This is a genomic window from Bradyrhizobium sp. AZCC 2176 (assembly GCF_036924645.1).
In the GTDB taxonomy this organism is placed as follows: domain Bacteria; phylum Pseudomonadota; class Alphaproteobacteria; order Rhizobiales; family Xanthobacteraceae; genus Bradyrhizobium.
In genome coordinates, this window is record NZ_JAZHRX010000001.1 from 3,831,881 (window position 1) to 3,887,126 (window position 55,246).

General features: G+C 63.8%; 57 protein-coding genes, 1 tRNA gene and 1 pseudogene (2 of these 59 cut by a window edge). 25 read left to right on the forward strand and 34 right to left on the reverse strand.

Annotation, left to right across the window (positions count from 1 at the left end; translation table 11 throughout):
- The 6 genes from V1288_RS17900 to V1288_RS17925 all read left to right on the forward strand — a co-directional run.
- On the forward strand, positions 1-1,733 hold the 3' portion of the coding sequence (locus V1288_RS17900) for a TonB-dependent hemoglobin/transferrin/lactoferrin family receptor (RefSeq protein WP_442893964.1). The gene continues 565 nt to the left of window position 1, outside the view; only the last 1,733 of its 2,298 coding nucleotides appear in the window; its start codon lies off the left edge, out of view; its stop codon occupies positions 1,731-1,733.
- 130 nt (positions 1,734-1,863) lie between these two features.
- Positions 1,864-2,199, forward strand: a complete 336-nt coding sequence (locus tag V1288_RS17905; protein WP_334358284.1) for an antibiotic biosynthesis monooxygenase family protein — start codon at positions 1,864-1,866, stop codon at positions 2,197-2,199.
- A gap of 13 nt (positions 2,200-2,212) precedes the next feature.
- The gene (gene hutX / locus V1288_RS17910) at positions 2,213-2,728 is read left to right on the forward strand and encodes a heme utilization cystosolic carrier protein HutX (RefSeq protein WP_334358285.1); all 516 of its coding nucleotides are present in this window, start codon (positions 2,213-2,215) and stop codon (positions 2,726-2,728) included.
- A 34-nt stretch (positions 2,729-2,762) separates the two neighbouring features.
- On the forward strand, positions 2,763-3,548 hold the full coding sequence (gene exbB / locus V1288_RS17915) for a tonB-system energizer ExbB (protein WP_334358286.1): 786 nt from the start codon (positions 2,763-2,765) through the stop codon (positions 3,546-3,548).
- A gap of 16 nt (positions 3,549-3,564) precedes the next feature.
- Entirely contained in the window at positions 3,565-4,005 is a 441-nt protein-coding gene (gene exbD / locus V1288_RS17920; RefSeq protein ID WP_334358287.1) for a TonB system transport protein ExbD, read from the forward strand.
- A gap of 71 nt (positions 4,006-4,076) precedes the next feature.
- Positions 4,077-4,943, forward strand: a complete 867-nt coding sequence (locus V1288_RS17925) for a TonB family protein (protein ID WP_334358288.1) — start codon at positions 4,077-4,079, stop codon at positions 4,941-4,943.
- Positions 4,944-4,945: 2 nt separating this feature from the next.
- Here V1288_RS17925 and V1288_RS17930 read toward each other — a convergent pair whose 3' ends face one another.
- From V1288_RS17930 to V1288_RS17945, 4 genes are all read right to left on the reverse strand, one after another.
- The gene (locus V1288_RS17930) at positions 4,946-5,788 is read right to left on the reverse strand and encodes a carbohydrate ABC transporter permease (protein ID WP_442894033.1); all 843 of its coding nucleotides are present in this window, start codon (positions 5,786-5,788) and stop codon (positions 4,946-4,948) included.
- 46 nt (positions 5,789-5,834) lie between these two features.
- Positions 5,835-6,791: a carbohydrate ABC transporter permease gene (locus V1288_RS17935; protein WP_334358290.1), complete on the reverse strand. Its 957-nt coding sequence runs from the start codon at positions 6,789-6,791 to the stop codon at positions 5,835-5,837.
- Between the two features lie 157 nt (positions 6,792-6,948).
- Complete coding sequence (locus tag V1288_RS17940) at positions 6,949-8,295, reverse strand: ABC transporter substrate-binding protein (RefSeq protein ID WP_334358291.1); 1,347 nt, start codon at positions 8,293-8,295, stop codon at positions 6,949-6,951.
- Positions 8,296-8,370: 75 nt separating this feature from the next.
- Entirely contained in the window at positions 8,371-9,414 is a 1,044-nt protein-coding gene (locus V1288_RS17945; protein ID WP_334358292.1) for a C-terminal binding protein, read from the reverse strand.
- A 250-nt stretch (positions 9,415-9,664) separates the two neighbouring features.
- On the opposite strand from V1288_RS17945, the pseudogene V1288_RS17950 reads away from it, so the two are divergent.
- Positions 9,665-11,345, forward strand: a pseudogene (locus V1288_RS17950) (methyl-accepting chemotaxis protein).
- Between the two features lie 117 nt (positions 11,346-11,462).
- Here V1288_RS17950 and V1288_RS17955 read toward each other — a convergent pair.
- Together V1288_RS17955 and V1288_RS17960 are read right to left on the reverse strand one after the other, a co-directional pair.
- Positions 11,463-12,440, reverse strand: a complete 978-nt coding sequence (locus V1288_RS17955) for a Bug family tripartite tricarboxylate transporter substrate binding protein (protein WP_442893965.1) — start codon at positions 12,438-12,440, stop codon at positions 11,463-11,465.
- Positions 12,441-12,535: 95 nt separating this feature from the next.
- A complete protein-coding gene (locus V1288_RS17960; protein ID WP_334361346.1) occupies positions 12,536-13,474 on the reverse strand; it encodes a DMT family transporter in 939 nt (312 codons plus the stop codon).
- A 101-nt stretch (positions 13,475-13,575) separates the two neighbouring features.
- On the opposite strand from V1288_RS17960, the gene V1288_RS17965 reads away from it, so the two are divergent.
- Positions 13,576-13,977 (forward strand): DUF1330 domain-containing protein, encoded by a 402-nt coding sequence (locus V1288_RS17965; protein ID WP_334358293.1) that lies wholly within the window; start codon positions 13,576-13,578, stop codon positions 13,975-13,977.
- 126 nt (positions 13,978-14,103) lie between these two features.
- Here the strand turns inward: V1288_RS17965 and V1288_RS17970 are convergent, their stop codons facing one another.
- Positions 14,104-14,712, reverse strand: a complete 609-nt coding sequence (locus V1288_RS17970) for a TetR/AcrR family transcriptional regulator (protein WP_334358294.1) — start codon at positions 14,710-14,712, stop codon at positions 14,104-14,106.
- A 77-nt stretch (positions 14,713-14,789) separates the two neighbouring features.
- Here V1288_RS17970 and V1288_RS17975 point away from each other — a divergent pair, with 77 nt between their 5' ends.
- Entirely contained in the window at positions 14,790-15,194 is a 405-nt protein-coding gene (locus tag V1288_RS17975) for a hypothetical protein (protein ID WP_334358295.1), read from the forward strand.
- Positions 15,195-15,196: 2 nt separating this feature from the next.
- Here V1288_RS17975 and V1288_RS17980 read toward each other — a convergent pair whose 3' ends face one another.
- From V1288_RS17980 to V1288_RS18000, 5 genes are all read right to left on the reverse strand, one after another.
- Positions 15,197-16,207, reverse strand: a complete 1,011-nt coding sequence (locus V1288_RS17980; RefSeq protein WP_334358296.1) for a tripartite tricarboxylate transporter substrate binding protein — start codon at positions 16,205-16,207, stop codon at positions 15,197-15,199.
- 132 nt (positions 16,208-16,339) lie between these two features.
- Positions 16,340-17,335, reverse strand: coding sequence for a zinc-dependent alcohol dehydrogenase family protein (locus V1288_RS17985; RefSeq protein ID WP_334358297.1), 996 nt, complete (start codon positions 17,333-17,335; stop codon positions 16,340-16,342).
- A gap of 388 nt (positions 17,336-17,723) precedes the next feature.
- Positions 17,724-18,878, reverse strand: a complete 1,155-nt coding sequence (locus V1288_RS17990) for an alpha-hydroxy acid oxidase (protein WP_442894034.1) — start codon at positions 18,876-18,878, stop codon at positions 17,724-17,726.
- A 104-nt stretch (positions 18,879-18,982) separates the two neighbouring features.
- Complete coding sequence (locus tag V1288_RS17995; protein WP_334358299.1) at positions 18,983-19,798, reverse strand: MlaD family protein; 816 nt, start codon at positions 19,796-19,798, stop codon at positions 18,983-18,985.
- Between the two features lie 226 nt (positions 19,799-20,024).
- Positions 20,025-20,951 (reverse strand): DMT family transporter, encoded by a 927-nt coding sequence (locus tag V1288_RS18000; RefSeq protein ID WP_334358300.1) that lies wholly within the window; start codon positions 20,949-20,951, stop codon positions 20,025-20,027.
- Between the two features lie 389 nt (positions 20,952-21,340).
- On the opposite strand from V1288_RS18000, the gene V1288_RS18005 reads away from it, so the two are divergent.
- Positions 21,341-21,505: a hypothetical protein gene (locus tag V1288_RS18005; RefSeq protein ID WP_334358301.1), complete on the forward strand. Its 165-nt coding sequence runs from the start codon at positions 21,341-21,343 to the stop codon at positions 21,503-21,505.
- 23 nt (positions 21,506-21,528) lie between these two features.
- On the opposite strand, the gene ybaK is transcribed toward V1288_RS18005, so the two are convergent.
- Complete coding sequence (gene ybaK, locus V1288_RS18010; protein ID WP_334358302.1) at positions 21,529-22,002, reverse strand: Cys-tRNA(Pro) deacylase; 474 nt, start codon at positions 22,000-22,002, stop codon at positions 21,529-21,531.
- A gap of 279 nt (positions 22,003-22,281) precedes the next feature.
- On the opposite strand from ybaK, the gene V1288_RS18015 reads away from it, so the two are divergent.
- Both V1288_RS18015 and V1288_RS18020 read left to right on the forward strand, forming a co-directional pair.
- Positions 22,282-23,574 carry an adenylosuccinate synthase gene (locus V1288_RS18015; protein ID WP_334358303.1) on the forward strand — a complete coding sequence of 431 codons (1,293 nt, stop codon included), beginning with the start codon at positions 22,282-22,284 and terminating at the stop codon, positions 23,572-23,574.
- Positions 23,575-23,624: 50 nt separating this feature from the next.
- Entirely contained in the window at positions 23,625-25,235 is a 1,611-nt protein-coding gene (locus V1288_RS18020; RefSeq protein WP_334358304.1) for a hypothetical protein, read from the forward strand.
- 166 nt (positions 25,236-25,401) lie between these two features.
- Here the strand turns inward: V1288_RS18020 and V1288_RS18025 are convergent, their stop codons facing one another.
- Positions 25,402-25,668: a hypothetical protein gene (locus V1288_RS18025; protein ID WP_334358305.1), complete on the reverse strand. Its 267-nt coding sequence runs from the start codon at positions 25,666-25,668 to the stop codon at positions 25,402-25,404.
- A gap of 736 nt (positions 25,669-26,404) precedes the next feature.
- Between V1288_RS18025 and V1288_RS18030 the strand changes: the two genes are divergently transcribed.
- The 3 genes from V1288_RS18030 to V1288_RS18040 all read left to right on the forward strand — a co-directional run bounded on the left by V1288_RS18030 (position 26,405) and on the right by V1288_RS18040 (position 29,051).
- Positions 26,405-27,508 (forward strand): DUF2336 domain-containing protein, encoded by a 1,104-nt coding sequence (locus V1288_RS18030; protein ID WP_334358306.1) that lies wholly within the window; start codon positions 26,405-26,407, stop codon positions 27,506-27,508.
- A 268-nt stretch (positions 27,509-27,776) separates the two neighbouring features.
- Positions 27,777-28,199 carry a DUF5413 family protein gene (locus V1288_RS18035; protein ID WP_334358307.1) on the forward strand — a complete coding sequence of 141 codons (423 nt, stop codon included), beginning with the start codon at positions 27,777-27,779 and terminating at the stop codon, positions 28,197-28,199.
- Between the two features lie 294 nt (positions 28,200-28,493).
- The gene (locus V1288_RS18040; protein WP_334358308.1) at positions 28,494-29,051 is read left to right on the forward strand and encodes a DUF4112 domain-containing protein; all 558 of its coding nucleotides are present in this window, start codon (positions 28,494-28,496) and stop codon (positions 29,049-29,051) included.
- A gap of 91 nt (positions 29,052-29,142) precedes the next feature.
- Here V1288_RS18040 and V1288_RS18045 read toward each other — a convergent pair whose 3' ends face one another.
- The 5 genes from V1288_RS18045 to msrA all read right to left on the reverse strand — a co-directional run bounded on the left by V1288_RS18045 (position 29,143) and on the right by msrA (position 31,732).
- Positions 29,143-29,427, reverse strand: coding sequence for a hypothetical protein (locus tag V1288_RS18045; protein WP_212417802.1), 285 nt, complete (start codon positions 29,425-29,427; stop codon positions 29,143-29,145).
- A 232-nt stretch (positions 29,428-29,659) separates the two neighbouring features.
- Positions 29,660-29,824, reverse strand: coding sequence for a DUF3309 family protein (locus tag V1288_RS18050; RefSeq protein WP_212417801.1), 165 nt, complete (start codon positions 29,822-29,824; stop codon positions 29,660-29,662).
- Between the two features lie 257 nt (positions 29,825-30,081).
- On the reverse strand, positions 30,082-30,456 hold the full coding sequence (locus V1288_RS18055; RefSeq protein ID WP_334358309.1) for a hypothetical protein: 375 nt from the start codon (positions 30,454-30,456) through the stop codon (positions 30,082-30,084).
- A 122-nt stretch (positions 30,457-30,578) separates the two neighbouring features.
- On the reverse strand, positions 30,579-30,989 hold the full coding sequence (gene msrB / locus V1288_RS18060; RefSeq protein ID WP_247780755.1) for a peptide-methionine (R)-S-oxide reductase MsrB: 411 nt from the start codon (positions 30,987-30,989) through the stop codon (positions 30,579-30,581).
- Positions 30,990-31,012: 23 nt separating this feature from the next.
- A complete protein-coding gene (msrA, locus tag V1288_RS18065; RefSeq protein ID WP_334358310.1) occupies positions 31,013-31,732 on the reverse strand; it encodes a peptide-methionine (S)-S-oxide reductase MsrA in 720 nt (239 codons plus the stop codon).
- Between the two features lie 266 nt (positions 31,733-31,998).
- Between msrA and V1288_RS18070 the strand changes: the two genes are divergently transcribed.
- Positions 31,999-33,162, forward strand: a complete 1,164-nt coding sequence (locus V1288_RS18070) for a tetratricopeptide repeat protein (protein ID WP_334358311.1) — start codon at positions 31,999-32,001, stop codon at positions 33,160-33,162.
- Positions 33,131-33,715 (forward strand): caspase family protein, encoded by a 585-nt coding sequence (locus tag V1288_RS18075; protein WP_334358312.1) that lies wholly within the window; start codon positions 33,131-33,133, stop codon positions 33,713-33,715. The genes V1288_RS18070 and V1288_RS18075 overlap by 32 nt, the downstream gene beginning before the upstream one ends.
- 121 nt (positions 33,716-33,836) lie before the next feature.
- Here V1288_RS18075 and V1288_RS18080 read toward each other — a convergent pair whose 3' ends face one another.
- Positions 33,837-34,952, reverse strand: a complete 1,116-nt coding sequence (locus tag V1288_RS18080; protein WP_334358313.1) for an ATP-dependent DNA helicase — start codon at positions 34,950-34,952, stop codon at positions 33,837-33,839.
- A gap of 212 nt (positions 34,953-35,164) precedes the next feature.
- Here V1288_RS18080 and V1288_RS18085 point away from each other — a divergent pair, with 212 nt between their 5' ends.
- The gene (locus V1288_RS18085) at positions 35,165-36,373 is read left to right on the forward strand and encodes an LLM class flavin-dependent oxidoreductase (RefSeq protein ID WP_334358314.1); all 1,209 of its coding nucleotides are present in this window, start codon (positions 35,165-35,167) and stop codon (positions 36,371-36,373) included.
- 63 nt (positions 36,374-36,436) lie between these two features.
- Positions 36,437-36,592, forward strand: a complete 156-nt coding sequence (locus V1288_RS18090; protein WP_334358315.1) for a hypothetical protein — start codon at positions 36,437-36,439, stop codon at positions 36,590-36,592.
- Positions 36,593-36,774: 182 nt separating this feature from the next.
- On the opposite strand, the gene flbD is transcribed toward V1288_RS18090, so the two are convergent.
- The 8 genes from flbD to V1288_RS18130 all read right to left on the reverse strand — a co-directional run bounded on the left by flbD (position 36,775) and on the right by V1288_RS18130 (position 44,929).
- Positions 36,775-38,154, reverse strand: a complete 1,380-nt coding sequence (flbD, locus tag V1288_RS18095) for a sigma-54-dependent transcriptional regulator FlbD (protein ID WP_334358316.1) — start codon at positions 38,152-38,154, stop codon at positions 36,775-36,777.
- A gap of 54 nt (positions 38,155-38,208) precedes the next feature.
- Entirely contained in the window at positions 38,209-38,559 is a 351-nt protein-coding gene (fliN, locus tag V1288_RS18100) for a flagellar motor switch protein FliN (RefSeq protein WP_334358317.1), read from the reverse strand.
- Between the two features lie 19 nt (positions 38,560-38,578).
- Entirely contained in the window at positions 38,579-39,205 is a 627-nt protein-coding gene (locus tag V1288_RS18105; protein ID WP_334358318.1) for a FliH/SctL family protein, read from the reverse strand.
- Positions 39,205-40,287 carry a flagellar motor switch protein FliG gene (gene fliG, locus V1288_RS18110; protein WP_334358319.1) on the reverse strand — a complete coding sequence of 361 codons (1,083 nt, stop codon included), beginning with the start codon at positions 40,285-40,287 and terminating at the stop codon, positions 39,205-39,207. Before fliG ends, V1288_RS18105 begins: the two co-directional genes overlap by 1 nt.
- A gap of 6 nt (positions 40,288-40,293) precedes the next feature.
- Complete coding sequence (fliF, locus tag V1288_RS18115; protein ID WP_334358320.1) at positions 40,294-41,904, reverse strand: flagellar basal-body MS-ring/collar protein FliF; 1,611 nt, start codon at positions 41,902-41,904, stop codon at positions 40,294-40,296.
- 170 nt (positions 41,905-42,074) lie between these two features.
- Positions 42,075-42,350: a CtrA inhibitor SciP gene (sciP, locus tag V1288_RS18120; RefSeq protein ID WP_002714638.1), complete on the reverse strand. Its 276-nt coding sequence runs from the start codon at positions 42,348-42,350 to the stop codon at positions 42,075-42,077.
- Positions 42,351-42,560: 210 nt separating this feature from the next.
- A complete protein-coding gene (locus tag V1288_RS18125; RefSeq protein ID WP_334358321.1) occupies positions 42,561-43,256 on the reverse strand; it encodes a flagellar hook assembly protein FlgD in 696 nt (231 codons plus the stop codon).
- Positions 43,257-43,267: 11 nt separating this feature from the next.
- Complete coding sequence (locus V1288_RS18130; RefSeq protein WP_334358322.1) at positions 43,268-44,929, reverse strand: flagellar hook-length control protein FliK; 1,662 nt, start codon at positions 44,927-44,929, stop codon at positions 43,268-43,270.
- A gap of 345 nt (positions 44,930-45,274) precedes the next feature.
- On the opposite strand from V1288_RS18130, the gene mnmA reads away from it, so the two are divergent.
- The 4 genes from mnmA (at position 45,275) to V1288_RS18150 (ending at position 47,804) form a co-directional block, all read left to right on the forward strand.
- Complete coding sequence (gene mnmA / locus V1288_RS18135) at positions 45,275-46,474, forward strand: tRNA 2-thiouridine(34) synthase MnmA (RefSeq protein ID WP_334358323.1); 1,200 nt, start codon at positions 45,275-45,277, stop codon at positions 46,472-46,474.
- Between the two features lie 21 nt (positions 46,475-46,495).
- Entirely contained in the window at positions 46,496-47,134 is a 639-nt protein-coding gene (locus tag V1288_RS18140) for a class I SAM-dependent methyltransferase (RefSeq protein ID WP_334358324.1), read from the forward strand.
- A 91-nt stretch (positions 47,135-47,225) separates the two neighbouring features.
- Positions 47,226-47,612 (forward strand): hypothetical protein, encoded by a 387-nt coding sequence (locus tag V1288_RS18145; protein ID WP_334358325.1) that lies wholly within the window; start codon positions 47,226-47,228, stop codon positions 47,610-47,612.
- Between the two features lie 115 nt (positions 47,613-47,727).
- Positions 47,728-47,804 (forward strand) — tRNA-Met (locus tag V1288_RS18150).
- A 107-nt stretch (positions 47,805-47,911) separates the two neighbouring features.
- Here V1288_RS18150 and V1288_RS18155 read toward each other — a convergent pair.
- Positions 47,912-48,196, reverse strand: coding sequence for a hypothetical protein (locus V1288_RS18155; RefSeq protein ID WP_334358326.1), 285 nt, complete (start codon positions 48,194-48,196; stop codon positions 47,912-47,914).
- A 411-nt stretch (positions 48,197-48,607) separates the two neighbouring features.
- Between V1288_RS18155 and V1288_RS18160 the strand changes: the two genes are divergently transcribed.
- Positions 48,608-49,834: a S1C family serine protease gene (locus V1288_RS18160; RefSeq protein ID WP_334358327.1), complete on the forward strand. Its 1,227-nt coding sequence runs from the start codon at positions 48,608-48,610 to the stop codon at positions 49,832-49,834.
- A 94-nt stretch (positions 49,835-49,928) separates the two neighbouring features.
- Complete coding sequence (locus V1288_RS18165; RefSeq protein ID WP_334358328.1) at positions 49,929-50,189, forward strand: hypothetical protein; 261 nt, start codon at positions 49,929-49,931, stop codon at positions 50,187-50,189.
- Between the two features lie 234 nt (positions 50,190-50,423).
- Here the strand turns inward: V1288_RS18165 and V1288_RS18170 are convergent, their stop codons facing one another.
- The 5 genes from V1288_RS18170 to pdxR form a co-directional block, all read right to left on the reverse strand.
- Positions 50,424-50,747: a hypothetical protein gene (locus tag V1288_RS18170; protein ID WP_334358329.1), complete on the reverse strand. Its 324-nt coding sequence runs from the start codon at positions 50,745-50,747 to the stop codon at positions 50,424-50,426.
- A 44-nt stretch (positions 50,748-50,791) separates the two neighbouring features.
- Positions 50,792-51,046: a hypothetical protein gene (locus V1288_RS18175; protein ID WP_334358330.1), complete on the reverse strand. Its 255-nt coding sequence runs from the start codon at positions 51,044-51,046 to the stop codon at positions 50,792-50,794.
- A gap of 341 nt (positions 51,047-51,387) precedes the next feature.
- The gene (locus tag V1288_RS18180; protein ID WP_334358331.1) at positions 51,388-52,578 is read right to left on the reverse strand and encodes an acyl-CoA dehydrogenase family protein; all 1,191 of its coding nucleotides are present in this window, start codon (positions 52,576-52,578) and stop codon (positions 51,388-51,390) included.
- Between the two features lie 217 nt (positions 52,579-52,795).
- Positions 52,796-53,425 (reverse strand): LysE family translocator, encoded by a 630-nt coding sequence (locus tag V1288_RS18185; RefSeq protein WP_334358332.1) that lies wholly within the window; start codon positions 53,423-53,425, stop codon positions 52,796-52,798.
- A 567-nt stretch (positions 53,426-53,992) separates the two neighbouring features.
- Positions 53,993-55,246, reverse strand: partial view of a MocR-like pyridoxine biosynthesis transcription factor PdxR gene (gene pdxR / locus V1288_RS18195; protein ID WP_334358334.1) — the 3' portion only. The gene runs 210 nt beyond the window's last position; the window shows 1,254 of its 1,464 coding nt (coding positions 211-1,464); the start codon falls outside the window, past its right edge; the stop codon is at positions 53,993-53,995.

The window sequence follows — 55,246 nt, forward strand, 5'->3', positions numbered from 1 at the left end:
ACATCAACGACGTCGTGCGCCCGGGCGAGCGCTGGGGCGTCGACATGACCGGCTCCGGCGGCACCAACAGTGCGCGCGGCCTCGGCTCGATCTTCGGCGGCGTGCGCGCCGATCCCAATGTCGATGTGTTCGGCGGCGCGGTCTACCGCACGCAGGGCAATTACAAGGACGGCAACGGCACCGAGATCGGAAACACCGGCAACGAGATCGCGGCCGGCTTGTTGAAAACCACCGTGCGGCCAGCCGAAGGCCATGAGGTCAAGTTCGGCGCGATATTCCAGGACTACAAATACAGCATCGGACAGTTCAACCGCGGCGCGACCACGACCGCGACGCCCGCCGCGGCGATCGCCGGCTCCTCCGTCTATGCATCGGACGCCAAGAACTACACGGGCACCATCACCTGGAAGTACTCGAAGCCCGATGATAGGTGGTTCGACTGGAACGCAACGGTCTACGGCAATCGGACCGACAACGACCAGATCAAGACCTACAACAACCGCATCACAAGCGGCGGCGGCGTTTGCTCGCTCGCCAATCCCGGCAACAACATTTCGGGCTGCGTCGGCGACAGGCGCGGCTATGTGCTCGATACCCTGGGCATCGACGTCAACAACACCACGCGCTTCAATGTCGGCGACTGGCACAACGCATTCACGGTCGGGTTCGACGCGTTTCAGGACGATGTGAGAACGAGCGACAGCCGGGGCAATTCGAACGTCACCACGCCCAGCGGCCTGCGGACCGTCTCCGGCGGCTTCGCGCAGTTGAAGCAGAACTACTCGACCTGGCTCGAAGTCATCAGCGCGATCCGCTACGACCGTTACGATCTTCATTCGCCGACGGTGGCCACAGGCGGCGGTGGCGACCGTTTCTCGCCGAAGATCACCGTCGGCGTGACGCCGGTGGCGGGTTTCACGCCCTATGTCAGCTATGCCGAAGGCTATCGCGCGCCCGCGATCACGGAAACGCTGATCAACGGCTCGCATGCGAACGGTGGTGCGCCATTTGGTTTCAACTGCCCAGACGGCAACTTCGGCCTGTTCTGCTTCCTGCCCAATCCGAACCTGCGGCCGGAGGTTGGCAAGAACAAGGAAGCCGGCGTCAACCTGAAATATGACGGCATCTTTTCCGCCAACGACAGCTTCCGCGGCAAGTTCAACGTGTTCCGCAACGACGTCAGTGACTACATCGACCTCGTCCCCTTTGGATTTGTTGCGATGCCGCCGTTCGGCACGCTGCCCCAGTTCTACCAGTACCAGAATATCGCGCAGGCCCGGATCGAGGGCATCGAGGCCGAGACGCTGTATGATGCGGGCTCATGGTATGTCGGTGTCGCCGGCCATCTGATACGGGGCAAGAACGTCGCGACCAATATCGGGCTGGCGACCATCACGCCGCGCAAGATCACCACGACCGGCGGCGTGCGGCTGCTCGACCGCCGGCTGATCCTGGCGGCGCAGTGGTCCTCGTTCGGCGCCAACAACGACGTGCCCGCCGGCTATCTGCCCGCGACCGGGTATGAACTGGTCAATCTGTATCTGACCTGGAATGCGACCAAGGACATCGTCTTCTCGGCCTCGATCGACAATCTGTTGAACCAGTACTACCGGCCCTATGCGATTCCGGGCAGTTCCTCCGACAACAGCACGCAGAACGACGTGTTGTGGTCGAGCCCCGGACCGGGCAGGGTCTACAAGGCCGGATTGAAGATTCACTTTGGCGGAGCGTAGTTCGACGAGCTGACAAGCCAAATCCAGTTGCACCGGGCCGCGCTGATGCACCAGCGCGGCTTCGGTGCATCCATGTTTCCAACCAACTTAAGCCGTATGCCAGGCGCAACCCAGCAAGGAGATTTTGAAAATGTTTATCGCAATGAATCGGTTCCAGGTGAAGATTGGCTCTGAAGTGGCCTTCGAGACCGTGTGGCGCACGCGCGAATCCTATCTCAGCAGCATGGCCGGCTTCGTCGAGTTTCATCTGCTCAAGGGGCCCGTCGCCGAGGATCACACGCTGTATTCCTCGCACACCGTTTGGGTCGACAAGGCCGCGTTCGAAGCCTGGACCAAATCGGAAGAGTTCCGCCGGGCCCATGCCCGCGCCGACAACAAGACCGGCGAAAGTCTCTATCTCGGCCACCCCAAGTTCGAGGGTTTTGAGGTGATCCTGAGCGAGCGCAAATCCAGCGCCGCTGCCTGAACGGGAGGGTGCCATGTTGAGCACGGAGCTTGCCGATCTCAAGGCGTATATGGCCGAGAATCCAGGCGCGGTGATCGAGGACGTGGCGCGGGAGCGCAAGGTCACGCCGCGCGCCGTGCTCGAGGCGCTGCCCGACACGATGGTGCGTTTCGGCGCCGGCGGCGAGTTTGGCGCTGCGATGAACGATGTCGCGCAATGGGGCGAGGTGACGCTGATCGTCCATACCGATGACGCGATCTTCGAATTCACCGGCGCCGTCCCGTCGGGCGAAGTCGGGCGCGGCTATTTCAACCTGATGCAGCCGACGGGACTGCACGGTCACCTCAGGCACGAGCGCTGCGCGGCCATCGCTTTCGTCGAGCGTCCGTTCATGGGCAAGTCGTCAGCCTTCATCGCGTTCATCAATGTCGACGGCGGCATCATGTTCAAGGTGTTCGTCGGCCGCGACGAGACGCGGGCGCTGCGTGGCGACCAGTTGCAACGCTTTCATGCGCTTAGCGAGAGGATCGCGCCCGCCCGCGCGGAGTAGCCGATCCCCACATTGTGCGCTCAGGGAGACGATCATGCAGCGAACAGTGCTTGATGTTATGATCCGTTGGTGTGGCGCGGCCGGCGCGGCCGCCTTGCCCAGTGCGGCGCGCGCCGCCACCGATGTCGCGCTGCTGCCGCGCAACCTGTCGCCTTGGAACATGTTCGTGAATGCGGACGTCGTGGTGCAGGCGGTCATGGTGGGCTTGGCCTTCGCCTCGCTGGTGACCTGGACGATCTGGCTGGCAAAAACCATCGAGATCCGCCGCAAGACCGCGGCGGCGAGGCGGCGCCTCAGCCTGCTGGAAACCGATACGGTGCTGGCAAAGGCCGAACAGCAAACTCGCGGCGGCAACGATGCCGTGGCGCAGATCATCCAGTCCGCCGCGCGCGAGGCCTCTCTCTCCGGCGGTCATTTCGACGATGGCCTCAAGGAGCGGGTAGCGCTGCGGCTGGAGCGGGTCGAGGCGGCGATGTCGCGGCAGATCGCGCGCGGTACCGGCGTGCTCGCGACCATTGGCGCCACCGCGCCGTTCGTCGGCCTGTTCGGAACGGTGTGGGGCATCATGAATTCGTTCATCGGCATTTCCGAAGCCCATACCACCAATCTCGCCGTGGTCGCGCCGGGCATTGCCGAGGCGCTGCTCGCGACCGCGCTTGGTCTCGTCGCGGCAATCCCGGCGGTCGTGATCTACAACCATCTCACCCGCACCATCGCGGCCCACCGCGCGCTGCTCGGCGACGCCTCGGCGATGGTGCTGCTGCTGATAAGCCGGGAGGGCGACCGCGGCTCGTTCCGCCTCGCGCGCGCCGCCGAGTAAAGACGGAGTGTGAGCGATGGGCGCGAAGCTCGGTCAAGCAATCGGCGGACGGACGCGCGGCGGCGACGATCTTGTCGAGGCGCACGAGATCAACGTCACGCCATTCATCGACGTGATGCTGGTGCTCCTGATCATCTTCATGGTCGCCGCCCCGCTCGCTACCGTCGATCTCGGCGTCGATCTCCCGGCGAGCGCGGTCGAGCCGCAGCCGCGCCCGGACAAGCCGGTGTTCGTCACCGTGAAGCCGGATCTGTCGGTCGCGGTCGGCGAGGATGTCATTGCCCGCGACACGCTGACCGCCACGCTGGACAGCGCCACGCATGGCAAAAAGGACGAGCGCATCTATCTGCGCGCTGACAAGGCCGTCAGCTATGGCGACCTGATGGAGGTGATGAACCTGTTGCGCAACGCCGGCTATCTCAAGATCGCACTGGTCGGCCTCGACGGTCGTAGCTAGAGCATGATCCGGAAAAGTGGACACCGGTTTTCCGAAAAGATCATGCTCAAACAAAAGAAGGATAGAGCGGGATGACGATTCGCAGAACGTCATCCCGCTCTAGCGTCATGAACGCGTTTGCGCTGCATGATATCTCCGACCAGGCCGGCGTCCGGCGCTGGGGCGCCTCTGCCTTCGCGATCGTGGCCGCGCATGCGGTGCTGATCGCGTTGGCGATGAACTGGGCCACGCAGCGGCCGGTGCCCGGCGTCTCCCTGCCGGCGATCATGGTCGACATGGCGCCGGTTTCGTCCACGCCGCAGCCGACGCCGATGGATCTCGCGCCGGGCCCGGTGATGCAGCAGGCCGATGCCTCGCCGCCGGAGCCCGCGAAGCAGGAATTGGTCGAGGAGCAGATCGCGCCGACACCGCCGCAGGAGAAGCCGGAGGTCATAGCCCCGCCGGAACAGAAGACCGAACCGACTCCACCAAAGCCCGAGCCTGCAAAGGTCGAGTCTGAGAAAAAGCCGTCGCCAGTAAAACCAAAAGTGGTCCGCGCGGAGGCGAAGAAGCCGAGTGACGCACCGCCCGCGCCGCGAACGACGGCCTCGCCCAAGGCCGAGCGCCAGGCGCCGGCCGCGTCCGCCGTCAGCGCCGGCGCATCGGCGGCGGCCCTTGCCTCCTACCGCCAGATGGTCGCCGCCCATCTGCAGCGCTTCAAGCAGTACCCGCCCGCCGCCAAGGCCGCGGGCCAGCAGGGCACTGCGCGGGTCAGCTTCACGCTCAGCCGAAGCGGTGGTGTGCTTTCCGTCGGCCTTGGCGGCTCATCAGGCCATTCGGCGCTGGATGCCGAGACGCTGGCGATGGTGCGCCGCGCCCAGCCGTTTCCCGCATTCCCCGCGGACGTGAAGCAGTCCTCGATGCCGTTCAGCGCGCCCGTGGCGTTCTATATTCGCTGATCCTATTCCTTCACCGCGCCGGTCAGCGACGATACGTAGTAATCCACGAACAGCGAATAAAACAGCGCGACCGGCAGCGAGCCGAGCAGCGAACCGGCCATCAGCGCGCCCCACTGATAGACGTCGCCGGTGACGAGCTCGGTCAGGATCGCGACCGGCACCGTCTTGTTGGCGCCGCTCTGGATGAAGGCGAGCGCGTAGATGAACTCGTTCCACGACAGCGTGAACGAGAAGATGCCGGCCGAGATCAGGCCGGGCACCGCCAGCGGCAGCGTGATCCGCCGCAGGATCTGCAGGCGCGTGGCGCCGTCGACCAGCGCGCATTCCTCCAGCTCATAGGGGATCGACTTGAAATAGCCGATCAGCAGCCAGGTGCAGAACGGCACCAGGAAGGTCGGATACACCAGGATCAGCGCCATCGGTGAATCGAACAGGCCGAACTGCACGATCACGGTGGCCAGCGGAATGAACAGGATCGAGGGCGGCACCAGATAGGCGAGGTAGATGCCGAGCCCCACGTAAGGGCTGCCGCGGAAGCGCAGGCGCTCGATCGCGTAGGCGGCGAGCGTCGAGGCAAACAGCGACAGGAAGGTGGAGCCGATCGCCACGAACATCGTGGTCTTGAGCCAGGTCGGATAGGCGGTGTTGAACAAGAGATGCTTGATATGGGCGAGCGTCGGCGAGGAGATCCAGAACGGATTGTGCTCCTTGTAGTTCAGAAGCTCTGCGTTCGGTTTGAACGAGGTGATCGCCATCCAGTAGAACGGAAACAGCAGGATCAGCACGAAGCAGGACAGCGGCAGATAGATCATCATCACCCGCCGCGCGCGGGAATCCCACGCCATGGTGTCGGGCGTGGCGCTGGCGACGTTGGTCGATTGGGCGGCTACGTCAGTCATTGGCTTCTCCCTGCTGCCATTTGCGGCGCGCGAGCCCGAAGTAGCTGAATAACGTCGCGAACACGAGGAACGGGATCATTGACACCGCGATCGCCGCACCCTCGCCGAGCTCGCCGCCGGCGATGCCGCGCTGGAACGCGAGCGTCGCCAACAGATGCGTGGAGTTCACCGGCCCGCCGCGCGTGATGGCGTAGACGAGCTGAAAGTCGGTGAAGGTGAAGATGATCGAGAACGTCATCACGATCGCCAGGATCGGCATCATCATCGGGAAGGTGATGTAGCGGAAACGCTGCCAGGCGCTGGCGCCGTCCAGCATCGCCGCCTCATAGAGCGAGGGCGAGATGGTCTGCAGGCCCGCCAAGAGCGAGATCGCGACGAAGGGAATGCCGCGCCAGATGTTGGCCGCGATCAGCGAGAAGCGTGCGCCCCAGGGATTGCCGAGGAAATCGATATTGGTGGTGCGGATGTGCAGCACGTCGACCAGGAGATAGGAAATGATCGAGAACTGTGGATCGTAGATCCACCAGAACGCCAGCGCCGACAGCACCGTCGGCACGATCCACGGCAGCAGTACGATGGCGCGCAACAGGCTCTTGAGCGGGAAGTGGTTATTGAGCAGGAGCGCCAGCCAGAAGCCGAGCGCGAATTTCCCGAAGGTCGCGATCGCCGTGTAGAACACGCTGTAGAACACCGCGCCCCACCACAAGGGATCGGTCCACAGATACTGGAAATTCTCCAGGCCGATAAAGATGCCGCGCTGGCCGATCGTGGTGTCGGTGAAGGCGAGCCAGACGCCGAGGCCCAGCGGATAGGTGAGGAACACCGTCAACAGGCCGATCGCGGGCGCGAGGCACATTACGATCAGGAACGGCTTGTAGTCGAACAGGCGTGCGATCCAGCCCGGTTGCCGGAGCGCTACGCCGCGCGATGGTAGAGTCGTTACGGACATCAGATGCCTGTCCTGACTTGGTCGGTGTCATTCCGGGGCGATGCGAAGCATCGAACCCGGAATCTCGAGATTCCCCGATGCGCAATTGCGCATCTGTGGTCTGGTGCTGGCGCACCATCCCGGAATGACGGAATTCAACGCCCGCGATGACGTCGCCTTACCGGCCCTGTCGCCGGAAATACCGCTTCGCACGCTGTTCCGCCTCAGCGGCGGCGGCCTCCGGCGTCTGCGCGCCGGTCGCGACCGCGGCGCACATCTGGATCAGCACGTAATCGGCACTGACCGCACCGGTTGCGGTCGAGATCGGCCCCTTGTAGCCGTCGTAGTAGGTGCTCTTCATCGTGTCCTTGAAGATCGAGACCTTGGGATCGCCGGACCAGACCGCGGCATCGGCATAGGCAGTGAGCGGCTGGGACCAGTAGCCGGAGTTGGCGTTGAGCCACGGCTCGTATTGCTCCTTCTCAAGCATGAACTGCAGGAACGCCTTCGCGGCATTGGGATACTGGCTGTGCTTGAACAGCATGGCGTTGAGCGTCAGGCCGGCCATCGGCGAGACCTTGGCGAGGCCCTTCGGCAGGAGCTGATGCTCGCTGTCCTCGGCGATCGCCTTGGTGGCCGGATCGTTCTTCAGCGAGAAATACAGCGAGACGCCGTTGGCGGTCAGCGAGATTTCCTGCGAGGAGTAGGCGCGGTTGTTGCTGACGTCGTTCCACGACGGCGTGCCGGCAATGAAGGTCGGGTAAAGTTCCTTGACCCACTTCAGCGCGGCGATGGTCTCCTTGCTGTTGATGACGATGTTACCCTCTTCATCGAGCAGGGAAGCGTTGTGCGACCACAGCGCCCAGTTGGCAAAGCCGTTGCCGTCGCCCTTGGCATTGCCCAGCGCGAAGCCGGCCGGCTTGCCGGCCTTGTGCAGCTTCTGGCACAGGTCGACAAATCCGGCATGGTCTTCCGGAACCTTGTCGAAGCCGACCGATTTCAACACCGATTTGCGGTAGATCAGGGGGCCGGCGGTGGCGCCGAACGGCAATCCGATCCAGGCGTTGCTCTTGCTGCGCTTGCCGTAGGTCTGCGCCAGCGGCAGCCAGCCGCCATAACGCTTGCCGAGGTAATCGGCGACGTCGGTCAGTTCGACCAGCTTGTCGACATAGATGTGCGGCGCGTCGGAGAAGCCGATGATAATGTCGGGGCCGGCGCCGGAATTCGAGGTCACCGCGGTCTGCTGGTTGATGTCTTCCCAGCCGACGAAATCGACCTTGACCTCGATGCCGGTCTTGTCACTGAAAGCCTTCGCATTGGCGCGGAACACGTCCTCGTCGGCCTGCACGAAGCGCACCGGGCGCAGCATGCGCAAGGACGCGCCTTTCTCGATCGCAAACTTGGGTGCCGGGACGTCGGCGGCCTTGATGGTGGACGTGGTTTGCGCCGAAGCGCTGGTGGCAGCCAGCGCGGCGGCGGAAACGCCCAAAGCCAGCGCTTCACGACGGGTGATGTCGTTCTTCATGCTTCTCTCCCTGTTGCGGTTCCCGGCGTTGATCGCCGGTGAACCCTGTCGTTCGTAAAACGCTCTTCACCGCCCCTAGCTGTTCGGGCCGCGATCCATGCTGACAGGCTGCCAGCGCCGGAGCGAGGTGTTCTGCAACACCGACGGATTGACGCAGCTTACCGGCCACATCCCCTGCAGGACCAGTGACAATTCGTAGCCCACGCGGCGCTTGCGCGCCTCGTCAAAACGTGCCGATGCCGACGCCACATGGGCGGTCAGAGTGACGTTTTCCATCGAAAGCATCGGGTTGTTGTGGGACGGCGGCTCCTTTTCCAGTACGTCGAGGGCGGCATGGGCGATCCAGCCCTCCTGCAGCGCCTTGATCAGTGATTCCTCGTCCACCGTGGCGCCGCGGCCGGTGTTGATGAACACGGCGGATTTTTTCATCTGGCGGAAATGCTTCTCGGTGAGCATGTGATGCACCTCGGGCCGGGCCGGCGCATGCATCGAGACGAAATCGGACTGCGACAGCACCTCCGACAGCGTCGCCGGCATCACGCCGTGGTCGTACATCAGCGTTTCCTGGATGAAGGGATCGTAGGCCATCATGCGCAAGCCAAAGGGCGCCGCGCGCTTGGCGACCGCGCGCGCCACCCGGCCGAACGAGATGAAGCCCAGCGTCTGGCCCATCAGCCGCGGGATCTTCAACAGCGCAGGCCGGCCCTCCGACCAGCGGCCGGTGCGTACCATCTTGTCCTGCTCGACCAGCCGCCGAAAACCCGCCAGCAGCAGCATCATGGCGTGGTCGGCGACCTCCTCGATGAAGGTGTCGGGAATGTTGGTGACGGGAATGCCGCGGGCGGTGGCGGCCTTGACGTCGACGGAGTCGACGCCGACGCTGCCGAGCGTGATCACCTTGCAGTTTTCGAGGGCGTCGATGACCGTTTTCGTGATCGGCATGCCCTTGGCGTAGATCGCGTCGGCGGTCTTTGCGGCGGCGATGAAGTCCGCCTCGTTGGCCGGCGCCTCGATGATTTCGGCCCCGATCGGATCGAGCGCTTCCTTCTCATAGTCGTAGCCGCCGCCGGCCACGGTAAAGCTCGCGCCCTTCGGCGTCAGCACCCTGAAATTCGGCATTTCCTGCTCCCGATTTTATTCTTCGGTGTTGGTTCAAGGCGGCGGGCGCCGCCGTTTTCTTTTACACGACTTCATCTTTTACGCGACCTGACCGCTCCCCGCTACAATCGCCGGTTGCTGCTTCGATTGGAAGCGGCGTTTTCGCCGGGTTTCCGCTGGCCGTCGTAACAAACCGCTAAAGGGTCTCACGATATTGTGCGCCGAATCAATCGGCCAATCGCGTGCCACGCGCCTATTTCCGGAGACCCCCGTGACGCTGACCAACCTCAAGATCACCCCCAAGCTCGGTATTCTGGTGGGCGTGACCCTGCTCGGCCTTTGCGCCGCCGGCGTACTCGCGGGCTATCTGATGCAGCGTGAGATGCTGAATGCGCGGGTCGAGCAGACAAAAGCGATCGTCGACATGGCGCGCAACATGGCGCTCGGCCTGCAGAAGCAGGTTGCCGCAGGCCAGATGACCAAGGAAGCGGCGATCGCCGAGTTCAGCAAGCGCGGCAATACGCTGACCTTCGACAACGGCAACGGCTACGTGTTCGCCTACACGATGGACGGCGTCGCTGGCGCCGGTTCCCAGCCAGATCGGCCAGAACCGCATGGACATCGACACGGGCGGCAGAAAACTCGTGCGCGAGTTGCGCGACGGCATCGCGGCCAACGGCGAGATCATGCTGCGCTACGAATTCCGAAAACCCGGAGAGGAAGCGCTGATCCGCAAATTCTCCTACGCGGTTCCGATCCCCGGCTGGAACATGTTCGTCGGCACCGGCGCCTATCTCGACGATCTCGACACCAAGATGAAACCGATCGCGGCAGTGCTCGGGCTTGCCATTCTCGGCATCGCGCTGGTTGCAGGCAGCATTGCCTGGATGATCGGCCGCAGCATCAGTAAGCCGCTCAGCCAGCTCGGCGCCCGCATGCAGGACCTCGCCGAGGGCCGGCTCGACGGCGAAATTCCCGGCATCGGCCGCGGCGACGAGATCGGCGCGATGGCTGCCACCGTCCAGATCTTCCAGGACAATGCGGTACGCATCCGCGGGCTCGAACAGAAGGAGGCCGAGGTGCAGGCGCGCGCCGAGGCCGAGCGGCGGGCGGCGATGGAAAGCATCGCCAGCGACTTCGAACGCAGCGTGACCGGCATCGTCCGCTCGGTGTCGACGGCGGCCGCCGGCATGCAGACCACCGCGCAGTCCATGACCACGACCGCGAGCGACGCCAGCGCGCGAGCGGCGACCGTGGGCGCAGCCTCGCAGCGTTCGTCCGACAATGTCGGCACGGTGGCCTCCGCCGCCGAAGAGCTCTCCAGCTCGGTGACCGAGATTTCCCGTCAGGTGGCGCGCTCCAGCGAGATCGCCAGCAAGGCGGTCAGCGACGCCGAGCGCACCAACGCCACCGTCGGCGCGCTCTCGACCGGCGCCGAGAAGATCGGCGAAGTCGTCAAGCTGATCCACTCGATCGCGGCCCAAACCAATCTGCTGGCGCTCAACGCCACCATCGAGGCGGCCCGCGCCGGCGATTCCGGCCGCGGTTTTGCGGTCGTCGCGTCGGAAGTGAAGGCGCTTGCCAACCAGACCGCGAAGGCGACCGAGGAAATCTCCTCGCAGGTTGCGGCGATGCAGGCTTCCACCAGTGAAGCCGTGGCCTCGATCGGCGGCATCACCGAAACCATCTCGCAGATGAGCGAGATCACGGTCTCGATCTCCACCGCCGTCGAGCAGCAGGGCGGCGCTACCCGCGAGATCGCCCGCAACATTCAGTCGGTGGCGGCCGGGTCGAACGAGATCTCGGCCCATATCGGCGGCGTCACTACGGCTGCGGCCGCAACCGGCAAGGCGGCCTCCGAAGTGCTGGCGAGCGCCCGCGAACTCGACACCCAGTCCGGCATGCTGCGCGGCGCCGTCGACGAATTCTTGGGCAAGGTGCGGGCGGCGTAGACTCGTAGGGTGGGCAAAGGCGCACTTGCGCCGTGCCCACCAGCTATCGACGAGTGATGGCGTGAATGGTGGGCACGCTTCGCTTTGCCCATCCTACGCAGTAGCGCAGTTGCGCCGCTACTGCTTCTCGATCCCCGCCGCCGTGATCAGCTTCTCCCACACCACGAGCTGCTCCTTCACGAAGGCGTCGAACTCTTCCGGCGTGCCGGAGAACGCTTCCATGCCGCGCTCGGCGAGCTGGCTCTTGATGTCGGGCCGCTCGACCACCTTGCGGATCTCCGCGTTGAGCTTGGTAACGATATCCTTGGGCAGGTTGGCCGGGCCGAAATACCCCTGCCACGAGGTGATATCAAAGCCCTTCACCGTATCGTCCATGGTCGGAAGATCAGGCAGCAGCACCGAGCGCTTCTTGGTCGTGACCGCCAGCGCCTTCAGCGCCTTGGCGTTGACGTGAGGCAGGCCGGTCGGCACGTCGATGAACATCATGGAGACACGGCCGGCGATCAAATCGGTCAGCGCGGGCGGCGAGCTCTTGTAGGGAACGTGCAACAGGTCGATGCCGGCGAGGCGGGCAAAGGTCGCGCCCGCGACGATCGCAGCCGAACTGCCGCTGGCATAGGTGTATTTGCCCGGCTCCTTCCTGGCGAGCGCGATCAGGTCGGCCACGGAATTTGCCGGAATGTCCGGATGGATCACCAGCATGAAGGGCAGGTCGCCGGTCCGTGCGATCGGCGTAAAATCCTTGACCGGATCGTAGCTCATGTTCTTCAACAGATACGGATTGGCCGAATGCGACGTGTTGGTCGTCACGAACAGCGTGTAGCCGTCAGGCGCGGAGCGAGCGACGTAGCTCGCGGCGATCGAGCCGTTGGCGCCTGCCTTGTTCTCGATCACCATGCCGGTGCCGAGCGCCGTGCCGAGCTCCTTCGAGATGATGCGCGTAGTGGTATCGGTGCCGCTGCCGGCCGCGAATGGCAGCACCAGCGTGATGTTGCGGTTCGGGTAGGGCGCCTGCGCGGAAGCCGTGGCGGTCATCGCCAGCATCAGGGGTGCCACTGCGGCAATATGCCGATACCGCTTCAATAGTCCGATCATTATGGTCGTTTCCTCAACTGCTTTTTGTTGGATTGGCTGGCAAGCTAGCCTGCCCCGGAGCAAAGCGAAAGCCGGTAAGACGCCACGCCGGAGTGCTACGCCTTCTTTGCCGAAGCCCGCCGCGAGGCGATCACCACGCCGGCCAGCACCAGCGCATAGCCCACCAGATGGAATATCCGCAATTGTTCGCCGAGCAGCAGGATCGCCATCGCCGAGCCGAACACCGGCACCAAATGAAAGAACGGCGCGGCACGGTTCGGCCCGATCAACGCCAGTCCGCGGTTGAAGAACAGATAGGCCAGCGTCGAGGGAAAGATCACGGCATAGCCCAGCGTCGCCATCGAGATGAAGTCGAACTTCAACGTGGCGCCGGTCGAGAACTCCCAGATCGAGAACGGCACCAGCATCAGCGCGCCGCAGCAGGTGGTGAACGAAATCAGCGACAGCGCGTGCGTCACCGGCCGGCGCGGGATCAGCGCCGAATACAGCCCGAACGACACCAGCGAACTCGCAAACATCAGGTCGCCACGGTTGAAGCTGATGCCGGCGAGCGCGCCAAAATCACCGCGCAGGATGATGGTCAAGACGCCCGCGAGCGAGATGGTGATGCCGGCGAGCTGCGCACCGGTCAGGCGGACGCCGAACAACGCCAGCGACCACAGCGCGACAAACAGCGGTCCCGCCGACTGGATCAGAAGCGCATTCAGCGCCTCGGTATATTGCAGGGCCCAGTAGGAGATTGCGTTGTTGTAGGCGAACCCGACCAGCGACAGAAACAGCATCATCGGCAGATGCGCGCGCAGCACCGGCCAGTCCCGCTTCAGGTGCGGCCAGGCAAAGGGCAGCAGGATCAGAAAGGTGCCGATCCAGCGGACGCAGGACAGCGTCAGCGGCGGCACGTGGCCGGCGACGTGGCGCGCCAGCACGATGTTGCCGGCCCAGAACAGCGAGGTCAGGCTCAGCAGCAGATAGGGCTGGTTGGTTAGCCACCGGAGCGGATGGAGGGCAGGCGGCGCTGGTGCGGGCTGGGTCATGGTCGCGGACGCAGATTGGGCCGGATTTTCCGCCACGCGACAAGTCCCGCGTATGCAATGCTACAATGTCCTGAATGGCCTGATGCCGCGAGGTGCCGTCGATGGGTGTGGATTTATTGAATCTGAAAGGCCTGCAGGAACTCGATCCGCAAGGACCCGTGGTGATGGTGAACCTGATGCGGTTCCGCGAGCGCTCACTCGACGGCGACGGCTCCGGCTGGGACGCTTATCTGCGCTACAGCGCGCTCACCGTGCCGATGATCAAGGCGCGCGGCGGCACGCTGCTATGGACCGGCGACGCCAAGGCAGTCGCGCTCGGGGAGCAAGACGGCCATCAATGGGATTATCTGGCACTGGTGTATTACCCGACGGTCGCCGCGTTCATCGATATGATGACCTCGGAAGATTACGAGCAGCGCTGTGACCCGCACCGCACCAACGGCTGCGCAGCCCATGTGATCATCGCGACGAGGGAAGCCTATAGCAAGTTCAAGGTCCCGTAGTCCGGATGGAGCAAAGCGCAATCCGGAATAGCTTGACCGCTGTGAGGCTGCCCCTGGATTTCGCGGCGCTCCATCCGGGCTATGGGATTGCGCTTCATCCGGGGACCGTTACCCCCATCTACGGCACTACCGCGACAGCGGATCAACCGCCGCGCGGCAGGCTGTTTGCACCAGATGGCGGACCTCGCTGGTCTGCCGCCTCCGGTTCAGCATCGCGAACATCGGGTAGCTCGTCAGCGCAAAGATCATGTCGACGGCGTCCTCGCGCGCGCGGCGCGATGCGGTCTTCGCGGCGACGCGCCCGACCAGCATACCGACCAGCTTGCGGCGTCGCTCGTTGCGTTCGAGCAGCGCCTCAGCAAACTCGGGATCGGTTGCCATCGCCTCGTGGAGGCGGCCAATGGCAGCGTCCCTGGCCCAGAAGCCGCAGAAGATGTCGACCACGCGATCCAGCGCCAGCAGCGGGTTCGGCATTGCCATGGCATCGGCGATTTCATGAAGCCCGCCCTGGCGTGCGATGTCGTCGAACACAGCTTCGAGCAGGCCGCGCCGTGATCCGAACTGATTGTAGACGGTAAGTCGTGTCACGCCGGCCACTTTTGCCACCGTGTCCAGCGAAAATCGCGCGATGCTCGCATCCTCGCGCAGCAGTTTGGCCGCGGCTTCGATGACGCGATCGCGCTTCTCCGCCGCGGCGGCCGACCGCACGGAACTCACATAGGCACGCTTTTTCATTTACTCGCCATCCTTTTGACGAATTGATTATACATTATGTATATCTAATTACAACTTCCGATCCGAAAGCGAGCTCCATGCAGATTCCACTCATCATAACCCTGTCCCTTCACGTGTTGTCATCGGTGTTCTGGGCAGGATCGAGCTTTACGCTGGCGCGAACCGGCGGCGCCGGCGGCGAGCAGTTGTTTGGTCCGCAAATGGGCGCCGCGGTCGTCACGATCCTGACCGGCGCCTATCTCGGACACTCCGTTCATGCCGGCATGTTCGGTACGGCTGAGCAAATCCTGGCGGTCGGGGCGCTCGCTGCGCTGGTTGCCGCCGCCGTTCAGGGCGCGATCGGCGGCCGCGCGATCAGAAGTTTGCGCAATGGGAAAGCCGACGCGGCGGATGTGCGCTCGCGCATCGCCACGGCCCAGCGCGTCGCGGCGTTACTGCTTGCAGTGACGGCGGTGTGCATGGGCGCGGCGCGCTATGCGTGAGGTCAGATCCGCGGAATGCCGGCGTCGTTGATCACCTTCGACCATTTGTCGATTTCCGACGACACCAGCGCGCGCATCTCGTCCGGCGTGCTGCCGCGGACTTCGCCGCCGGTGGCCGTCTCCAGCGCGGTCTTCGTCGCGGGATCGGCCAGCATCGACTGGATCTCGGTGTTGAGCCGTTTGACGATATCTGGCGGCGTACCCTTGGGGACTACCAGCCCGGCCCAGGTGCGGACGTCGAAGCCTTTGACTCCGGCTTCCTGCGCGGACGGCACGTTGGGAAGCAGCTTTGTGCGCGCAGGCGAGGTCACCGCGAGGCCGCGAATGGCGCCGCTCTCGATCTGGCCTGCGAGCAGCACAGTTGTTCCGACGATCACAGGAACGTCTCCGGCGAGCAGGGAGGTGACGGTCAGTGAGTCACCGCGATAGGGGACGTGCACCATCTTGGTGCCGGCGGTGATATTCAGCAACTCGCCGGCGAGGTGATGCGTGCTGCCGAAACCGACCGAGCCGTAGCTCAGGTCATCTGGCTTCGCTTTCGCCATCGCAATCAGGTCCGCCAGCGTCCTCGCCTGATGGTCGGCGCGAACCGCGATCACCAGCGCGTAATAGACCATCGTCGACAGCATCTCGAAACTGTCGGTGGGGCTATAGGCGAGCTGCTTGTAGAGCGCTCCCGAAATCGCGTGCGCTCCCGTGACGAGGCCGATCGTGTAGCCGTCCGGCGCGGATCTGGCGACGGCGTCCGCCGCGAGATTGCCGCCGGCCCCCGGCTTGGCTTCTACCAGCACCGGCTGTCCCAGTCGCTTGGAAAGCCCGTCGGAGACGATGCGCGCCATGGTATCGGCGGCGCCGCCCGCCGCAAAACCATGCAGCAGCCGGATCGGCCGGTTGGGATAGGGCTGCGCGGCGGCGATCGAGGACGTAACACATATCAGGCCGGCGAGACTGACGATGGCTGCCATGCAGCGCAGGGCAGACCATCTATGCAGTAGATCCAGCGATCGAGCCATTTGTTTCATCCCTGATGTTTTGTTTTTGTCGTAACGCGGTGCGATTACCTGGTGCTGCTAGCTGGCACCGCGCACCGCCGGAGAGAGTTCGTTAGCCTCGCCGGCCGGGCCGACGCCGCGCGAGCACGCCGCTCAGTCCGGGGTCATCACGATCTTGCCGAATGCGGCGCCTGAATCGAGCAGTTCATGCGCGGCGCGCACTTCCGAGAGCTTGAAGCATTTGAAGATCGACGGGCGAATGGCGCCGTCGGCGAGATAGCCGATCATCCTGCGCATGATGTCGCGCCGACCGTCGCGGTCGTGATCATAGATGTGAAAGGAAAAGCAGCGGATCGCCGGGCAGATATCGAGATACTTCCGCATCTCGCCCATCAGGTTTTCGGTCGGCAGTCCGGCAAACGCGTTGTAGGAGATGAGGGTGCCCCATTTATCGAGCGCGCCGAGGTAGGAATAGAATTCCGGCCCGCAGACGTGATCGAGCACCAGGCTGACGCCGCGGCCGTCCGTCAGCGCGCGGGTGCGGGCGATCACGTTCTCGTCGCGGTAGAAGATGGTTTCATCAGCCCCCATCTTGCGCGCGAACGCGGCCTTCTCCGCCGTAGAGACGGTCCCGATCACTTTCATCCCGGCGATTTTCGCAAGCTGCACCAGCGAGGTCCCGACCCCGCCGGCTGCGCCGACGACGAGGGCGGAGTGGGCTGGCGTGCTGGACCCGCAATTGTTCAACAGCGCCCAGGCGACCTGGTAGTTCGGCAGGCAAACGGCGTCCTCGAACGCGACGTTCCCTGGCAGCATGTGCACGGCGTCCGCAGGCGCCGCGACATATTCGGCATAGCAACCGCCACGCTGGGCAAGGTCGCGCGCGCTCAAGAGCACCCTCTGGCCGACGGAGATCTCGCTCACCTCGGCGCCGACGGCTTCGATCTGTCCGGCGACGTCGTTGCCGGGATTGGCCGGCAGCGGCGGCATCCATTTGTAGACGCCGCTGCGGATCAGTCTGTCGGGCTGCCCGACGCCGAAGGCCTTGGCGCGGATCAGGACGTCCCGCTCGCCCAGGGCCGGCATTGGCAACTCGGTGTAGTCGAGCGCCTCCGGGCCTCCCGGACGATGCACCAATACAGCCCTCATGCGAATGCCGCTCCCCAATTTCAAGTATTTTCGAAAATATTGCTCATTGCGAAAATGATTGCAACAGGATTTTGCCAATCTGCACCCTGGTCGCCGGCCCTATCCAGCCCACGCTCAACTGCGCTGCAAAACGCCTCCGGTGCGATCAGCTCCGGCTGATTGCTCGCGGGTGGCCGACGGCAGTCCATCCGACAAGAGCACTTGAGGATGCCCCGGCGGCGAATTCCCGTCGTGCTCGGCAAAATTTTCGAAAATAGTGGATTTTTAAGGTGAAGCTTACCGCCACCAACCCGCGAGAAGTCTGCGGGCACGCCCTTCAGGCGCAAGCCAGTGACGGCCTACGACATCAGGAGTGCAGGGCGGGCGGAGGTGAGCGCCGCTTCGGCTGCTAGAATTTCCGCACCAGATCCGGCGTGATCTCGCTCAGATTGCGGATGCCGAGCAGCGCCAGGTCGCGGTCGATCTCGGCCTTGAGCAGCGTGATCGCGCGCTGCACGCCGGCTTCGCCGCCGGCAATCGCGGCATAAAGGAAGGGACGGCCTATCCAGACGAAATGCGCGCCGAGCGCGAGCGCCTTGATCACGTCGGTGCCGCGGCGGATGCCGCCATCGACCATGACTGTCATCCCGTTTGCTTCGGCCGCGATCTCCGGCAGCGTGCGCAGGCCCGACATCGTGTAGTCGAGCTGGCGGCCGCCATGGTTGGACAGCATCACGCCGTCGACGCCGCTCTCGCGCGCGATGCGCGCATCGGTCGGCGAGATCAGTCCCTTGACGACGAGCTTGCCCTTCCAGCGCTTGCGGATCAGTTCGACATGCTTCCAGGCGAGCTGGTCGCGGGCGCCGATGTTCCGCATCAGGTTTTTTGCCAGCACCGGCGGGCCGCGTTTGGCGTCCATGTTCTCGAAATGCGGCATGCCGTGGTGCATCACCGTGCGGGCCCAGGTGCCGAACAGCCAGTGCGGATGGGTGACCGTGTCCCAGAACACGCGCGGCGTGATCGCGAGCGGCACCTGAAAACCGTTCCGGATGTTGTTCTCGCGGTTCGGCGGTACCGGCACGTCGGCGGTGACGACGAAGGTGTCGTAGCCGGCCGCCGCCACGCGATCGACCAGCGGCTCGATCCGCTCGGGCAGGCCGGCGAGATAGGCCTGGTACCACGCCGCCTGGTTGGCGGCGCGCACATCCTCCAGCGTGATCAGCGACGAGGCGCTGAGAATCATCGGCACGTTCTCAGACCTGGCCGCCTGCGTCAGCGCGATGTCGCCGCGATAGGCGCACAGCGCCGAAGAGCCCATCGGCGGAATGCCGAACGGCGAGGCATAGGTCTTGCCGAACAGCGTCGTGGTCTGGTCGCGGCCGGAGACGTCGTTGAGCACGCGCGGCACAAAGCCGTATTCGTCGAAGGCCTTGCGGTTGTCGCGGACGGCCGCGTCAGTCTCGGCACCGCCAGATATGTAGCCGTAAAGGAATTTTGGAATCCGGCGCCGTGCGGTCGGTTCGAAATCGTCGAGCGAGAGATATTTTTGCAAAGCCCGCGGCACCGCGCTTTCGGTGCGGTTCACCGTCGTGGGCGGCGCGGTCAGGCTAGCGGATTTGTCGAGCACGTCGGGCGTTCCAGTTTTCTTGGTTGTTGTGCGGAGGCAGGTTAGCGGCGGGGAGGCGGTCCGCCGAATTTCTGGCCGGCCTTGGTGACGGACGCGCTGACCTCGCCGAGCATTTTTCGCGTCTCGGCGATCAACTGCCCGGACTTCTTGTCGAAACTTTCGATCAGCTCGCGCATCGAAATCACGGTCGGCAGCAATTCGCCGCCATATTTGTCGCTGGCGAGGCTGCCGAGGAAATCCTTGGTCTTGGTCAGCGCGTCGTCGACGGCGTTGACGCCGTTTTCGGCGGTCGCGATGATGGAAGTGATCTTCTCGCCATTGCCGGACAGCGAGGCGGTGAACGTCTCGAAATTCCGCAGCGTATCTTTGATCGCCACCTCGTTGTCTGATATCACCCGGTCGACATTGCGCAGCGCCGCGCGGATCTTTTCCTGGGTGTTGAGCATCCCTTCCGGATCGGCGGTCAGCTCGGGAATGCCGTCCGCGCCCTTTGGCGGCGGCGCCGCCTCGTCCGATCCGCCGGTGAACGAGATCGCCGCAATGCCGGTCAGCCCCTGAAATTCGAGGCCGACTTGCGTGTCGCTTTTCACCGGCGTGTTGCCGTCGATCATGGCAAGCGCCACGACGCGGCGCGGATGGTCGAGCTTGAGCGAGACCACGTCGCCGACCCGGATGCCGGCGAAATTGACGCTGCCGCCCTTGCGCAGGCCGGACGCCGAGCCTTCGAAGATCACGCGGAACGGCACCTTCTGCTTGGCGCTGACGAACTTCTGATAGCCGAGAAACCCGCCCAGCGATCCCCCGATCAGGACCAGGACGAGCGTGCCGATCATCAGATTGCTGGCGCGAACCTTCATCGAACCCTTCCGAAGCAGGGCCAAGAAATAGCGGATTTAGCCCGGTAAGTCACCGCGAGCCCCTTAACCTCTCGCCGCTTGCGGGGAAAGGTCGAAATTTGCGGGAAGCGCGAATTTCGGGCGAGGGGAGCGGTACAAGTATCGCGGCATCGTTATCTGCGGAGAGAGCCCATCGCCCTGACCCATCTCGCCGCGAGAGTAGGGAGAGCGAAGGATAGTCCTGTCGCTAGCCAGATTGTTTCCGCGACGCCACAAACACCCCGGCCAGCACCAGCGCGAAGCCGATGAAGTGGAACGCCTGCGGATGCTCGCCGAGGAAGACGATCGACATAATGGTTCCGAACACCGGCACCACGTGGAAGAACGGCGCGGCGCGGTTGGCGCCGATCAGTTGCACGCCGCGATTGAAGCAGAGATAGGCGATCGTCGAGGGAAACAGCGCGACATAGAACAGCGTCAGCAGATTGGCGGTGTCGATCTGCATCGGCGGCCGCGCGAACAGTTCCCAGATGAACAGCGGGATCAGGCAGGCCGCGCCGGCTCCGAAGGTGAAGGCGACGAATGACAGGCCATGGATATCGGGGCGTTTCAGCGACAGCACCGAATAGATCCCGAAGATCGCCAGCGCCACGATGAAGATCAGGTCGCCGATATTGAAGTCGATGCCGGACAGCTTGGTGAGGTCGCCATGCATCAGGATGATCAGCACACCGGCCATCGACAGCATGACGCCCGCCGCCTGCGCCAGCGTCAGCCGCACGCCGAGCAGCAGCAGCGACCACACCGCGACCACCAGCGGGCCGGCCGACTGCAACAACAGTGTGTTCAGCGCCTGGGTGTGCTCGAGCGCCCAGTATTGCAGCGTATTGAACGCGCCGATGCCGGTGATGGAGAGCAGGATCATGATGCCGAGGCGGCTGCGGATTGCCGCCCAGTCGCGCGCCAGATGCTTCCACGCAAACGGCAGGATGATCAGGAATGCGAACGACCAGCGCAGGAACGAAAGCGTCACCGGCGCGATATGGCCGGCGGCCAGCCTTCCGACGATGGCGTTGCCGGCCCAGCATAGCGCGGTGATGCTGAGCAGCAGATAAGGCTGGTTGGCGAGCCAGTTTCCGGATCGGGCGGGTGAGGTCTGTTCGGATGCCGTCATCTAAGGCCCGGTGCATGGCGCCGCGGCCCGCCCGGCTGACGTCGCCGGGCCGGAATGCAGCCCGGCCCCCGTCACAGACACGGATTTGGGGCGCTCATCAATGGGGCAGGATGCATCGCGACCATGCACCCCGCCTTATTCTGTTCCTTGTCCGTTGTTTGGGGTTGCCAGCGGGCGGGCGGATATGCAATCAAAGGACGATTGATTCATGCGACCCAACCCTGGTTTGTTTTTCGGGCGCATGCAGTGGGTTATTCCGGGCTAATTTCAGTACAGGGCGTTCGTTCGATCGCTGGGACCACGGTTTTGCAGGCGGCGGCTGCGCAACAGCTTTGTCTGTCCGTGAGGCGAATTTCTAGAGAAGATGGGTCATTCCTTTGAACAATCCGATGTCGGCCGAAGAAGCCGAAGCCGAAACACGTCACCAGTTTGCCGTTCGCGCCAATTCGATCCTGGCGTTCATCGAATGCGATGAGGAGCAACGCCCGAAACTGCGCAACGCCATCATCGAGGCGATGCTATGGGCGCAGACGCAGCCCACACTCACCCAGTAGCGGCTTGCCGAAGCCAAAGCCGCTCACGTCACCAGTGCGCGCGCGATCGCGCCCGCAGCCTTCACGGCGTCCTCGGGAGCGAGTTCGACCTGCAGGCCGCGCTGGCCGCCATTGATGAACACGCTGGCATGGCCGAGCGCCGCCGCCTCGATCGCGACCGGCACGCGCTTCTTCTGCCCGAACGGCGAGATGCCGCCGACATGGTAGCCAGTCAGCCGTTCGGCATCCGCCGGCCGCATCATCTTCGCCGCCTTGGCGGCGAAGGCGCTGGCGAGCTTTTTCATGCTGACCTCGCAGTCCGACGGCACCACGGCGCAGACCGGCTTGCCGTCGACCTCGGCCATCAGCGTTTTGAGCACGCGCGCAGGCTCAACGCCGAGCGCTTCCGCCGCCTGCAGCCCGATGCTCGCCGCATCCGGATCGTAGTCGTAGGCATGCAGGGTGAATTTCACGCCAAGCTTTTCCAGCGCCTGGGTTGCACGGGTGGTTTTCGACATGGCCTTTCCGTCATTGCCGGATGTTAATGCGCCTCTCGTCCGGTGGTCACGAATTTTACGGGGATATCAATGGGTTGGAGCCGTTCTAAGACCCCCCTAAAGCCGCCTTCTTGCTTGCCTAGAGCACCCGCTTCCTTTATCCGGTGGGGCTGCCTCGCGTGCGAACGGCCCCGGCCGTGATTTGGGCTGGGCAAGCTAGCGCATGATCCGGAAAAGGGGAGACCGGTTTTCCGGAAAGGTCATGCTGGGACCAATAGATTTGCAGGGAACACTTTAGAAATGGCCAATGTTGTCGTCGTCGGCGCCCAATGGGGCGACGAGGGGAAGGGCAAGATCGTCGACTGGTTGTCGGAACAGGCCGATATCGTCGTGCGCTTCCAGGGCGGCCACAATGCCGGCCATACGCTCGTCATCAATGGCGAGACCTACAAGCTGGCGCTGCTGCCGTCGGGCGTATTGCGGCCCTCGAAGCTGGCCGTGATCGGCAATGGCGTCGTCTTTGATCCGCAGGCCTTTCTCGATGAAGTTGCACGGCTGAAGGGGCAGGGCGTCGCCATCAGCCCGGACAATCTGCGAATCGCCGAAAACGTCACGCTGATCCTGCCGTTGCACCGCGATCTCGACGCCTTGCGGGAATCCTCCAATGCGGTCACCGCGATCGGCACCACGCGTCGCGGCATCGGACCTGCCTATGAAGACAAGGTCGGCCGCCGCGCCATCCGCCTGATGGACCTCGCTGACCTCGACACGCTGCCGCACAAGATCGACCGTCTGCTGGCGCATCACAACGCGCTGCGCCGCGGGCTCAACCTGGAGGAGATCGACGGCGGCGGCATCCTGAAGGAGCTCTCCGCGCTGGCGCCAAAACTGTTGCCCTACGCCGAGACGGTGTGGCGGCTGCTCGACATCAAGCGCCGCGAGGGCAAGCGCATCCTGTTCGAGGGCGCGCAGGGCGCGCTGCTGGATGTGGATCACGGCACCTACCCTTACGTCACCTCGTCCAATACGGTGGCGGCGCAGGCGGCGACCGGCACCGGCCTGGGCCCGGCCTCGGTCGGTTACGTGCTTGGCATCTGCAAGGCCTACACGACTCGCGTGGGGCAGGGACCGTTCCCGACCGAGCAAGACAACGACATCGGCCGCAAGATCGGCGAACGCGGCCGCGAGTTCGGCACCAATACCGGCCGTCCACGCCGCTGCGGCTGGTTCGATGCGGTGCTGGTGCGGCAGACCGTCCGCACCTGCGGCATCACCGGGCTGGCGCTTACAAAACTCGATATTCTCGACGGCTTCGACACCATCGAGGTCTGCACCGGCTACATGCTGGACGGCAAGGAAATCGACCATCTGCCGGCGGGCGAGGGCGCCCAGGCCCGGGTGGTTCCTGTTTATGAGACGATCGAGGGTTGGAAAGAGCCGACCGCCAATGCCCGTTCCTGGGCGGACTTGCCGGCCCAGGCCATCAAATATGTCCGCCGGGTCGAGGAACTCGTGGGTTGTCCGATTGCATTGCTTTCCACCAGCCCCGAACGCGAGGATACTATTCTGGTACAGAACCCGTTCGAGGCTTAACGGGATGTTACCGCCAAGGCTCCAATATCGAGCTGCAGTATTGAAGAGAAATGGCTGATTATTACCCGCTGATCGCACGCGCTATCGCCGGCCTGGACCCTAATGCTCCGGGCGAGAGCCGCCGCGCGCTCTATGAGCGGGCCCGCACTGCGCTGATCGCGCAGTTGCGCAGCGTTCAGCCGCCGCTTTCCGAATCCGAAATCACTCGCGAGCGGCTGTCGCTGGAAGAGGCCGTGCGCAAGGTCGAATCGGAAGCCGCCCAGCGCGCCCGCGAGGCCTCGCGGCCGGGCGGCGGCGCGGCAGCGCGCGGCGGCGACGCCTTCCGCCGCGCCAATGCGCGTCCGCCGGAAGCCGCATCTGCCGCTGCCGCCGGTTCTGCGTTACGTCCGCGTCCGCCGGCTCAAGGCACCGCGCGCGAGGCGCGTCCGCCGCTTGGCCAGGAAGAGCCGCGCCCGCCGCGCAATCTGCGCGCCGATGCGCCGCCGCCCGGTGCGCCGCGCCCGCAGCCGCCGCAAATTCCAATGCAGGATGCCGGGCTCCCGCCGCCGCCTCGCGGAGGCGGCCCCCGCCGCGGTCCCGATAATGGCGCGCCGCAGATGCCTCCGCCCCCGCCGGGCGTGCGCGGCTTCCGCGACATCGCCGCCGATGCCGACGATCTCGGCCGTGCCGCGGCGCAGGCCAATCGCAACGCACGGAAGACCTACGCCAACGTGCCGTCGCCCTCGCCGGAATTCGACCGGCTCGAGCCGAGCATGGAAAACCGCGGCGCCGATCCCGAGGCGCCTTATTCGTACGACGAATCGCTGGCGGAAGCCGACCGCTATGCGCCGCCGCCGCCGCTGCGCGATCGGCCGCGGCTCTCGCAGGATCGCGACCGCGAGCCGAAGAAGCGCGCCCGTGCCGGCACGGTGTTTCCGTTCAAGAGCGCGATTGCGGTCGGCATCGTGCTGATTCTGGTCGGCGCCGGCATCCTGTGGGGCAGGTCGGTGGTCTCGGCCGTGAGCAGCCTGTTCAAATCCTCGACCGTCGTGGAAGCGCCGAAGGATCCGGCAGCGCCGCAGTCGCGCCCGAAAATCCCCGATCGCGTCGGCCAGCCGTCGCCGGGCGAGAACGTGGCGCCGGTGGCGCAGCGCGTCGTGCTCTATGACGAGGACCCGTCCGATCCGAAGGGCAAGCAATATGTCGGTTCGGTGATCTGGCGTACCGAACCGATCAAGGCGAGCGGCAACCAGAAGCCTGACGTTGCCGTGCGCGCCGACATCGAGATTCCCGACCGCAAGTTCAAGATGACGATGTCATTCCGCCGCAACACCGACAGTTCGCTGCCGGCGAGCCACACCGCTGAATTGACCTTCATCCTGCCGCAGGATTTCTCCGGCGGCGGCGTCGGCAACGTGCCGGGCATTTTGATGAAGTCCAACGAGCAGGCGCGCGGCACGCCGCTGGCAGGCCTTGCCGTGAAAGTCACCGACGGCTTCTTCCTGGTCGGCCTCTCCAACGTCGATTCCGATCGCGCCCGCAATTTGCAGCTCCTGAAGGAGCGCTCCTGGTTCGACGTGCCGCTGGTCTATGTCAACCAGCGCCGCGCCATCATCGCGATCGAAAAGGGCGGCCCCGGCGAACGCGCGTTCAACGACGCGTTCGCGCTGTGGGGGGAGTAGCCGCCGGAAGCGCAGTGGATGCGCTTTCAGGCTGATCTTCGTTGAGCCGGGAAATCGATCGCGGCGCGGCGTAGCGAAAGAGTCCGGCAGGAAAACAAAACAGCCGCAGCATTGCACATTGCCCGACTGAGGCTGTTCAGCGTTCATCTTCGAGCGAAGCGATCTGTTACTCGGCGGTGGCGGCTCGTTTCCGTGCGGCATGCTCGCGGTCCATCACGGCACGGCAGCCCGGACTGACCTGCGCGCGGTGCCTGACCATGCAGGCGGTGATTCGCTGGACGTTGGGGACCTCATGGCCGCATAGCCGCATGGCGTCGCCCGTGCACATCTGCTGCGCTTCCGAGAAGGCAAGGCTCGGGCGTGCGGAAAGCGCCGTCGCCGCGACGGCGATGGCGAAGAGAAGTGCGATTCTGCTTGTACGATGGAAAGTCATCGATGCGTTCCCCAAGGTTGCGCGCGGTGCTGGCCGCTGTTCACTGGGGGCGCTGCACGCGGTTTGCACTGCCGCACGCGTCATCCATCACCCGGGAGTCGCCCGGTGTGGTTGCTCGAATTCTGCCGATGTTCGAATCAAAAGTGCTGCGCCGTCCCGCCGAATTATGCGCTAATGCTGCGAAGCTGCAATGGCTCGCACCAACACTTCCCTCGACTGTTGCGTGCACGCCACGTCGATGAAGCGCAGATGCGCGACACTCGGTTTTGACGCTGCTCTGTTGTCAGCTCGATAGGTTCCGAAGAAGGAACAGATACGGGTCTCTGCGTCTTTCGTGCCGGGTGATGACGGTCCTGTGCGGATTGTAGCGTCGAGGCCTCCGGAAGCGGACGTTGCCGCCAGGCGCGGCTGCCCAGCCGGCCGGGCCTGGCGCAAAACTCCGTATAAATGCGGAAAACACCGGCACCGAAACAACCACCCGTTAGGGAAACTTGAGTACGATGGGCGGCTCGCACCCGCCCTATTGCTTTCGTTGGAGTGAAAAGGCTGCCGAAACCGGCCTTTCGAATGGCGCTCAAATGCTTGTTCATTCCGCTGCCGATAGATCCACGAAGACCCCGGCCATCCGCGCGATGGAGCGGCCGCTGGAAGCGTTCCGAACCGTGGGCCCGAAGGCGACGACCGGTGCGGAGGTGGGATAGCCATGGCTGCCGCTTCGCCGGATCTGCGCAAGGAATTGAACGGCGCCGAAGAGGATGGACCCGAGCACGATGCCCGAATTTTCGAGGAGGTGACGGACCTGTTCCTGTCCAATGTCGACCGCCTCAGTGACTCCCAGATCGCCGCGGTCGATGGTGTCCTCGCCCACCTGATCGCGCGGGTGGACGCAACGACCGTGATCCAGCTCAGCGAGGCCCTGTCCACCATCAACCGGGCCCCGCGGCAGACGATCCGCCAGCTTGCGTTCCACGAACAGCCGAAGGTAGCCGCGCCGGTTCTGAGAAGCTCCAACTGTCTGTCGGAGGCCGACCTTCTTGAAATCGTCAAAAGCCGTAGCCAGCAGCATCTGCTGGCGATCTGCGACCGAAAGACGCTCAACGAGGCGCTGACGGACGCGCTGATGAGATTTGGCGACGTCAGCGTCTCCAACGCGCTCGCCCGGAACGCGGGGGCGCGTTTTTCCGAATGCGGCTACGCGACGCTGGTGGGGCGGGCGGAGCGTGACGAGGGGCTGGCGGAAAAGCTCGGCGTCCGCCTGGACATTCCCGGCAGCTTGCTGCGAGAGCTCATCGGCAAGGTCGCCGACGTGGTTCGCGCGCGGTTCTTGACGGCGTCGCGGCCTGTCGTTCGCGAGAAAACACAGGCCGCTGCCGCGGCGAGTGCCGCACAGAGCAGCGCGCCCCGGAAGGCGATTGACTACACCCAGGCGCAAAACGAGGTCATTGCACTCAACCGCACGGGCAAGCTCAACGATTCGATCGTGAACCGGTTTGCGGTGAGGGGCGAATATACCCATGTGGTCGCGGCGCTCGCCCTGAAGGCGGACGTCAAGGTCGAGGCCATCGAACCCTTGCTCGAGCCCGACCGGGTCTATGGGCTGATCGTCGCGTGCAAGGCCGCCCGGCTGACCTGGTCGACGACGACGATGATCGTTCGCAACCGGCCCAATTGCCCGCCCTCCACGGACCGGGAACTCGAACAATGCGTGGCGGTGTTTGAGTCGTTGCTGCTGTCGGTCGCGCAATGGACCATCCGGTTCGGGTCGGATCGGATTCTGGCCAAGAAGAACGAGCCTGCCGCGGCGACGACGGCGAGCAAGAAGGTGAGCCAGCCTGCCTGACACCGGCTTTGCCGGCGCACGAAATCGGCGGGTACCCACCGTCATCGCCCGGGCGAGATTCAATTCGAATCTGACCACGTTCAGCTCGCCGGGGCATCATGGTTGCATCGAAGACTCTTGGCCCCTTGACTCCACGCTGACTGGATTTGAAATTGCATGCGGCCAGGGCGTTGATGAGAAGCCGTATCATGTCCGGTTAAGGAAGCGCGCAGTTGGTCCGGTAGAGGGTCTTGTTTCCTGATACATGGAGTCAACGCAGAGGGTCGCCATGAAACGCTATCTGATCTTCGGAGCTATCGGCCCGTTCGTCGGCGGGTTTTTGATGCTGTTCGCGACGACGGTGGCTTCGGGCTACTGGAACGAGACCAGTTGGTCGGAGATCGCAAAATTTCTCGGCGCGTTCGTCAAGACGCTGCAATACAGCTACCTGTTCGGCATCGTGCCGGCGCTGATGATCGGCGCCATCGACGACATTCTCTATCACGTCAATCGCATTTCTCCCGTGGTGCGGATGCTGATCCTGGCGGCCATCGGCTTTGCGGCATCCTCATTGCTCTATGGTTCGCGCGGGCCGGATACCGGCGTGATGCAGTTTTTGCTCTACGGCCTCGTCGGCATGGTGCCTGCGACGCTGTCGTCGTGGCTGGCGCACAGATATGCCGACGCGCCGCAGCCGGTGCATTCGACTTAACGTGCAGCCGTGATCCGTAGGGTGGGCAAAGGCGCGTCGGCGCCGTGCCTGCTAGGCCGTCATTGCGAGCGAAGCGAAGCAATCCATTGTCACCGCATGCACCGAAGGATGGATTGCTTCGCTGCGCTCGCAATGACGCTGAACGGCCGCAGCGTACTGGATCGCCCAGCCGTAGGACGGGTATCGCTTCGCTCCACCCGCCCTACGGGCCTCTCTCCCCGCGTTGAGGAACAGCCTCCGAATGCGCAGCGATATTTTGACGCAACTTGCAGCTCGCATTCGCGTTACCATGTGATGACCATGTCAAACGACGATATCTACACGCCGCCCCGTCCGCACGCCGAGCGACCGTTTTCGCGCTCAGAGCAGCCGTTTCGTGGCCGCGCGCCGGGGCGGGGTCCTGTCATCGACCAGGAGGGACGCGAGCTTCCCGAAGCGAACCTGCACACGCGGTTCGAGGGGTTGCGGTTCGACTTCGGCCATTCCGCCGCCAATCCGTTCGGCGATCTGACGCGCGAGCAGCGGCTGGCGCGGCTCGACGCCATCGCCAAACTGCTGGATGTCGCCTTCATCGTACCCGGCACCAAATTCCGCTACGGCATCGACGGGCTGATCGGGCTGATCCCCGTGGTCGGCGACATCATCACGACGGCGATTGCGCTGTGGGTGGTGCGTGAGGCGCGCGCGCTCGGGGCGCCCTGGCACATCACGGCGCGGATGCTCGCCAATGTCGCGGTTGACGGCGTGGTCGGCCTGGTGCCGGTCGCGGGCGACGCCTTCGACGTCATGTTCCGCGCCAACGTCCGCAACGTGCGCATGCTCAAGCGCTGGCTCGATAAGCAGCCGCGCTGACGCATGACGCCAGAAAAGAAAATACGACGCCGCCAAAAAAACATGCCCTCGGAGATGCTCCGAGGGCAGTCGATTTATCGATGGCGGAATGTCAGGCCGCGTCGGCCTTGTCTTCGGCGCTCGCGGGCGCGCGCGGACGGCGCGGCAGCGGGAAGGCTTCGCTTTCATAGAGCGAGCGGATGCCGCTCTGGTCGAAGCGGGCTTCCTCGACCTGCAGATACGCGCCATTCAGCGAGTCCGCCGGCAACTCCTCGATCGCGAAGCGAACCGCCTCGGCCGCGGTGCCAAAACGCCGATAGGCAAACCCGGCTCGCTTCTTCTTGCGGATCGCGGCGGGAAACAGCTCGGCGGCGGTGTTGTAGCTGAATGGACGCATGGACGGTGACCTCAATCTTTTTAGGCTCTTGCGTGTGAGCAATGGGGATTGGATGACGGTGGGCCACCATGGCGGGCCTCGCCGTGCACGTCATTTCAGTCCCCAATATAAGCTTCTTTGACAAAAATGCGACCCCCGAAGCAGCGGATCGGGGGTGATGATGAATCCACGCATGGCTGCGGGGAACGCAAATTTAATTAAGTTTTTTCAGCGGCTTAGCGGCTAAAATCGCTCAAATCTTGCCGAGCAGCAGCAGGATCAGGAGCACGATCAAAATTACCCCGGCGAGGCCCATGCCGGAATGGCCGTAGCCGTAGCCATAGCCCCGGAAACGGCCGGAGAAGCCGCCGAGCAGGAATATAATCAGGATAATGACGAGTATCGTCCCAAGCGACATGGCGCGCTCCCCGAAGGCCTGCGGGCGTCTCCCCCAAAAACGCTCCCGCCGCCCGCATCAAAGCATATTCCGAACCGCGAGTCCTTGGTCGAACCGCCGGAAGGGATGGGGCAAATGTGCGTGCCGTCATTCCGGGGCGATGCGCAGCATCGAACTACGATGTGCAGTGCACATCGGAGAATCTCGAGATTCCCCGATGTGCAATTGCGCATCTGAGGTCTGGTCCTTCGGACCATCCCGGAATGACGACTACGTCGTCACTTCTTCGTCTCGTCGATCGGCAGCACCTTCAGCGACGTCGCATAGGGCTCGACGCGAAGGCTGTCGCTGGCGATCAGGCCTATTCGGTGCAGCGGCGCCTGTTCGAGATCGCCGCCGGCGGATTTGCGCACCGCGTATTGCCACGCGCTCATCGAGCCCTTGGCGACCAGCATCTTGGCGACGCCGCCGGCGTTGTGGCCTTCGATCTGGGCCAGATCGCCCTCGCTGATCCCGATCACGATCTCGTCCTTGGCGGTGATGACCTTGAACAGGGAGACCTTGTCGGCGGCAAAGGCAGGCTGGATCACAACGCTCTCCATGATGAGGGTGGCTGCGCCGACACCGAGCAGCAGACGTTTGGAAATGTGCATTTCGAAATTTTCCTCGAATTCCGCGACGGGCAAACCGGGAAGAAACGTCCCGTCAAACAAAAAACCCGCGCGACCAGCTCTTGGTCGCACGAGGTGAAAAACAGGTTCGAGCGTTACTGGAACTATTTCGGCTGCAGCTTCAAGGCCGCCGAATTGATGCAGTAGCGCAAGCCGGTCGGGCCGGGGCCGTCGGGAAAGACGTGGCCGAGATGGCCGTTGCATTTCGAGCACAATACCTCGGTGCGGATCATGCCGTGGCTGACATCGCGCTCCTCGTCGACATGGCTGTCCACGGCGGGCGCGGTGAAACTCGGCCAGCCGCAGCCGGAGTCGAACTTGGCATCGGATTCGAACAGCGTCTGGCCGCAGCCGGCGCAGGTATAGGTGCCCTTGCGGTGCTCGTGCTCATATTCGCCGGAGAACGGCCGCTCGGTCGCCTTCTCGCGCAGCACGGCGTACTGCATCGGCGACAGTTCCTTGCGCCACTCGGCCTCGCTCTTGACGACCTTGCCGGATGTTTTGGTATCGGACATTTAGCCTCCTCAATTGGTAGCCTTCAATTGGTGGCCTTGGCGTTGCTCACCAGCGTCGGCTTCTCGATGTAGTTCTCGGCGAAGATCTTCTTCAAATTCTCGATCTTCGGGATGTCGTTGAAGGCAATATAGGGCTGGTTCGGGTGCAGCGTCAGGTAGTCCTGGTGATAGTCCTCCGCCGCATAGAATGCCTGCAGCGGGCCGACCTTGGTCACGATCGGCTTCTTGTAGACCTTGGCGGCGTTGAGCTGGGCGATATAGGCTTCCGCCACCTTCTTCTGCTCGTCATTGGCGGTGAAGATCGCCGAGCGATATTGCGTGCCGGTGTCCGGGCCCTGGCGGTTCAACTGCGTCGGGTCGTGCACGACGGAGAAGAAAATCTGCAGGATCTTGCCATAGCTGATCTTCTTCGGATCGTACTTGATCTCGACCGCCTCGGCGTGCCCCGTCGTGCCGGTGCCGATCATGGTGTAGTTCGCGGTCATCTTGCTGCCGCCGGAATAGCCGGACACCGCGTTGAGCACGCCGGCGGTGTGCTGGTACACGCCCTGCACGCCCCAGAAGCAGCCGCCGGCGATCACGGCGGTCTGGATGCCGTCGGCGGCCTGAACGTCGAGGGCGGGCGGCGGAATGATGACGGCCTCTTCCGAGGCGCGCGAGGGGCTGATGGTAACAGCGGCGATGGCTAGCGCGCCGATGGCGGCAGCGCACAGCGACAAGCGGCTGAGTTGGCGAGCGGACATGGTTTCCTCTTTCGGCAATGGTTGGGGGCAGTCTAAAGCGGGACCGGCGTTTCGCAATCGGCTCAATTCTCTGCCGATGCCCAAAATACGGCGTGGGCGGCGGATTGTTACGACGGGCGCCACACGAGTTCGTGAATAAAACTGCGCTCACGCAAGGCCTTAATGAGGGGTGATCGGTGCCGCTTGACCGATGCGGGTCGCCCTTTCCACAATGAACCTGGGGTCGCGCGCCGCGACCAAAATCCATGCGCCGGAGCGTTCCGCAGATGTTGCGGGCTTTATTGCTGGGTCTCGTGATGCTTGTCGCCGCCAGTCCCGTGCGGGCCGCGGGCGATGTTGAAACCTGCCGGAATTCCACGGCGGAACCCGCAGCACGCCTCGCGGCCTGCGAGAGCGTGATCGCCGACGAGAAGATCACCGGCCCCTCCCGGGCAGCCGCCGTATGGTATCGCGGTGACTCCCTGGTGAAGAAGCGCGATTACGATGGCGCGATCGCAGCGTTCACCGCCTCCCACGAGATCGCGCCCCAGAATGTCAACGTCATCAATGCGCGCGGCATCGCCTACAGCTACAAGGGCGACGACGAGCGTGCGCTCGCCGACTACGACTTGTGCCTGCAGTTGCGTCCGACTTTCGGCAGTGCCTACAACAACCGCGGCCTGATCTTCATGCGCAGGGGCGAGCTGCAGCGCGCCCTCGATGAGTTCAACCTGGCGGTCAAACATATCTTCAACGATCAGAGCCGCTACCTGCACCATTACAACCGGGGCCGCCTGCAGGGATTGATGAAGCTGTACGACGCCTCGCTCGCCGACTACGCCGAGGCGCAAAAGGTCAATCCCGACGGTCTGCAAGTTCCGGGCTACCGGTGTGTTACCTACATCAGCATGGGCAGGTTCGATGACGCGCTCGCTGACTGCAATGCGGTGCTGGCGAAGTCACCGAACAGTGTTTACGGGCTGACCAGCCGCGGCAATGCCTATCTCGGCAAGGGCAATCTCGACGCCGCCCTCAGCGATTACAACCAGGCGCTCAGGATCAATCCGAACTACGTTCGCGCTTATGTCGGCCGCGGTCAGCTATTCGAGAAACGCCGCAACCTCGCCGCCGCACGTTCCGACTACCGCTCGGCCGCCAACGCCGTGGCGGCGCGGCGCGACGACATCGACACCACGCTGGCGCGCGCCGTCGCCAGGGAGCGGCTGGAAGCCTTGCTGGGCACGGCTGCGCCGGCGCCTGCGGACAAGGCGCAGCCGTCGGCGCCACAACCGGCGGGGCCGCGCAAGGTCGCGCTGATCGTCGGCAACGGCGCCTACAGGAATGTCGCCCCGCTGGACAATCCACCGCGTGACGCCAAACTGCTCGCATCGACCTTTCGCGAACTCGGATTATGTCGCGGTGACGCTGGCGCCCGATCTCACCCGGGATAAATTCTTCGCTGCCCTGCACGAATTCGGCATGGAGGCCGAAAGGGCGGACTGGGCAGTGGTTTATTATGCCGGTCACGGCATGGAAATCGGCGGCGTGAACTATCTGATCCCGGTCGACGCCAGGCTGAAGGCCGACAGTGACGCCGAGACGCAGGCGGTCGCCCTCGAGCAGGTGATCGCAGCCGTTGCCGGCGCACGGAAACTGCGCCTGGTGATGCTCGACGCCTGCCGCGACAATCCCTTTGAAAAAACCATGCAGCGGACGATTGCGCTAAAACTGGTCAACCGCGGCTTTTCCAACATCGAGCCGGAAGCCGGCTTCATGGTGGTCTACGCCGCCAAGCACGGCGAGACCGCGCTCGACGGCGATTCCCCCAACAGCCCGTTCGCCACGGTGCTCGCGCGCGTCATCAAGGAACCGAAGCTCGAGGTGCGCAAGCTGTTCGACGTCGTCCGTGACGACGTCTGGAAGGCCACCAATCGCACGCAGCAGCCATTCACCTACGGCTCATTGCCGGGCCGCGAGGATTTTTACTTCGTGGCGGGGAGGTAGTTGACCCTCATGGTGAGGAAGCGCGTTAGCGCCGTCTCGAACCATGAGGCCACAGACGGCCTGCATCCTTCGAGACGCGGCGAAGACGCCGCTCCTCGGGATGAGGATCGAATGCGTTGCCCTACACCACCACGCTCAGCCGCTTCGCCGCCCGCGTAATCCCGGTGTAGAGCCATCTCGCCCGGCTGTCCTGGAACGCAAAGCTCTCGTCGAACAGCACCACGTCGTCCCATTGCGAGCCCTGCGACTTGTGCACGGTCAGCACATAGCCATAGTCGAACTCGTCATAGGGCTTGCGCTGCTCCCACGGGATCGCCTCGATGCCGCCTTCGAAGCAGTCGTGGCGCACCGAGACCTTGGTGACCTTGTGGCCGAACTCCTCGTCGGGCGAGAGCCGCATGGTCAGGATTTTTGATTTCGCCCGCGGCTGGGTGCGTGACTTCACCCGCCACAGCCCGCCGTTGAACAGGCCCTTCTTGCGGTTGTTGCGCAGGCAGACCAGCTTGTCGCCGGCGACCGGCAAGGGATCCTCGATGTTCTGTTTCTGCCGCACCCGCATGTTGTAGGCGCGGCGGGTATTGTTGCGCCCGACCAGCACCTGATCGGCGCTCATCACGCGATCGGGATCGAGTTCGCTGCGCGGCACCACCTCGCTCTCGCCGTGGCGGCCGATTTCGAGCTCGCGGCCCTCGCGGATATCCATCGACATCCGCACGATCGGGTCGTCTTGCGCCTGGCGGTGCACTTCCGTCAGCATCGCGTCGGGCTCGGAATTGGTGAAGAAGCCGCCGCCCTGGATCGGCGGCAATTGCGCGGGATCGCCGAGCACGAGCAGGGGGCAGTCGAACGACATCAGGTCGCGGCCGAGTTCGGCATCGACCATCGAACATTCGTCGATCACGATCAGCTTGGCCTTGGAAGCGGGCGCGTCGTCCCACAGTTCGAAGCTCGGCTGCTCGACGCCGGATTCCTTGGCGCGATAGATCAGCGAGTGGATGGTGGAGGCGTTGTCGCAGCCCTTGTTGCGCATCACCAGCGCCGCCTTGCCGGTGAAGGCCGCATATTTCACCTCGCCCTCGACGCCCTCGGCGATGTGCCGCGCCAGCGTGGTCTTGCCGGTGCCGGCATAGCCGAACAGCCGGAACACCGGCGGCGTGCCGTTCCGGCCGGGCTTGGCCTTCAACCAGTCGGCAACGGCCTTCAGCGCGGAATCCTGGTGCGGCGTAAACGTGGTCATGGGGTCCAGATGAAGAGCAGAGCGGGCGGTGAGGCCGCGACTCAACGGAAGCGTAAAGCTAACCATTCGCGCGTTCCATGCAAGGCTGCTTCCGCGTCACGGAATTGCTGTTTCGCGGCCGAGGCTGGACTTGGGGCTTGCGGCGAATAGACTGTTTGAAAACAAAAAGCGGTCTTGCAAGCGATCTCAAACGAGCGGCTTTGGGAGGCGTCATGAAATTCGGCATCTTTTACGAGCTGCAACTGCCGCGCCCCTGGGAAGAGGGCGACGAACTGCGGCTTTATCTGAATGCGCTGACGCAGCTCGAGACCGCGGACCGGCTTGGCTATGACCATGCCTGGGTGGTGGAGCATCATTTCCTGGAAGAGTACTCACACTCGCCCGCGCCGGAATCGTTTCTCGCCGCGGCCAGCCAGCGCACCAAAAACATCCGGCTCGGTCACGGCATTTTTCAGCTCACGACAAATCATCCCGCGCGCGTCGCCGAGCGCGTCGCGGTGCTCGATCTGCTGTCGAACGGCCGTTGCGAGTTCGGCATGGGCGAGAGCGCGTCGATCACCGAACTGACGCCGTTCGGCCGCGACATGGAAACCAAGCGCGAGGTGTTCGAGGAAGCGGTCCAGGCAATCTTTCCGATGTTCACGAAGGTGGGCACCGAGCATCACGGCAAGTATTTCGATATCCCGTTGCGCAATGTGGTGCCAAAACCTGTCCAGAAGCCGCATCCTCCGCTGTGGATGGCCTGCTCGCAACTGCCGACCATCGAGCGCGCCGGCGAGAACGGCTTTGGTGCGCTGGGCTTCCAGTTCGTCAGCGCGGACGCCGCGCATGCCTGGGTGCATGCCTATTACAACGCGATCACCAAGCGCTTAAAGAAGCTCGCCGATTACGAGATCAATCCGAACATGGCGCTGGTTTCGTTCTTCATGTGCGCCAAGACCGACGAGGAGGCGCGCGCCCGTGCCGACGGCGCCACCTTCTTCCAGTTCGCGCTGCGCTACTACGGCGCGTCGCAGAACCGGCAGCGCCCGGACCCCGGCACCGTCAACATGTGGGACGAGTACAACAAGTGGAAGCGCGAGAATCCGGAAGCACAGGAGGCGGCGCTGCGCGGCGGCCTGATCGGATCGCCGGAAACCATCCGAAGGAAGTTGCGGCGGTTTCGCTCGTCCCACATCGACCAGGTGATCCTGCTCAACCAGGCCGGCAAGAACACCCATGAGCATATCTGCGATTCGCTTGCGCTGTTCGCCAAAGAGGTGATGCCGGAGTTCCAGAACGATCCCGAGCACGACGCGTGGAAGAAGGGCGTGATGAGCGGGGCCATCCAGCTCGAGGAGATCGACACCGAGGCGTTCAAGGACCGCTACGGCAAGCTCGCGGTCAACGTCGCGCCGACGCAGAAGGTGGCGGCCGGATAGCGGTTGGGCCGGTGCACTGCGGCGTGTTAACCTTGCGAAGGCTCAACGTGGTGCGGCTGTCTGATGAAGCGATTGGCGACCTGGGTATTTTATGGCATCGGCGCGATCGCGATCGCCTATCTTGCGCTGTATGCCTATGCTGTTTTCACCGGGCGCGACCTGCAGCCCGGCGATCCCATTCACATCTTCCGTAAGCCCGATGCGCCGAATTATTCGTAGCGCGCCGTCATTCCGGGATGGTCCGAAGGACCAGACCTCAGATGCGCAATTGCGCATCGGGGAATCTCGAGATTCCGGGTTCAATGCTTCGCATCGCCCCGGAATGACCGGGCTTCCTGGCTTCGCTCTCTTGCGCAAACGCTTCGCGTTTGTCGCAGGCAATGACGGCGAGGGGTCTTTGCTTACCCCGCCACGACAAAACGCTGATGCTCACCCGCGCCTGCCGGCGTGATCGGGATGCCGCCGTCGGCATATTCGTTCAGCTTGTTGCGCAGCGTGCGGATCGAGATGCCGAGAATATTGGCGGCATGGGTCCGGTTGCCGAGGCAGTGCTTCAGCGTCTCCAGGATCAGGTCGCGCTCGACGTCGGCGACGGTGCGGCCGACCAAAGCGCGGGTCACCTGCTCGGCGGCGAAGGTGGCGTGCGCCACTGCGGGCGCGGTCTTGGCGAGATCGAGGCGGTCGCCGTCGGGCGTTAGAATAGCTTCAGGCCCGATCTCGTCGCCCTGCGCCATCAGCACCGAGCGGTGCATGGTGTTTTCCAGTTCGCGAACGTTGCCCTGCCAACGGTTCGATGTCAGTACCCGCCGGGCGTCGGCCGAGATCGGCCGCAGCGGCACGCCGTTGGCGTCGGCGTATTTCTTGGCGAAGTGCTGCGCCAGTTCGAGGATGTCGGCCGGACGGTCGCGCAGCGGCGGGATCTTCAGATTGACGACGTTGAGGCGGAACAGCAGGTCCTCACGGAAAGTGCCTTCGCGCACGGCTTCAGAGAGATTGCGGTTGGAAGTGGCGATGATGCGGATATCGACCGGAACCGGCTTGGTGCCGCCGACGCGGTCGATCACGCGTTCCTGAATTGCGCGCAGCAGCTTGGATTGCAGGCGGACGTCCATCTCCGAGATTTCGTCGAGCAGCAGTGTGCCGCCGGTGGCCTCCTCGAACTTGCCGATGCGGCGTGCGACGGCGCCGGTGAAGGCGCCCTTCTCATGGCCGAACAATTCGGACTCCAGCAGGTGTTCGGGGATCGCCGCGCAATTGATCGAGATGAACGGCCGCTTGGCGCGGGTCGAGCGGGAGTGGACATAGCGTGCCAGCACTTCCTTGCCGGTGCCGGATTCGCCGGTGATCATGACGGAGGCATCCGAGCCTGCGATCTGCTGCGCCAGCTTGATGACCTTGCCCATGGCCTCGTCGCGATAGACCAGGTCGCGGGAATCATTGGCGACCGCGGCGAGGACGGCTGCGATCAGTTCGGGATCGGGCGGCAGCGGGATGTATTCCTTGGCGCCGGCATGGATCGCGGCGACCGCGGCGCGGGCGTCGTTGGAGATGCCGCAGGCCACGATCGGCACGTGAATGTGCTCGGCTTCCAGTCGCATCACCAGGTCGCGGATGTCGAGGGCGACATCGACCAGCAGCAGGTCGGCGCCCTTGCCGCCGCGCAGCACGGCCATCGCCTGTTCGATCGCCTCGGCATGGGTCACCGAAGCCCCGTTATCCATCGCGATCTTGGTGGCGGTCGTGAGCTGGCCCTTCAATGTGCCAACGATGAGAAGCCGCATGTTTATCTCCTGTCCGTCTGTTCGCGCCTTTGAAGGCGCGTATCGCCAAAATTGTTAGTTGCGTTCTGCCTTGATGATTTCCGTCATGGTCACGCCGAGCTTGTCTTCGACCAGCACGACCTCGCCGCGCGCCACCAGGCGATTGTTGACGTAGATGTCGATGGCCTCACCGACGCGGCGGTCGAGCTCGAGCACGGTGCCGGGGCCGAGTTTCAAGAGCTCGCCGACATCCATCTTGGAGCGGCCAAGCACGGCCGAGACCTGCACCGGCACGTCGAACACGGCCTCGAGGTCGGCCGCGATGCGCGAGGCCTGTTCGTCCTCGTTGTAGGCGAGATCGTCGACCGGCAGTGCGTCCGCGGCGTTGAGATCGGGAAGCGGTACCTGTGCGTCGGTGTCACTCATGGTTCAGTCCTCATGGCCTTTACGTTCCGGCCTGATCGCGGGACGCCAGATAGCGCCCGACGAGTTCGCTGATCTTCGCTTCGATGGCCGCGCGTTCCAGCACCACGCCGCCGTCGGCCCATTCGATCCGGCAGTCGCCGGTCGCAATCCCGGGCTCGGCCAGGATCACCAGCCGGCCCTCGAAGCCGCTTTGGGCTGCCCGCCGTTCGATGTTGTCGCGGGCGGCCTCGTAGAGCGCGTCGTTGATGCGAACGACGAGATGCGGGGTGGCAACCAGATGCGAGAAGCAGTCGCTGACCAGCGCCATGATCTCGCCGAGCGGCTCGCGGGCGACCAGTTCGCTGCACAGCTTGCGTGCCACCGCGACCGCGACATCGACGGCCTCGGTTTCCATCCTGACCTCGATGCCGGAGAAACGCGTGGCAATGCCGCGGATGGCGATGCCGATCTCTTCCAGCGCCAGCGCCGAGCGACGGTCGCTCTCGACCCGGGCCTCGTGCTGGGCCGTCTCGTAGCCGGCGCGGTAGGCACGTGCCTCGGCCTCCGCGACCTTCTGCGCGATCTCGGCGGCGGTTGCCGCACGCTCGCGCGCCTTGTCCGGCGCCGCGAAGTCCGTGTCGAACAGGAATTTTGCAGGCGCGGCCATCAATACACCAGCTCGTCATCGGCGCGGTTCTTGGTCAGGGTGATTTCGCCCCTGGCGGCCATGTCCTTGGCGAGGTTGACGAGCAGCGCCTGCGCCTCGTCGACGTCGCGCAGCCGCACCGGTCCCATCGCTGCCATGTCGTCCAGCAGCATCTTGCCGGCGCGCGAGGACATGTTGCCGAGGAAGAAGGCGCGTACCTCCTCATTGGCGCTCTTCAGCGCGATGCCGAGCTTGGCCTTGTCGATATTACGCATCAGCGTCTGCGCCGAGGCGGAGTCGAGCTTGATGAGGTCGTCGAAGGTGAACATCAGCGCCTTGATGCGCTCGGCGGATTCTCGGTTTTCCTCTTCCAGCGAGGTGATGAAGCGGGTCTCGGTCTGGCGGTCGAAATTGTTGAAGATCTCGGCCATCACTTCGTGGGCGTCGCGGCGGCGAGTCTGCGACAGGTTGGACATGAATTCGGTGCGCAGCGTCTGCTCGACGCGCTCGATGACTTCCTTCTGCACCGCCTCCATCTTCAGCATGCGGCCGACCACGTCGAGCGCGAGATCCTCGGGCAGGATCGCCAGCACCCGGGCGGCGTGCTCCGGCCTCAGTTTCGACAGCACCACCGCAATGGTCTGCGGGTATTCGTTCTTGAGGTAGTTGGCGAGCACCTCCTCCTGGACGTTGGAGAGCTTCTCCCACATGTTGCGGCCGGCAGGGCCGCGAATTTCGTCCATGATGCCGGTGACGCGATCCGAGGGCAGGTATTGCTGCAGCAGCCGTTCGGTGGCGTCGAAGGTGCCCATCAGGGCGCCGGATGCCGACATGCGCGAGACGAATTCGAGCAAAAGGTCTTCGACCACGTCGGCCTCGACGGTGCCGAGCGTCGACATATGGATCGAAAGTTCGCGCACCTCGTCGTCAGCAAGGAGTCCCCAGACCTTGCCGCCATATTGCTCGCCCAGCGCCAGCATCAGGATGGCGGCGCGCTTCGGGCCGCTCAACGGCTTGCCCTTGGGCCGGGCGTTCTGACGGCTCGCCAGCGCCGAGATGACGGTGGTGATGTCGTTGGTATTGTTGGTTTGCGGTACGGCCATGTCAGGTCACTCGGCGGGTTCGCTGAGCCATTGGCGAACAATGGAAGCGGTCTCGTTCGGATTTCGTTCGGCCAGTTCGCCGACCCGGTGCACGGCCTGCGCGTGGACCTGGCCCTGGACCTGGGCGACGTCGATCAGTTGGGCGGTGCCGCTGCCGGCGATCAGCGCCTGCCCGGGCCCGAGTTCGGCTGTGCCGTCGGTCAAAGCCGGCACCGGTTCGGCCAGCGCGGGAATGACTTCGGCAGCCAGGATGCGCTTGACCAGCGGGCGGATCACCATGAACAGCACCACCAGGCCGAGCAGCATCATGACGCCGAGTTCGATGACATACATGACGTCATCCTTGGTGAACTGCAGCATGCCGAGAAAGCCGGTCGGCTCGACGACCGCGGGCACGGCCGGCGCTTCGGCAAAGCGAAGATTGACGACCTCGACCTGGTCGCCGCGCTTCTGGTCGAAGCCGATCGCCGAGCGGACCAGGGTGGCGATGCGGTCGAGCTGTTCCTTGCTGCGGTCCTGATAGACCATCTCGCCCTTTTCGTTCTTGGAATAGGCGCCGTCGACCAGCACCGCCACCGAGATCCGGTTGACCCGTCCGGCCTCTGTGACCTCGGTCTTGGTGGTGCGGGAAATCTCGTAATTGTTGGTCTCTTCGCTCTTCTTGCTCTGGTCGCGAGCGGTCGGTGTGGTGCTGGTTTGATTGCCCGGCAATTCGTTGTTGACCGTGACCTGGCCGTTGTTCTCGGCGGTCAGCGAGGATTCCTCGCGGGTCTGGGTGGAGCGCAGCACGCGGCCCTCGGGATCGAACTTGTCCGAGGTCTGGGTGACCTTGTTGTAGTCGAAATCGGCGGTGAGCTGGACGCGGGCGCGGCCCTGGCCGACCACCGAAGAGACGATCGCCTCGACCTCGTTGCGCATGCGCTTCTCGAACGCCGTGCGGCGCTCGTCGCCGACCGCGTTCTCGGAGTCCTTGCCGGCGCCGTCGGCCAGCAACCGGCCGGCCTCGTCGACGATCGACACCCGCTGCGGCTTCAGCCCGTTGACGGCGGAGGCGACGACATGCCGAATAGCGCGGATCTGCTGGGGTTCGAGGCTGCCGCGCACCCGCAGCACGATCGAGGCCGACGGCTCCGGCGTTTCGCGCGAGAACAGCGGCCGCTCCGGCAGCACCAGATGCACTCGGGCCGCCTGGATGCGATCGATGGCGCGGATGGTGCGGGCGAGTTCGCCCTCCAGTGCGCGCAAATGATTGATGTTCTGGACGAAGCTCGTGGTGCCGAGGGCGTCCGATTTGTCGAAAATCTCGTAACCGACGCTGCCGCCCTTGGGTAGATTGCTTTCGGCGAGCTTCATCCGCAACCGCGTGACCTTGTCCTTCGGCACCATGATGACGGCGCCTTCGTTGCGCAGCTCGAAGGGAATCGCCTGGCGTTCCAGATCCTTGATGATGCTGGAGGAATCTTCGGCGGAGAGGTCGGTGAACAGGGTGGTCATCTGCGGCGTCGTGACGCGCATGATGACGAAGGCGAAGAAGCCGATCAGCGCGGTCGTCACGGCAACCATGGCCATCAGCCGTGCCGCGCCCAGGCCTTTCAGGAAAGCAACAAGACTTTGCACCAACCGCCCCCAGGGATTCGGCCCGAGGGACCGACTGGGCAATTATTGCCTAGGGGATGGTTTCCATATGGTTAACGTCAGTTAAAGCCGCCGCGAATAGTTCCGGCATGAAAAAAACCGGCTTCGCGAAACGAAGCCGGTTTTCATCAAATCTTTCGGTTCGGGCGAGTCTACTGCCGATATTGCTGGATCCGGGTAGTCCGCAAGCCGGCCAGGCCATGCTGATCGATGGAAAACTGCCACGACAGGAATTCGTCGACTGTCAGCGTGTAGCGGCTGCAGGCTTCCTCGAGGGAGAGCAGGCCGCCGCGGACCGCTGCAACGACCTCGGCCTTGCGGCGGATGACCCACCGTTTGGTGCCGGGCGCGGGCAGGTCAGCAATTGTTAACGGGCTGCCGTCAGGCCCGATGACGTATTTTACCCTCGGGCGATGGGGTTCTGTCATGGCGTACTCACAAACTCTCAACCACTGAACTCACTATGACAACCTACGCCCCGCGGCTTAAAAATTGCCTAAGCCCACGGCTTCAATACGAATCTCCTTGAAAATGACGGAAATAGCTTCGGCCCCCGGGTTCCCTGTGACGCTTTTGCGTACAATCAGGGATTGCCGGGCCGGAAACGGCGGATCAAACGACGCGAATGGGCGGGTACCCTAGCTTGAGGCGCCCGAACGGACCACGCGCTTGATCTTGTCGGTGGTGTAGGTCTGGCCGCCAATCGACAGCAGCGGCGGGGAGGCGCTGAGATCGACCGAGTCGACGATGCCCTGGACCTCGGTGGAGATTGCCACGGTGTTGCCGGAACTGTCCTTGCCGGTGGCGGTCATGGTGTAATTGCCCGCCGGCCACTGCACCCCATCATTGCCCTTGCCGTCCCAGACGAAGCTGGAATTGCCCTGCTTGAGGGAAAAATCACCGGTATAGGCGGTCTGTCCGGTCGAACTGGTGATCGTGATCGTCGCGGTCGCATCTTTTTCGGACTGAAAATTCCAGGTCGCCGATTTGTCGAACGCCGCCTTGCTGCCGTCTACGGCGACGGTATTGCCGACATAGACCAGCGCCTGCGTCGCCTGCGCGCTCTTTTCGATCTCCACCAGCGACTTCAACTGTTCGTTCGACTTGAGCTGTTGTTCAATGCCGGCAAACTGCACGAGCTGCTGCGTGAACTGGTTGGTGTCGAGCGGATCGAGCGGATTCTGGTTCTGGAGCTGCGTGGTCAGCAGCGTGAGGAAGGTCTGGAAGTTATCCGCGATCCCCGTCGTTGCCGTCGACCCAGACTTGTTGCTGGTGGCGGTGCCGGTCCCGGGCGCCGAGACGACCGTTGTCGGCGTGGTTGCATCAACTGCCATGGCGATCTCCCTTAAACCCTGATGTCGACGCCGCCGCTCGTACCGAGCATGCGGCCATAGCTGCGGCCGGCGACGATGGCCGGCACATTGTCTTCCTCGCTGATGACGAGGCGATGAGCGTTGGGATTGGACTGGTTGCCGTCGTTCTGCCCTTGCGAGGATTGGTCGCGCAGGCTGAACTGCAATCCGCTATTGCCGGTCGAGAGCCCGGCATTGTCGAGAGCGCGCTGCAACTGGTTGGCGTCCTGGCGCAGCATCGACAGCGTTTCCGGCCGTTCGACAGTCAGATGCGACGTCATCTGGCCGTGGCGATCGATATCGATGCGGACGTCGATGCGGCCGAGTTCGGCGGGATCGAGCCGGATTTCGAAGCGGGTCTTGCCGCTTTTGGCGGACGCGGCGATTTCCATCGCAAGTCCGCTCACCGGTACCGGCGCGCTTGCGGCGGCCGTGGCGGTGAGCTGGCTCGCGGCAGCCGGCGTCGTGGCGGAAGCGGCCGGTTGCTGCGCCTGGATCGCGCCGGCAGCCTGCAGGCCGTTGCCGGAGGAATTGACTGGCGCCTGGCCGACATCAAGGGCGCCAAGATGCGCGCCGGCTTGGGCGTTGGCGGCCGGCGGCGCGATGGAATTGCCGGACGCGTCGGCGCTTACGGCGTCAGCGATGCCGTTCTCGGACTTCGGCTTGCCCGCTGCTTCGGTCGCCGGCATGACGGCGGGCACAGTGGTGTCCGCGGCAGGTGCTGCGGAAGTCGCGGTATCGGTGGTGCCGGCCTGCTCGACTGCCGTCGTGGCGCCTTTCCTGGCGAGATCGGGAGTATTGAGCTGAACGGCGGCTTTGGTGGCGGCGGGCGTCGCCGCGACCACTGCAGCGGCCTGAGCTATGCCGGTTGTGATGGACGGGTCGACGGATGTGGCCTGGGCGCTGACGGCCTGGCCGATGCCGCCCTGCGCGCCGGTCTTGGCACCGCCGTCGGCCTGCGCGGCGTCAGGGGGAACGGCGGGCGCCGTCTCAGCGGCGAGCGAAGCGGAGGCTGCGATCGCGGCCGCGGCGATGGCAAGCGGCGCGGTTGCCTTGTCGGTTGCTTGTGTCGCGGAAGCTGTCGCCACCGGCGCTGCGGCGGCAGGGATGGCGACGGCAATGGTGTCGGCCGTCACCACGGCCGTTCCATCCTGCGTGGTCGCGGTCTGATCGGCGGCCTGGGAGGCGTCGTCGGAAGATGCCTGCGTCGTCTCGGCGGACTTCGCGCCATCGGACTTCGCCGCGTCGGACTTCGATTTGGCGCGGCGGGTCGTCGCGACGTTGGTGTCGGCATCGGTCCTGGCATCAGTATCGGCCTTGGCGTCGACTTTGTTGTCGTAGCGTGCCTTGTCGCTGCGTGCCTTGGCCGCGGCGTTGCGATCATTCGAATCGTTCCGCGCGATCTTGTCCGCCTTGTCCGATGCGGCGGCATCGCGCGAGCGGTTGTCGGACGCGGCTTGCGCATCATCGGAGCGGCGGGAGGCGGGCGCCTTGTCCTGGGCGCGATTGTCGTTGTTGCTGGCGGCCGAATTGCTGTCGACCAGCGCCGCGAAACTGTCGTTTCTGGCCGGCGGCTCGGAATCCGGCCGGGCGGACCTCGCCGCGGCGTTCTGAAAAGATGCGTTTGCCGATACTTCTGACGTGACACTTACCACGGGCGACCCTCGCGCTGAGCTCTCGGCTTACCATTCAGCAAGGACCGGGCCATTCGCCGTCCAAGAAAATATCGTTATATTTCAAATGCTTGTGAGGATGTTGATCAGGTCTCGAGGCCTGATGACGGCCGCCTTTTCTGCCCGGCGGCAAGATTTGCCGTCCTGGACCCTCTCCAAAAATGGGGATCGGCTGATTGCCTCGCGGGAATACGGCCTATATTAAAGAGCGGCGTCCGATCCGGCCCGGTATGGCCGAATGATGCCCTAAGGCCTTATGATAAAAGGCTTTTAACCCTGACCGCGAGCCGCGCAGCGCGCTTGCGATTGAAGTCGATGACCCCTGGCATGCGAAACAGTCTGGATCTCGAAGGCCGTCCGCAGGACACGCGGATCGTTGTCGCCATGTCCGGCGGCGTCGATTCCTCGGTGACGGCCGCCTTGCTGAAGTCCGAGGGCTACGACGTGGTCGGGATCACGCTGCAGCTTTACGACCATGGCGCGGCCACCCATCGCAAGGGTGCCTGCTGCGCCGGGCGCGACATCCACGACGCCCGCAACGTCGCGGAGCGGATCGGCATTCCGCATTACGTGCTCGACTATGAAAGCCGCTTCCGCGAATCCGTGATCGACAATTTTGCCGATAGCTATGCGCTCGGCGAAACGCCGGTGCCGTGCATCGAGTGCAACCGCTCGGTCAAGTTTCGCGATCTGCTGGCGACCGCGCGCGAGCTCGGCGCGAGTGCGCTCGCGACCGGACACTACGTTGCGTCCCGCCGCCTCGCCGAGGGATCGCGCGCGCTGGTGTGCGCTGCAGATGCCGATCGCGACCAGAGCTATTTCCTGTTCGCGACCACGCGCGAGCAGCTCGATTATCTCCGCTTTCCCCTTGGCGACATGACCAAGCCGCAGGCGCGCGAACTGGCGCGGCGCTTCGGACTCGAAGTCGCCGACAAGCAGGACAGCCAGGACATCTGCTTCGTGCCGACCGGGCGCTATACCGACATCATCGGCCGTCTGAAGCCGGGTGCGATCGAACCCGGCGACATCGTCGATCTCGACGGCCACGTGATCGGCCGGCACCGTGGCATCGTTCATTTCACCGTCGGCCAACGCAAGGGGCTGGGCATCGCCTCCGGCGCGCCGCTCTATGTCGTCAAGCTCGACGCGGCCAGCCGCCGCGTCGTGGTGGGCCCGCGCGAGGCGCTGCGGATGGATCGCATCCGCCTGCGTGACGTCAACTGGATCGGCGACGGTCCACTCGACCGCGTCATCGGCAACGGCATTGAGATGTTCGTGCGCGTGCGTTCGACGCGCGCGCCGCAGCCGGCCTGGCTGCGCGCGGTCGATGGCGGCTATGAGGTCGAACTCGTCGCCGGCGAAGAGGGCGTGTCGCCAGGCCAGGCCTGCGTGTTCTACGATGCGCCGGCGGGACAGGCGCGCGTGCTCGGCGGCGGATTCATCAAGAGCGCGGCCGCGACGAATGCGGTGGCAAGGGCAGGGGCGCAGCCAACCATGACGCCGCTCCCCGAGGTGATGCGCAGCTAACAAAAAATCGGGGCAGGGGAAATGGCTGGGGACATCGACCGCGACGGGGTCGAAAAGGCTTATGGGCGCTGGGCGCCGGTCTACGATCTGGTTTTCGGCAAGGTGTTCGACGAGGGACGCCGGTCGACCATCAAGGAAGCCGACAAGATCGGCGGACGCGTTCTCGACGTCGGCGTCGGCACCGGGCTCTCGCTGTCTGAATATTCGCGCAATACCAAGTTATGCGGCGTCGACATTTCCGAGCCGATGCTGCGGCGAGCGCGGAAGCGCGTGCGCGAGTTCGGCCTGACCAATGTCGAAACGCTTGCGGTGATGGACGCCAAGAACCTGGCGTTTCCGGATTCATTTTTCGATGCGGTGGTGGCGCAATATGTCATCACGGCGGTGCCGGATCCGGAACGCACGCTGGATGATTTCATTCGCGTGCTGAAACCCGGCGGCGAACTCATCCTGGTCAATCATATCGGTGCTGAAAGCGGCCCGCGCCGCGTCTTCGAACTGGCGTTCGCACCACTGGCGCGGCGGCTCGGCTGGCGGCCGGAATTCCCGTGGGAACGCCTGACCAACTGGGCCGCCAAACATGGCGGCGTCACCCTGACCGAGCGGCGACCGATGCCGCCGATGGGACACTTTTCGCTGATCCGCTTTCGGAAATCGTGAAGGGCATAGCGTTTTCGCTCAAGAAAACGCGTCAGACAAAAAGCACCAATCTAACCGCGGAACCTCCGCGAGCGCGGGCCGTTTTCCCCGCATGGCAATAAAACGCGCCCTTCTGATCTCATGTGCTCTGATGGTGGCCGCCGATGTGGCGGGCGCGCAGGCGCCGCCTGGCCCCACGACGCCGCCGGCCCGGACCGCGCCGCCATCGCCCGACCGTGCCGCCGCCACCAATTGCGCACCGATGCAACCGGCGCCGCATTCCGGCGCGACGGTTCCGGAGGGAAAATCCCAGGAAGGAACGACCACCGGCCAGCGGGCCGAGCCGCTCGGCGACAAACTGGCGCGCTCTGACGGCGTATTGTGTCCGCCCCCCGGCGTCGATCCCGAAATGCACGCGCCGGCGCCGGACGCGGGCAAGACGCCCGTGATTCCCCCGCCCGGCAGCCCCGGCGGCGACCCGTCAATCCGGCCGAAGTAGCGCTATTTTGCAGGCGCTTGGCCGAACCGCCGGCTTTGCTTGACAGGTCCGCGAGCCACTCCTTATATGCCGCGCGTTCGCGAATGCGGTATAGTGTGCCGCGACGGTGAACCGTGGCGAGGTAGCTCAGCTGGTTAGAGCACGGGAATCATAATCCTGGGGTCGGGGGTTCGAGTCCCTCTCTCGCTACCATCGCTCAAACTCTCTACGCTACGATTCCCCACGCTCTGCTTCAATTTCCGCGCGCGTTCGCGGACCAGCATGGCTAATTGCCCTCCCTGCCGAATATGACGACCTCATCAGGATTGAGAGAGGTAGCGCGGCAGCTCGCGCTCAAACTCGGGAAAGTAACGGGAGATCACGGTGATGTCGAAACGCCGCAGGATCGATCCCTGCGGTTCGCGATCAAGCAGGAATTGGAACGCCGCCTTGATGCAACCCTCTGGCGTGTGCGTCCCCATCGTCAGCCGTTCGCAAGTATCTCTTGCCATCGTGACGTGATGGCGAGTCTCGCCGTTTCCCGCACGGACGATGACCTCGAATTCGAGTGGATCGCCTTCGCCGGTTCGCTCGACTTTGATCACAGCCTGCCTTCACCGAAAGTCGGTTAAATTCGGTTGTCGTGGCAGATCCATCCTAACACACGGGCCGACGGTTCAAAGAAACCGACGGTTCAAAGAAAGTTGTCGAGGCCGCCGCAAGTTCAGCGGGCGCCTCAGCGAACGGATGCAAATGAGGCGAGCGCGGAACCGCGAAGATCACGTTGGGAGCTATGCGGGATTTTCGGTGACGAGGCGGTCAGTCAGCATGGCTTTCCTGCATTTGGATGACCTTCTTATCCACCTTGGGCTGGAAAGGAACCGCTGGCGCAGCGGATTGTTGAGCCCAGTTGCTGCGAGCGCCTGAGCGCTCTCACAGAACCGACGGCGAGCTAAACGTGCCGGCGTCTGACGTAAAAGCCGCGGTGAGGACGACAAAGGACTATGGAAGCGCACATGGCTCTTGGAAATTTGGCTCGTGGAAATTTGGTTTTGAGCTGGCGCCGGGCGTTGATGATGGGCGGGATGATCGTCTTCGCGACTCCGGTGATCGCGAATATCGCGCAGGCAACGGTAAATTCTCCGGGCCAGGCTTCCTTCGTGGGCAGGCCGGCGACATTGATCGATCGGGTTGCTGCTACTGAAGATGGTCGTGGGCCCGGCGATTTCGCCGATCTCGCCGAAAAAATTCAGCCGACCGTGATTGCGGTGCGCTCCAAAGCGACTGCGACGCGCAAATTTGGTGTGCCTGAACAGCGCGCTCCGAAAGCGGAGATTCCAGGGGCGGATCCGGATGCGCCCGATCGAGGGAAGGCACCGAATACACTCGAACTGATCAATGCCGGATCAGGCTTCTTCATCTCTCCGGACGGTTATGCCGTGACCAGCAGCCACGTCGTGGAAGACGGCGACACAGCCGAGATCCGAACCAGCGACAACCAGGCCTATTCGGCAAGAGTCGTAGGAAGGGACTCGTGGAGTGATATCGCCTTGATCAAAGTCGACGGACGCACGGACTTCAACTACGTGAAGCTCGCTGACCAGCCGCCGCGCGTGGGCGATTGGGTGCTTACCGCCGGGAATCCGCTTGCGGTCGGAGGTACCGTGACGGCCGGTATTATTTCCGCGCGCGAGCGCGACATCGAGGTTGGTTCAGGGAAGGATTTCATCCAGATCGATGCGGCAATCAACAGCGGTGATGCCGGCGGTCCGAGCTTCAATACCCGGGGCGACGTCATCGGCGTCAACAGCATGATCTTTTCGCCTTCCCAAGGCTCAGTGGGCGTTGCGTTTGCGGTCCCGGCGGATACGGTCAAGGCAGTAATACCGCAGCTAAAGGAAAAGGGCGCGGTCACGCGCGGATGGCTCGGGACCAAAGTTCAATCGGTCACTCCTGAACTTGCCGACGGCCTCGGACTGAGCAATCTCCGCGGTGCGATCGTGGCAATGGTTCAAGACAATGGTCCCGCTGCGAAAGCCGGATTGAGAAGCGGAGACGTGATCACCTCGGTGGGTGGTGAGTCGGTCAAGAACGCCAACGAGTTGACCAGGAAAGTCGGCGCGATGGCGCCGGGCTCTTCGACCCAGTTCACGGTGCTTCGGCAAGGAAAAGAAAGCGCATTGAGCGTGACCTTGGGTCAGCAGCCGAACGAGCCCAATGCGTCCGCGGTGAAGCCAAGATAGCTGGCGTTCGGAGCAACTCGCGAAATCTCGCCGCGAGAAGCTCGAAGAAGCCGGACATGCTTGGCGACGCATACACGACACCGCTGTATGCCTCTTGCCAAGCTCCGAACTTGCTTTCAGCGAAGACGCTGACTATGAGCAGTTCTTCGAGTCCATTGGTCTGAGGACGTTCAGGGCCGTTCTGAACAACAAGCACTACGTCTATTTCGAAGCGGACAAGAAGTATCTCGAACGCAAGGGCTTTGCGGGATTCGCGGCGGGGGACCGTGTGGTCTTCGTGTTCACGGTCGATCCAGCTCAACCGGATCGTATTGCGACGTTCGAGGTCACCTTGCTCAGTTCCGATAACCTGTAGCGTGACTCTGGGTCAGCAGCCGAATGAACCCAATGCGTCCGCGGCGAATCCGAGATAGCTGGCGTTCGGAGCAACCCGCGAAATCTCGCCGCGAGAAGTTCGAAGGAGCCGGACATGCTTGGCGAGGCATACGCGTCCGAAGAATGAAGGGAGCGGCACACGCGCCGCCGGAACGGATTTTGGCGCCGCAACGCGGGCTCGCCAGCATCGCTCCGGTATTGCGGGCGTGATCGCTCATGCCTGTGCTTTCCGCTTGTCGGCCATCCGCGCAGCCGGCGCCGCGGACACTTTGTCCGAAACGATCACGCTCGCATGTTGCGTGACGTTGCCGACAATGGCCTTACCGCCATCCCCGACCGACACGTTCTGCACGGTGATGGCGGGCTCGCCATGGCTCCGATAGCGGTTGAGCGCCTCGATCTGGGCGGGAAAGGTGCGGGCGAGCCTGCCCAATGCGCGCCAGGCACTGTCTTGCCGACCTGTGTCTTCCGCATTCGCGAGGTGATAGGCACATCGCATCGCCATCACATGAACGGGGACCATCTGCGCCACCAGCATGGCCTCGATGGAATCCCTTGGGCTGATGTTTTTCACCATTGAAATCATGAGGCGAGGTTGACCTCGTCGGGCCTCTCGCCGTTCACGCTGGCCTTCACCAATTGCCGGAGGATGCCGTGCATCGCATCGCGATCGGACACCCCCAATGCGTTCGCCAGGAGCTGTTCGCCAAGCTCAGGATCTGGATGATCGATGGAGAAACCATGTGACGAGAGCTTTATCCGCGGCGTTGCGGTGGCCCTGGTTGGATCGGTTGCGGCTGTCGCCGTCGGCAAACTGAGGTTCGGAGCGGTGTTCATGTCGATATTCCCCAGGAATTTCTTCGGGCACGCGCCGGAAGCGCGCGCGGTTCGGCAACGCGCCGGCGATGGCTCGTTGCGGCGACTTTCAACTGTCAAAAGGATGTTGTGTGCAATCGCGACAAGGGGCAGCGCTACAGCAGGCCCATAGGTAGTCTGCGCGATGATGGAGTAGTGCCGCTGATTTGCCCGACGTGTCAGGCGTTCGCGGAATCGCTCAAGGTATCATGCCAGCGATTATTGCTACTTTGCATGGGGTTGTTTTCCATATTTCGTAGTTGAGAGCTCGGCCTCCTGCCGCATTGATCCCAATCGCAATCGAGATGACCGTTCGCCGGCCGTCACATGACGTACGGGGGATAGGCCACATCCAGGCCCGCCACGAGCTTGCCCAACGCGCTCAAGTGCTGGTGGGAGAACAGCAGGTGCTGGCGCGCGGCCTGCACGTCGCTGAGGGCTCGCAGCAGGCGGCTCCCACGGTAGGCGGCGGCGCCGCCGCCAAGGTGGTGCGCCGTGGACGTCACCTCCACGCTGGTGTCGCAGGCGTGCATGCCGGCCAGGCAAATGCGGGCCTGGAGTTGCCGGCTGATCGGCTCGCCTCGCTCGGCGTGCGTGTGCGCCTCACCGACCGCGTCGCGCAATCCGGCGCGGGCCGCCCGCAGCCGCGTGTCTGCGACGGCGAGTTCGGCCATCGAGACCGGTGCGTCAGTCAATTGGCCTCGCCGCGCGGTCCGGCCTTCGCGCGCCTGCCGCGAAACCTCGTCGATGGCGCCGCGGGCGATGCCAAGCGGGACGGCGACGAGGGTCGGCAGCAGCGTCGTGTAGATGGGCAGCCGCCATAACGTACCGTCGGGCCACGGCCGGTCGGCGAAGCGAGCGCATCGATCCGGGTAAACCGGAACTTCGGCGGCGGCGACGTGGTGGCTGCCGGTCCCGCGCAGGCCCACGACATCCCAGGTGTCCTCGATCGTCAGGTCGGCCACGGGCACGAACACGATGCGCGGCACGGGGTCTATTCCATCGGCCTCACGAAACAGTGCGCCGAGGCCGACCCATGCACTGTGAAGGCAGTTGCTTGTGAACGGCCAGCGGCCGCTCAGCACGGTTCGGCCGTGCTCGCTGACGATCTGGCCGACCGGGGCGAACATAGTGGCACTGCCTTGATCGGGGTCGGCGAACACCGTGCGGGCGCCCGTTGCGGGCATGTAGCCGGCGAACACGTTGCTCCCTGCGCCGATCGCCGCGCACCACCCGGCGCTGCCGTCGACTGCCGCGATGCGCTCCATGACGTCCATCACGTCGGTGATCGGCGCCTCCATTCCACCGAGGGCTGCTGGGATCAGCAGGCGGTTGATCCCTGTGTCGCGCAGGGCGGCGACGACCGCGTCGGGGAGCCGGCGGCTGCGTTCGATTTCGTCAGCGGCGGCGTGGACCAGATCAAGGACTCCGTCCACAGCCTGCTTCGTTTGAGCCGTGTCACACGCCATAAGGCGCTCGTTCTTCTGCATGCGGTCAACAGGCTTGATGTGCATCACCTGATCTCCTTCATTTGATGAGCGCGATCACCGGGACGCTACTTGCGGGCTGTTCCCGGTCGTTCGCTGCGGCCTCGCTGTTCGGCGGCGAGAATGCGTCGGAGCGCGAATGCGCATGCGACAAGCTTGCTGTTGCTCATGGTGGGCCTCGCAGTTTCGCTGGCGGCCAGCGACTCACGATCGACCGGCGCCAGTTCATGCTCTACTGTCGCCGTCAGACGATGCGGGCGCATAGCGAAGCTCCCAGTGCTATCAGGAAGATCCCGGCCAGCCGGTTGAGCCAATCCAGCACGGTTTTCTGCAAGCTCCGAAACATGGCGTTCGTGCTGAGGGCGAGGAAGAAATACCAGGATGCACTGCCCATCATCACACCGATAGGCGTCACCAGCGCGCGATCCACGATCAGCAGGTTGCCGGTTTCCAGCGCAGACGTGATGCCCAGGTACGGCAGTATCGTCATCGGGTTGGCGGCGGCGATCAATAGGGCCGATGTATAGGCCGAAAGCAAATCTCCGCATGTCGCGTCTCCGCAAGTCGCGCCGTGCGCCGCCTGCGTGGACACGAGAATGGTTCTGAGGCCCATCAGGACCAGGACGATCCCTGCAGTGATGCGCAGCGGCGTGTGCAGGGCGAGGGTCGTCTGCATCAACACGGTCCCGCTCACGGTGGCCAGCCAACTGAACATGCCGTGCGCTGTTGCCGCACCCATGCCGCTCGCGATCCCAAACCAGATTCCGAATGCCAGCGTCCGCTGCACGCACATCAAGCCAATCGGGCCGAACGGGATAGCGACGCACAAGCCAAGCGCCACCGCTGGCAGCAAGTGCGCGATGAATGGCGTCATTTCCAGAACGGCTTGGTTGCTTCGGCCATGGCCTCTGGCCGCGTCTTGCCGATGTCCTTGAGATGGTGGTCAACGAGCTCCGACAGGGCCTGCCGCTGCCGTGATCGCTCCGAACACCGGGCACACCAGCTTAGGAACCGTAATCCCCATCCAAGTCGGTGATGGCTGGACGCCGCGGCTCCGTTCGCAGTTCCCTTCCAACTCGTGAGCGAATTGACAACAACTGACATGAGTCCTCCTGATACGCAGATGTTGCGCGGACAGAACTATCGGCATGCGCGTCGCTGGCGTGTGAGCTTGTTCACCTCTCACGCGTTCGTGCGATGACGAGCTATGGTCGGCGGTCAGGGTGCGCTTGCGGTCTCAACGCGAGCGGCAATCGTCGTGGCGGGCACACGATCGCCTCGCGCTCCGCGCAACTCGCCGTCTGGTAAATATCGCCGCTGCCTGACGCCGCGCGCGTCAGTGGCTCAACACTAGAAAGCGAAGCGGTATGACGGAAGGTCCAATTTGCGCACGATCAAACAGTCCAATTCAGGCGCGTGCCGCCGCCCCTGGCGACATCGGTCATGCCGCTTTCAGGCGTCGAGACACAAGTTCATCGAAGCACCTGCGCAGCCGCCTCAGCCCTTCGGCAATCCGCGGCGTCTTGATCGCTCCATATCCCAGGACGAAGCCGGCCGGAGGCTTTCCGTCCACCCGGAAGGCTGACATCCTTTGGACGGCGACGCCGAGATCAAAGGCTCGTGATGCAATCGCATCGATATGATCAACCGACGCTCCGCGCGCGCAGGCGGCGATATGCAGTCCGGTGCTCGATGGAACAAGCTCGAGGTGATCGCCGAAATTCCTCTTGATCTCCGCGGTCAGCATCTCGTGCCGTTCGCTATAAATGCGGCTCACCTTCCGAATGTGCCGGGCAAACGCGCCTTCGTCGATGAACCGCGCCAAAGCGCTCTGCGCTATTGTCGCTGTATGCCAATCGGTGACGAACTTCGCCTTGTGCGCCGCCTCTCGCAGCGACGGCGGCACGACCATGAAGCCCAGCCGTAGAGCCGGCAGCAACGTTTTTGAAAACGTGCCGACATACACAACGCGGCCGGTCGCATCGAGGGTCTGAAGCGGCTCGAGCGGACGCCCGCCGAAGCGAAACTCGCTGTCATAGTCGTCCTCAACGACAACTGCGTTGTTGCGCTCAGCCCAGGCAAGCAGCGCACGTCGACGCGACAGGCTCATGGCCACGCCGAGGGGATACTGATGCGAGGGCGTCACGTAGACGGCCCTGGCCCCGGCCGGCAGCGCCTGCACGATCAGGCCTTCGCTATCGACCGGCACACCGATCACGCGCGCGCCCAGCACCTTGAACAAATCCTTTGGGGGCTGATAGCCCGGATCCTCCATCGCAACGACATCGCCAGGCTCGAGAAGCACGCGTGCGATGATGTCAAGCGCCTGTTGGGTGCCATTGGTCACGATTAGGTCGTCGGGCGATGCTGAAACGCTGCGTGAGATGCCGATGTGGCGAGCGATCGCCGTGCGCAGGTCCCAATTGCCCGCAGGATTCTCGTAGATGCCTGCTGCCATCTCGCGCGAGCGTAGCGCACGGGCGACGACCCGCCGCCAGGCTCGGTGTGGAAATAACGAAGCGTCTGGAAGCCCGGTTCTGAAGTCGAAACGCGCCGCGCGGACAAAGGCCGCCGGAAGCGGTATCGTCTTCCAAACTCCACGCACTCGAATAGTGCGGGCCGTCGATCGCCTTGTTTTCGACGCCGGACGTTTTGCCTCGAACTGATGGCTGACGAACGTCCCGGCGCCCGTATG

What these genes read in the sequence shown, in the direction of transcription:
- V1288_RS18125 (WP_334358321.1), bottom strand. Translation starts at nt 43,256, where the DNA reads ATGGCAGTTGATGCAACCACGCCGACAACGGTCGTCTCGGCGCCCGGG.
- V1288_RS18170 (WP_334358329.1), bottom strand. Translation starts at nt 50,747, where the DNA reads ATGCTGGTGGCGCAGATGGTCCCCGTTCATGTGATGGCGATGCGATGT.
- hutX (WP_334358285.1), top strand. Translation starts at nt 2,213, where the DNA reads ATGTTGAGCACGGAGCTTGCCGATCTCAAGGCGTATATGGCCGAGAAT.
- msrB (WP_247780755.1), bottom strand. Translation starts at nt 30,989, where the DNA reads ATGTCCGATACCAAAACATCCGGCAAGGTCGTCAAGAGCGAGGCCGAG.
- fliN (WP_334358317.1), bottom strand. Translation starts at nt 38,559, where the DNA reads ATGAGTGACACCGACGCACAGGTACCGCTTCCCGATCTCAACGCCGCG.
- V1288_RS18020 (WP_334358304.1), top strand. Translation starts at nt 23,625, where the DNA reads ATGGCTGATTATTACCCGCTGATCGCACGCGCTATCGCCGGCCTGGAC.
- V1288_RS18105 (WP_334358318.1), bottom strand. Translation starts at nt 39,205, where the DNA reads ATGGCCGCGCCTGCAAAATTCCTGTTCGACACGGACTTCGCGGCGCCG.
- msrA (WP_334358310.1), bottom strand. Translation starts at nt 31,732, where the DNA reads ATGTCCGCTCGCCAACTCAGCCGCTTGTCGCTGTGCGCTGCCGCCATC.
- V1288_RS17945 (WP_334358292.1), bottom strand. Translation starts at nt 9,414, where the DNA reads ATGCCGAATTTCAGGGTGCTGACGCCGAAGGGCGCGAGCTTTACCGTG.
- V1288_RS17995 (WP_334358299.1), bottom strand. Translation starts at nt 19,798, where the DNA reads ATGAAGGTTCGCGCCAGCAATCTGATGATCGGCACGCTCGTCCTGGTC.
- flbD (WP_334358316.1), bottom strand. Translation starts at nt 38,154, where the DNA reads ATGCGGCTTCTCATCGTTGGCACATTGAAGGGCCAGCTCACGACCGCC.
- V1288_RS18005 (WP_334358301.1), top strand. Translation starts at nt 21,341, where the DNA reads ATGTCGGCCGAAGAAGCCGAAGCCGAAACACGTCACCAGTTTGCCGTT.
- V1288_RS18050 (WP_212417801.1), bottom strand. Translation starts at nt 29,824, where the DNA reads ATGTCGCTTGGGACGATACTCGTCATTATCCTGATTATATTCCTGCTC.
- ybaK (WP_334358302.1), bottom strand. Translation starts at nt 22,002, where the DNA reads ATGTCGAAAACCACCCGTGCAACCCAGGCGCTGGAAAAGCTTGGCGTG.
- mnmA (WP_334358323.1), top strand. Translation starts at nt 45,275, where the DNA reads ATGCGAAACAGTCTGGATCTCGAAGGCCGTCCGCAGGACACGCGGATC.
- V1288_RS18145 (WP_334358325.1), top strand. Translation starts at nt 47,226, where the DNA reads ATGGCAATAAAACGCGCCCTTCTGATCTCATGTGCTCTGATGGTGGCC.
- V1288_RS17905 (WP_334358284.1), top strand. Translation starts at nt 1,864, where the DNA reads ATGTTTATCGCAATGAATCGGTTCCAGGTGAAGATTGGCTCTGAAGTG.
- V1288_RS17985 (WP_334358297.1), bottom strand. Translation starts at nt 17,335, where the DNA reads ATGAGGGCTGTATTGGTGCATCGTCCGGGAGGCCCGGAGGCGCTCGAC.
- V1288_RS18080 (WP_334358313.1), bottom strand. Translation starts at nt 34,952, where the DNA reads ATGACCACGTTTACGCCGCACCAGGATTCCGCGCTGAAGGCCGTTGCC.
- V1288_RS18185 (WP_334358332.1), bottom strand. Translation starts at nt 53,425, where the DNA reads ATGACGCCATTCATCGCGCACTTGCTGCCAGCGGTGGCGCTTGGCTTG.
- V1288_RS18140 (WP_334358324.1), top strand. Translation starts at nt 46,496, where the DNA reads ATGGCTGGGGACATCGACCGCGACGGGGTCGAAAAGGCTTATGGGCGC.
- V1288_RS18055 (WP_334358309.1), bottom strand. Translation starts at nt 30,456, where the DNA reads ATGCACATTTCCAAACGTCTGCTGCTCGGTGTCGGCGCAGCCACCCTC.
- V1288_RS17960 (WP_334361346.1), bottom strand. Translation starts at nt 13,474, where the DNA reads ATGACCCAGCCCGCACCAGCGCCGCCTGCCCTCCATCCGCTCCGGTGG.
- V1288_RS18015 (WP_334358303.1), top strand. Translation starts at nt 22,282, where the DNA reads ATGGCCAATGTTGTCGTCGTCGGCGCCCAATGGGGCGACGAGGGGAAG.
- V1288_RS18045 (WP_212417802.1), bottom strand. Translation starts at nt 29,427, where the DNA reads ATGCGTCCATTCAGCTACAACACCGCCGCCGAGCTGTTTCCCGCCGCG.
- V1288_RS17930 (WP_442894033.1), bottom strand. Translation starts at nt 5,788, where the DNA reads ATGGCGTGGGATTCCCGCGCGCGGCGGGTGATGATGATCTATCTGCCG.
- V1288_RS18175 (WP_334358330.1), bottom strand. Translation starts at nt 51,046, where the DNA reads ATGAACACCGCTCCGAACCTCAGTTTGCCGACGGCGACAGCCGCAACC.
- V1288_RS17940 (WP_334358291.1), bottom strand. Translation starts at nt 8,295, where the DNA reads ATGAAGAACGACATCACCCGTCGTGAAGCGCTGGCTTTGGGCGTTTCC.
- V1288_RS18180 (WP_334358331.1), bottom strand. Translation starts at nt 52,578, where the DNA reads ATGCACATCAAGCCTGTTGACCGCATGCAGAAGAACGAGCGCCTTATG.
- sciP (WP_002714638.1), bottom strand. Translation starts at nt 42,350, where the DNA reads ATGACAGAACCCCATCGCCCGAGGGTAAAATACGTCATCGGGCCTGAC.
- exbD (WP_334358287.1), top strand. Translation starts at nt 3,565, where the DNA reads ATGGGCGCGAAGCTCGGTCAAGCAATCGGCGGACGGACGCGCGGCGGC.
- V1288_RS17980 (WP_334358296.1), bottom strand. Translation starts at nt 16,207, where the DNA reads ATGGCTCGATCGCTGGATCTACTGCATAGATGGTCTGCCCTGCGCTGC.
- V1288_RS17935 (WP_334358290.1), bottom strand. Translation starts at nt 6,791, where the DNA reads ATGTCCGTAACGACTCTACCATCGCGCGGCGTAGCGCTCCGGCAACCG.
- V1288_RS18160 (WP_334358327.1), top strand. Translation starts at nt 48,608, where the DNA reads ATGGCTCTTGGAAATTTGGCTCGTGGAAATTTGGTTTTGAGCTGGCGC.
- V1288_RS18000 (WP_334358300.1), bottom strand. Translation starts at nt 20,951, where the DNA reads ATGACGGCATCCGAACAGACCTCACCCGCCCGATCCGGAAACTGGCTC.
- V1288_RS18090 (WP_334358315.1), top strand. Translation starts at nt 36,437, where the DNA reads ATGAAGCGATTGGCGACCTGGGTATTTTATGGCATCGGCGCGATCGCG.
- V1288_RS18040 (WP_334358308.1), top strand. Translation starts at nt 28,494, where the DNA reads ATGACCATGTCAAACGACGATATCTACACGCCGCCCCGTCCGCACGCC.
- fliG (WP_334358319.1), bottom strand. Translation starts at nt 40,287, where the DNA reads ATGGCCGTACCGCAAACCAACAATACCAACGACATCACCACCGTCATC.
- exbB (WP_334358286.1), top strand. Translation starts at nt 2,763, where the DNA reads ATGCAGCGAACAGTGCTTGATGTTATGATCCGTTGGTGTGGCGCGGCC.
- V1288_RS18025 (WP_334358305.1), bottom strand. Translation starts at nt 25,668, where the DNA reads ATGACTTTCCATCGTACAAGCAGAATCGCACTTCTCTTCGCCATCGCC.
- V1288_RS17925 (WP_334358288.1), top strand. Translation starts at nt 4,077, where the DNA reads ATGACGATTCGCAGAACGTCATCCCGCTCTAGCGTCATGAACGCGTTT.
- V1288_RS17965 (WP_334358293.1), top strand. Translation starts at nt 13,576, where the DNA reads ATGGGTGTGGATTTATTGAATCTGAAAGGCCTGCAGGAACTCGATCCG.
- V1288_RS17975 (WP_334358295.1), top strand. Translation starts at nt 14,790, where the DNA reads ATGCAGATTCCACTCATCATAACCCTGTCCCTTCACGTGTTGTCATCG.
- V1288_RS17970 (WP_334358294.1), bottom strand. Translation starts at nt 14,712, where the DNA reads ATGAAAAAGCGTGCCTATGTGAGTTCCGTGCGGTCGGCCGCCGCGGCG.
- V1288_RS18035 (WP_334358307.1), top strand. Translation starts at nt 27,777, where the DNA reads ATGAAACGCTATCTGATCTTCGGAGCTATCGGCCCGTTCGTCGGCGGG.
- V1288_RS18070 (WP_334358311.1), top strand. Translation starts at nt 31,999, where the DNA reads ATGTTGCGGGCTTTATTGCTGGGTCTCGTGATGCTTGTCGCCGCCAGT.
- V1288_RS17955 (WP_442893965.1), bottom strand. Translation starts at nt 12,440, where the DNA reads ATGATCGGACTATTGAAGCGGTATCGGCATATTGCCGCAGTGGCACCC.
- V1288_RS18085 (WP_334358314.1), top strand. Translation starts at nt 35,165, where the DNA reads ATGAAATTCGGCATCTTTTACGAGCTGCAACTGCCGCGCCCCTGGGAA.